The 57282-nt window shown below is 58.8% G+C and carries 52 protein-coding genes and 1 pseudogene (1 of these 53 only partly in view); 27 read left to right on the forward strand and 26 right to left on the reverse strand.

Annotation, left to right across the window (positions count from 1 at the left end; translation table 11 throughout):
* From ACQRA4_RS05225 to ACQRA4_RS05240, 4 genes are all read right to left on the reverse strand, one after another.
* The coding region (locus tag ACQRA4_RS05225; RefSeq protein WP_427822036.1) for a tripartite tricarboxylate transporter permease at positions 1 to 520 on the reverse strand (520 nt) is incomplete at its 3' end.
* A 4-nt stretch (positions 521 to 524) separates the two neighbouring features.
* Positions 525 to 1004 (reverse strand): tripartite tricarboxylate transporter TctB family protein, encoded by a 480-nt coding sequence (locus ACQRA4_RS05230; RefSeq protein ID WP_427822037.1) that lies wholly within the window; start codon positions 1002 to 1004, stop codon positions 525 to 527.
* A gap of 62 nt (positions 1005 to 1066) precedes the next feature.
* Positions 1067 to 2098 (reverse strand): Bug family tripartite tricarboxylate transporter substrate binding protein, encoded by a 1032-nt coding sequence (locus ACQRA4_RS05235; RefSeq protein ID WP_427822038.1) that lies wholly within the window; start codon positions 2096 to 2098, stop codon positions 1067 to 1069.
* A gap of 125 nt (positions 2099 to 2223) precedes the next feature.
* Positions 2224 to 2991, reverse strand: a complete 768-nt coding sequence (locus tag ACQRA4_RS05240) for a GntR family transcriptional regulator (protein ID WP_427822039.1) — start codon at positions 2989 to 2991, stop codon at positions 2224 to 2226.
* 438 nt (positions 2992 to 3429) lie between these two features.
* On the opposite strand from ACQRA4_RS05240, the gene ACQRA4_RS05245 reads away from it, so the two are divergent.
* From ACQRA4_RS05245 to ACQRA4_RS05260, 4 genes and pseudogenes are all read left to right on the forward strand, one after another.
* Positions 3430 to 3564, forward strand: coding sequence for a hypothetical protein (locus ACQRA4_RS05245; protein ID WP_427822040.1), 135 nt, complete (start codon positions 3430 to 3432; stop codon positions 3562 to 3564).
* A gap of 31 nt (positions 3565 to 3595) precedes the next feature.
* Entirely contained in the window at positions 3596 to 5263 is a 1668-nt protein-coding gene (locus tag ACQRA4_RS05250; protein WP_427822041.1) for an FAD-binding protein, read from the forward strand.
* Complete coding sequence (locus tag ACQRA4_RS05255) at positions 5263 to 6870, forward strand: FAD-dependent oxidoreductase (protein WP_427822042.1); 1608 nt, start codon at positions 5263 to 5265, stop codon at positions 6868 to 6870. Before ACQRA4_RS05250 ends, ACQRA4_RS05255 begins: the two co-directional genes overlap by 1 nt.
* Positions 6871 to 6948: 78 nt before the next feature.
* Positions 6949 to 7182, forward strand: a pseudogene (locus ACQRA4_RS05260) (aldehyde dehydrogenase family protein); the annotation flags it as partial.
* 97 nt (positions 7183 to 7279) lie between these two features.
* On the opposite strand, the gene ACQRA4_RS05265 reads toward ACQRA4_RS05260, so the two are convergent.
* The 16 genes from ACQRA4_RS05265 to pyk all read right to left on the reverse strand — a co-directional run bounded on the left by ACQRA4_RS05265 (position 7280) and on the right by pyk (position 26717).
* Positions 7280 to 9001, reverse strand: coding sequence for a potassium channel family protein (locus tag ACQRA4_RS05265; protein ID WP_427822043.1), 1722 nt, complete (start codon positions 8999 to 9001; stop codon positions 7280 to 7282).
* Positions 9002 to 9504: 503 nt separating this feature from the next.
* Entirely contained in the window at positions 9505 to 9876 is a 372-nt protein-coding gene (locus ACQRA4_RS05270) for a hypothetical protein (protein WP_427822044.1), read from the reverse strand.
* A gap of 191 nt (positions 9877 to 10067) precedes the next feature.
* Positions 10068 to 11414, reverse strand: a complete 1347-nt coding sequence (locus ACQRA4_RS05275) for a hypothetical protein (RefSeq protein ID WP_427822045.1) — start codon at positions 11412 to 11414, stop codon at positions 10068 to 10070.
* A gap of 174 nt (positions 11415 to 11588) precedes the next feature.
* Positions 11589 to 12539, reverse strand: a complete 951-nt coding sequence (locus ACQRA4_RS05280) for a polysaccharide pyruvyl transferase family protein (protein ID WP_427822046.1) — start codon at positions 12537 to 12539, stop codon at positions 11589 to 11591.
* A gap of 46 nt (positions 12540 to 12585) precedes the next feature.
* Positions 12586 to 13479, reverse strand: coding sequence for a TylF/MycF/NovP-related O-methyltransferase (locus ACQRA4_RS05285; protein ID WP_427822047.1), 894 nt, complete (start codon positions 13477 to 13479; stop codon positions 12586 to 12588).
* Positions 13480 to 13569: 90 nt separating this feature from the next.
* On the reverse strand, positions 13570 to 15546 hold the full coding sequence (locus tag ACQRA4_RS05290) for a glycosyltransferase (RefSeq protein WP_427822048.1): 1977 nt from the start codon (positions 15544 to 15546) through the stop codon (positions 13570 to 13572).
* Between the two features lie 233 nt (positions 15547 to 15779).
* Positions 15780 to 16904 carry a glycosyltransferase family 2 protein gene (locus tag ACQRA4_RS05295; protein ID WP_427822049.1) on the reverse strand — a complete coding sequence of 375 codons (1125 nt, stop codon included), beginning with the start codon at positions 16902 to 16904 and terminating at the stop codon, positions 15780 to 15782.
* Between the two features lie 12 nt (positions 16905 to 16916).
* Positions 16917 to 17462, reverse strand: coding sequence for a dTDP-4-dehydrorhamnose 3,5-epimerase (gene rfbC, locus ACQRA4_RS05300; protein WP_427822050.1), 546 nt, complete (start codon positions 17460 to 17462; stop codon positions 16917 to 16919).
* 11 nt (positions 17463 to 17473) lie between these two features.
* Entirely contained in the window at positions 17474 to 18349 is an 876-nt protein-coding gene (gene rfbA / locus ACQRA4_RS05305; RefSeq protein ID WP_427822051.1) for a glucose-1-phosphate thymidylyltransferase RfbA, read from the reverse strand.
* 11 nt (positions 18350 to 18360) lie between these two features.
* Positions 18361 to 19440, reverse strand: coding sequence for a dTDP-glucose 4,6-dehydratase (gene rfbB, locus ACQRA4_RS05310; protein ID WP_427822052.1), 1080 nt, complete (start codon positions 19438 to 19440; stop codon positions 18361 to 18363).
* 320 nt (positions 19441 to 19760) lie between these two features.
* A complete protein-coding gene (locus ACQRA4_RS05315; RefSeq protein ID WP_427822053.1) occupies positions 19761 to 21059 on the reverse strand; it encodes a TRAP transporter large permease in 1299 nt (432 codons plus the stop codon).
* Between the two features lie 9 nt (positions 21060 to 21068).
* On the reverse strand, positions 21069 to 21539 hold the full coding sequence (locus ACQRA4_RS05320) for a TRAP transporter small permease (protein ID WP_427822054.1): 471 nt from the start codon (positions 21537 to 21539) through the stop codon (positions 21069 to 21071).
* A gap of 58 nt (positions 21540 to 21597) precedes the next feature.
* Positions 21598 to 22680 carry a DctP family TRAP transporter solute-binding subunit gene (locus tag ACQRA4_RS05325; protein WP_427822055.1) on the reverse strand — a complete coding sequence of 361 codons (1083 nt, stop codon included), beginning with the start codon at positions 22678 to 22680 and terminating at the stop codon, positions 21598 to 21600.
* A 64-nt stretch (positions 22681 to 22744) separates the two neighbouring features.
* Positions 22745 to 23713, reverse strand: coding sequence for an AEC family transporter (locus ACQRA4_RS05330; RefSeq protein ID WP_427822056.1), 969 nt, complete (start codon positions 23711 to 23713; stop codon positions 22745 to 22747).
* A 536-nt stretch (positions 23714 to 24249) separates the two neighbouring features.
* Positions 24250 to 25296: an HD-GYP domain-containing protein gene (locus ACQRA4_RS05335; RefSeq protein ID WP_427822057.1), complete on the reverse strand. Its 1047-nt coding sequence runs from the start codon at positions 25294 to 25296 to the stop codon at positions 24250 to 24252.
* Between the two features lie 2 nt (positions 25297 to 25298).
* Positions 25299 to 26717 (reverse strand): pyruvate kinase, encoded by a 1419-nt coding sequence (gene pyk, locus ACQRA4_RS05340; RefSeq protein ID WP_427822058.1) that lies wholly within the window; start codon positions 26715 to 26717, stop codon positions 25299 to 25301.
* A gap of 333 nt (positions 26718 to 27050) precedes the next feature.
* On the opposite strand from pyk, the gene ACQRA4_RS05345 reads away from it, so the two are divergent.
* The 16 genes from ACQRA4_RS05345 (at position 27051) to ACQRA4_RS05420 (ending at position 45048) form a co-directional block, all read left to right on the forward strand.
* Positions 27051 to 27455, forward strand: coding sequence for a division/cell wall cluster transcriptional repressor MraZ (locus ACQRA4_RS05345; protein WP_427822137.1), 405 nt, complete (start codon positions 27051 to 27053; stop codon positions 27453 to 27455).
* 17 nt (positions 27456 to 27472) lie between these two features.
* Positions 27473 to 28459, forward strand: a complete 987-nt coding sequence (gene rsmH / locus ACQRA4_RS05350; protein ID WP_427822059.1) for a 16S rRNA (cytosine(1402)-N(4))-methyltransferase RsmH — start codon at positions 27473 to 27475, stop codon at positions 28457 to 28459.
* The gene (locus ACQRA4_RS05355) at positions 28459 to 28767 is read left to right on the forward strand and encodes a hypothetical protein (protein ID WP_427822060.1); all 309 of its coding nucleotides are present in this window, start codon (positions 28459 to 28461) and stop codon (positions 28765 to 28767) included. The genes rsmH and ACQRA4_RS05355 overlap by 1 nt, the downstream gene beginning before the upstream one ends.
* Before the next feature lie 103 nt (positions 28768 to 28870).
* Positions 28871 to 31000 carry a penicillin-binding transpeptidase domain-containing protein gene (locus ACQRA4_RS05360; protein ID WP_427822061.1) on the forward strand — a complete coding sequence of 710 codons (2130 nt, stop codon included), beginning with the start codon at positions 28871 to 28873 and terminating at the stop codon, positions 30998 to 31000.
* A 2-nt stretch (positions 31001 to 31002) separates the two neighbouring features.
* A complete protein-coding gene (locus ACQRA4_RS05365) occupies positions 31003 to 32469 on the forward strand; it encodes a UDP-N-acetylmuramoyl-L-alanyl-D-glutamate--2,6-diaminopimelate ligase (protein ID WP_427822062.1) in 1467 nt (488 codons plus the stop codon).
* Entirely contained in the window at positions 32460 to 33941 is a 1482-nt protein-coding gene (locus ACQRA4_RS05370) for a UDP-N-acetylmuramoyl-tripeptide--D-alanyl-D-alanine ligase (protein ID WP_427822063.1), read from the forward strand. The genes ACQRA4_RS05365 and ACQRA4_RS05370 overlap by 10 nt, the downstream gene beginning before the upstream one ends.
* Positions 33931 to 35007, forward strand: a complete 1077-nt coding sequence (mraY, locus tag ACQRA4_RS05375; RefSeq protein WP_427822064.1) for a phospho-N-acetylmuramoyl-pentapeptide-transferase — start codon at positions 33931 to 33933, stop codon at positions 35005 to 35007. The genes ACQRA4_RS05370 and mraY overlap by 11 nt, the downstream gene beginning before the upstream one ends.
* Positions 35008 to 35025: 18 nt before the next feature.
* Complete coding sequence (murD, locus tag ACQRA4_RS05380; protein ID WP_427822065.1) at positions 35026 to 36333, forward strand: UDP-N-acetylmuramoyl-L-alanine--D-glutamate ligase; 1308 nt, start codon at positions 35026 to 35028, stop codon at positions 36331 to 36333.
* Entirely contained in the window at positions 36330 to 37505 is a 1176-nt protein-coding gene (gene ftsW / locus ACQRA4_RS05385) for a putative lipid II flippase FtsW (protein WP_427822066.1), read from the forward strand. The genes murD and ftsW overlap by 4 nt, the downstream gene beginning before the upstream one ends.
* Positions 37487 to 38563 carry an undecaprenyldiphospho-muramoylpentapeptide beta-N-acetylglucosaminyltransferase gene (murG, locus tag ACQRA4_RS05390; RefSeq protein WP_427822067.1) on the forward strand — a complete coding sequence of 359 codons (1077 nt, stop codon included), beginning with the start codon at positions 37487 to 37489 and terminating at the stop codon, positions 38561 to 38563. Before ftsW ends, murG begins: the two co-directional genes overlap by 19 nt.
* A gap of 78 nt (positions 38564 to 38641) precedes the next feature.
* Complete coding sequence (gene murC, locus ACQRA4_RS05395; protein ID WP_427822068.1) at positions 38642 to 40015, forward strand: UDP-N-acetylmuramate--L-alanine ligase; 1374 nt, start codon at positions 38642 to 38644, stop codon at positions 40013 to 40015.
* Complete coding sequence (murB, locus tag ACQRA4_RS05400) at positions 40005 to 40898, forward strand: UDP-N-acetylmuramate dehydrogenase (protein ID WP_427822138.1); 894 nt, start codon at positions 40005 to 40007, stop codon at positions 40896 to 40898. The genes murC and murB overlap by 11 nt, the downstream gene beginning before the upstream one ends.
* Entirely contained in the window at positions 40883 to 41773 is an 891-nt protein-coding gene (locus tag ACQRA4_RS05405; RefSeq protein WP_427822069.1) for a cell division protein FtsQ/DivIB, read from the forward strand. Before murB ends, ACQRA4_RS05405 begins: the two co-directional genes overlap by 16 nt.
* Positions 41774 to 41809: 36 nt before the next feature.
* On the forward strand, positions 41810 to 43045 hold the full coding sequence (gene ftsA / locus ACQRA4_RS05410) for a cell division protein FtsA (protein WP_427822070.1): 1236 nt from the start codon (positions 41810 to 41812) through the stop codon (positions 43043 to 43045).
* Between the two features lie 43 nt (positions 43046 to 43088).
* Positions 43089 to 44408, forward strand: coding sequence for a cell division protein FtsZ (ftsZ, locus tag ACQRA4_RS05415; protein ID WP_427822071.1), 1320 nt, complete (start codon positions 43089 to 43091; stop codon positions 44406 to 44408).
* Positions 44409 to 44844: 436 nt separating this feature from the next.
* The gene (locus ACQRA4_RS05420) at positions 44845 to 45048 is read left to right on the forward strand and encodes a dual CXXC motif small (seleno)protein (protein WP_427822072.1); all 204 of its coding nucleotides are present in this window, start codon (positions 44845 to 44847) and stop codon (positions 45046 to 45048) included.
* Positions 45049 to 45116: 68 nt separating this feature from the next.
* On the opposite strand, the gene ACQRA4_RS05425 is transcribed toward ACQRA4_RS05420, so the two are convergent.
* Positions 45117 to 46313 carry an NAD(P)/FAD-dependent oxidoreductase gene (locus tag ACQRA4_RS05425; RefSeq protein WP_427822073.1) on the reverse strand — a complete coding sequence of 399 codons (1197 nt, stop codon included), beginning with the start codon at positions 46311 to 46313 and terminating at the stop codon, positions 45117 to 45119.
* A 118-nt stretch (positions 46314 to 46431) separates the two neighbouring features.
* On the opposite strand from ACQRA4_RS05425, the gene ACQRA4_RS05430 reads away from it, so the two are divergent.
* Positions 46432 to 47397, forward strand: coding sequence for a YheT family hydrolase (locus ACQRA4_RS05430; protein WP_427822074.1), 966 nt, complete (start codon positions 46432 to 46434; stop codon positions 47395 to 47397).
* A gap of 98 nt (positions 47398 to 47495) precedes the next feature.
* Here the strand turns inward: ACQRA4_RS05430 and ACQRA4_RS05435 are convergent, their stop codons facing one another.
* From ACQRA4_RS05435 to ACQRA4_RS05455, 5 genes are all read right to left on the reverse strand, one after another.
* Positions 47496 to 48785 (reverse strand): response regulator, encoded by a 1290-nt coding sequence (locus tag ACQRA4_RS05435; RefSeq protein WP_427822075.1) that lies wholly within the window; start codon positions 48783 to 48785, stop codon positions 47496 to 47498.
* A gap of 54 nt (positions 48786 to 48839) precedes the next feature.
* Positions 48840 to 49964 carry a sensor histidine kinase gene (locus ACQRA4_RS05440; RefSeq protein WP_427822076.1) on the reverse strand — a complete coding sequence of 375 codons (1125 nt, stop codon included), beginning with the start codon at positions 49962 to 49964 and terminating at the stop codon, positions 48840 to 48842.
* 285 nt (positions 49965 to 50249) lie between these two features.
* Entirely contained in the window at positions 50250 to 50600 is a 351-nt protein-coding gene (locus tag ACQRA4_RS05445) for an Hpt domain-containing protein (protein ID WP_427822077.1), read from the reverse strand.
* A 17-nt stretch (positions 50601 to 50617) separates the two neighbouring features.
* A complete protein-coding gene (locus ACQRA4_RS05450; RefSeq protein WP_427822078.1) occupies positions 50618 to 51217 on the reverse strand; it encodes an HD-GYP domain-containing protein in 600 nt (199 codons plus the stop codon).
* Positions 51218 to 51225: 8 nt separating this feature from the next.
* Entirely contained in the window at positions 51226 to 51735 is a 510-nt protein-coding gene (locus ACQRA4_RS05455) for a response regulator (protein WP_427822079.1), read from the reverse strand.
* A gap of 453 nt (positions 51736 to 52188) precedes the next feature.
* Here ACQRA4_RS05455 and ACQRA4_RS05460 point away from each other — a divergent pair, with 453 nt between their 5' ends.
* The 6 genes from ACQRA4_RS05460 to flgB all read left to right on the forward strand — a co-directional run.
* Positions 52189 to 52464 (forward strand): DUF2325 domain-containing protein, encoded by a 276-nt coding sequence (locus ACQRA4_RS05460; RefSeq protein ID WP_427822080.1) that lies wholly within the window; start codon positions 52189 to 52191, stop codon positions 52462 to 52464.
* Between the two features lie 148 nt (positions 52465 to 52612).
* Positions 52613 to 54844, forward strand: coding sequence for a ferrous iron transport protein B (gene feoB / locus ACQRA4_RS05465; protein WP_427822081.1), 2232 nt, complete (start codon positions 52613 to 52615; stop codon positions 54842 to 54844).
* 175 nt (positions 54845 to 55019) lie between these two features.
* Positions 55020 to 55508, forward strand: coding sequence for a thermonuclease family protein (locus ACQRA4_RS05470; protein WP_427822082.1), 489 nt, complete (start codon positions 55020 to 55022; stop codon positions 55506 to 55508).
* Positions 55509 to 55537: 29 nt separating this feature from the next.
* On the forward strand, positions 55538 to 55957 hold the full coding sequence (locus ACQRA4_RS05475; protein WP_427822083.1) for a hypothetical protein: 420 nt from the start codon (positions 55538 to 55540) through the stop codon (positions 55955 to 55957).
* Positions 55954 to 56493, forward strand: a complete 540-nt coding sequence (locus ACQRA4_RS05480) for a 3'-5' exonuclease (protein ID WP_427822084.1) — start codon at positions 55954 to 55956, stop codon at positions 56491 to 56493. The genes ACQRA4_RS05475 and ACQRA4_RS05480 overlap by 4 nt, the downstream gene beginning before the upstream one ends.
* A 408-nt stretch (positions 56494 to 56901) precedes the next feature.
* Positions 56902 to 57282, forward strand: the 5' portion of a protein-coding gene (gene flgB / locus ACQRA4_RS05485; protein WP_427822085.1) for a flagellar basal body rod protein FlgB. Its footprint extends 33 nt past the window's final position; only the first 381 of its 414 coding nucleotides appear in the window; its start codon is at positions 56902 to 56904; its stop codon lies off the right edge, out of view.

Consider the following 57282-nt stretch of genomic DNA (forward strand, 5'->3'; position numbering starts at 1 on the left):
AACCTTTCCAGATGCCCATGCGGCTGTTGCCCATGAGGCCCACAACGGCTGTCAGAGAAAAGAGCACGAGAGCCGCGGTTTCGGCGGGGCCGATGCGCACGGCTACGCGGGCCAGGGGCGGCGCGGTGAAAATCAGAAGAATATTGCTGATGGTTCCTCCAATGACAGAAGCCCACAGGGTCAGCTCCAGAGCCCGCTTCTGTTCGCCCCGCCGGTTCATGGGGTAGGCGTCAAGCACTGTGGCGGCGGCCTCGGGCGTGCCGGGAATGTTAAAAAGGGTGGCGGTAATGGAGCCCGCGTAGCAGCCGCCTTTGTAACAGCCCATCATGGCCGCGATGGCAAACAGGGGGGACATGGTGAAGGTAAAGGGCAAAAGCAGGGCCATGCCCGTTACGCCCATAAGGCCGGGAATGGAGCCGCAGATCACTCCCACGGCATAGCCCAGCAGACAGCCGAGAATGTTGGACAGGGTAATGGCATGAGCGGCCCCCGCCAAAAGGTGGGAAAATATGTCCAGCATTGCGTTACCTCACTAACAGGGGCGAAAGCCAGATTTCAATGCCGCCTTGCGGAAGGGCCGCGCCAAGCATGGTAAAAAGCGCGTACAGGACAAAAGGGCTGACCAGGGCCAGCAGAGCAAGCTTCCGTACGCTTTTTTCTCCATAAAGCCAGCCGCACAATGCCAGGAAGAAGGCCGTGGGAAGAATGAAGCCAAGATGTTTCATGGCGTCGGCCCACAGCCAGATGCCGCCCAGCAGACAAAGTATCCTGCCCAAATCCGCAAGGCCGGGTTCCCAGAACAGAGGCGCGTCGTTCCGCCCGCGAGATCGCCATATCTCCCATGCATAGCAGGGCAGCAGGATAACCAGAGCGGTGTTCAGAAGATAGGGGTAGAAGGTTTCGGAACCTTCCGCCAGCACCTGGCCGGGGATGAGCAGCCAGTGGTTGGCCGCCGCAAGAAAGAGCAGAAACGCAAACCCCATGTAATCTTTCCGGATGCGCATGGAGCCTCCCTGGAGGAAAACCCGGCGGCACAAGCCGCCGGGCCGTTTCAATGTCGGATGCTCTAGTTTTCGCGCTTGAGGCCGACTTCCTTCAGCACCTTGCCCCAGATGAGCCGATAGTCTTCACAAAGACGCTTGTAGTCCGCGCCGTTGCGAAAGACGATCTTGGCATGCAGGGTGTCAGCAGCGCGCTGGCGGACGTCCGGCTGTTCCACGGCAAAACGGATGGCGTCTTCCATGCGCTTGCGGATATCCTCCGGCGTTCCGGATGGGAAGACCGCGCCCATGCAGGAATACTGGCTGAAGTTGTAGCCCAGCTCCTTGAGCGTGGGCGTGTCCGGCAGCATGGAAACGCGAAAATCGCTGAATACGGCCAGAGGGCGCACAAGCCCCGCCTGATAGGGAGAGACCGAAGCCGTTACCGACGTGTTTACAGCTTCGCAATGCCCGCCCGCCACAGCTGAAATGGCCTTGGGGTTGCCCTCAAAAGGCACGTTGGTCATGTGCGCCTTCTCATGCGCGGCCAGCCATGCCATTCCCAGGTGGTTGGTTGTGCCCTGTCCCGGCGTGCCGTAACGAATGGCCTGCGGGTCTTTTCTGGCGGCGTCCAGCAGTTCGCGCAGCGTTGTATATGGCGACTTGGAACTTACATACAGTATGTATTCGTACTGCAGGGGCGTAGCCACATAGACCAGCCTGGTCTCATCATAGGTAAGCTTGCGCATCTGAGGCAGAATGGAGAGAGTGGGCAGATTGGCCCAGGACATGGTGTAGCCGTCAGGCTCGGCCCGGCTCAGAGCCGCGATGGCCACAGCCCCGCCGGAACCGGGCTTGTTGACCAGTACCAGCGGCTGGCCCAGGAATTTTTCCATATGCGGGGTGATCAGGCGCACAAACAGGTCTGAGCTGTCGCCCGCGCCCAGAGGAATATAGACAGTAATGGGGCGCTGGGGCCAGTTGGCGGCGGCTTGCGCCATGCCGCCCAAAGCCAGCACGAGGCAAACAATCAGCGGGATGAAGCATGCCCGCAGAGGGGAGGCTGCGTTGCGCGCGGTACAGCCTGAATCGCTGGGGTATGTGCAATGATTTCGCATCGTAACTCTCCTTTTTGTTTTTCCAAAGCGCGTACGGCCTGCCCTGCCATAGTCGTTTGGGAAACTTTAGGCGAGAATATAAATTATGCTTGTGTTGCCCTCCTTGGTTATAATAAATATTATATTTATATTATTCTATATATTTTCTTCTCTCCAGTAATGCAATAACTGATTCTGTATTCAAATTGTATCTCATTCATTGTGTATGATAGGGCTTCTATTTTCAGCAGTGGAGTATTTTCATTTATATCAAGAATGTTTGCTTTGTTACTGTCAGCTAAAATGGAAGAAAATAATTCTTCAGTTTTGACAATTTGCGTCTTGTAATCTTCTTCAAGAACAATGTAGAGCGGCACGTTTTCCAGTCGTTTGCGACAGATCATGTCCAGACCGGCAAAACGTGAAACCGGCAAATAGGAATATGAAAGAACGCATTTGCGCTCTTCTTCATGAAAAACGCGTACAATTTCAAAAAGTTCTTCTTCAGCTTCCAGGCCCAGCGCCTTGTTTGCGGCCGGCATGCCCTTGATGCGGTTGACCCTCAGCAGTTTGACGGCATTGGGTGATTCTTTTTCATGAAAATCTTTCAACAGCAGATAGTAGCGGCGATGCTGCCGGGTGAATGACGCGCCGGAAACATAGGTGCCGCTGCCCTGACGACGGTACAGCCAGCCTTGATGCACCAGTTCCAGCATGGCGCGTTTGATGGTGCCGACGCTCATGCCGCAAATTTCGGCCAGTTTGCGTTCGGGCGGCAGCAGGCTGCCTTCTTTCCAAATTCCTTGTTGCACTCCGGCCAGAATGGCCATCTGCACTTTTTTATAGGAAGGCAGGTACTCCGCGTTGGAGATGGCGGCGCTTTGCTCCTGGAAAAATCGGGTCAAATTTTCCATGTGCTCTCCTTGGTATTGGTATATACATTTATATCAATATTCGTCAACGGGCTTGCGACGCATCTGCGTGAGCCGCCAAAGCCGTCGAGAACAAGCTATTTCAGAAAATTTCCTCTGTCTGCAAGAAAAATTTCATTTTCCCATTATTTTTTCTTGATAAAATTGATATAAACATTTATATCAATTCTTACGAGGCCTGCCCTTTCTTTCATCCTCAGCCAGTGTCGTGCCCGTGAGCCGCCCGCTGCCGGGCGCCGGGCCGATACGATTAGCGGGAGTTTGCATGAAACATGATTCCCCGTTTGTGTAGCGGATACTCACATGACTGAAAGATTTTGGAACCGGCGTACTCGTTGCCGTCGCCATTTTGTCAGTCTTATGGGATGCGTTGTTTTTTCTAACCGCTATTTTGGGAGGATGTCTGCATAAGCAAGTTGCATGCTGGATATTCTCTGGATGCATATTGCTGTATGCAAACAAAAGCGTCTGCCGGTCGAAGGGGATAAACATCTGATTCAAGGCGCTTGTTGCAACGGAACAGTTGCCCATAAATGCGAAACATTACCGCGCTGATAGGGCAGCGGGCAAAAGCAAAGGAGCTTCGATGAAACGCGACTATCCTGTTATAGATACCGACATTCTTATCGTGGGAGGCGGCAGCGCGGGAGCCATGTCAGCCATCCGGGCAAAAACCCTGTATCCAGACCAGGACGTTCTGATTCTGGAAAAAGGCGACATCAAGTATTCCGGCTGCATCGCCAGGGGTATGGACGCCCTGAATATCGTCGCCATTCCAGGCATCAGTTCGCCGGAAGAATATGTGGAAGGAAATGGTTTGGCTTGTGACGGCGTCATGGACGAGCCAGTCAACTACCGGATGGCTGAGCGCAGTTACGATGTCATGCAGCGTTTGGTTGACTGGGGGGTCTGCTTCCCGAAATACGACGGCGAATACGAGGTTCTGCAGGTACACCCCAAAGGCCGCTTCTGCGTCACAATGAAAGAGCCGGAACTCAAGACAATGCTGGCCGAAAAGGCGCAAAAACTTGGAGCAAAAGTGCTGAACCGGACCATGGCCGTGCAGTTGCTCAAGCATGACGGAGAGGTCTGCGGAGCCGTGGCCCTCAACGTGCGCACTGGCGCTCCCCTCGTAATTCGGGCCAAAAGCGTCATTCTTTCCGCCGGGGGCACGGCCCGCTTCGGCCTGCCGGACAACGGGCATCTCTACGGCGTCTACGATTTTCCAGGCAACACCGGCGACGGCTATATGCTCGCCTACCGCGCTGGAGCGGAGATGAGCGGTTTCGAGTACACGCTTGTCTACTATATCACTAAAGACATCAACGCGCCGCTGCTGTACATCACCCTTACCCGCGGAGCGCATCTGCTTAACGCCTTTAACGAGCGCCGCGACAAAGATCACCCGTCGATCAAATCCATGTTCGCGGAACATCTTGAAAACCAGGGCCCGTTGCGTATCAAACTTAATCATCTTCCTGAAGAAAAAATCAAGGAAATCGAAGACCTTCTTTTCACCACGGAACGTCCCGCCTGCCAGCGTTTTCACGAAGGGCGCAATAATGATTTCCGCACCGGCGAAATCGAACTCTGGCCCACCGAGGTCTTTCTCTGCGGCGGGCACGGCCTAACCGGCGTGCGAATCAACGAGGAAGGGGAAACCAACGTGCCCGGTCTTTACGCGGCCGGAGACACCTCGCTGTGCGCGCGAGGCCACCTTTCCGGAGCCTTTGTCTACGGCGAGATCTGCGCGGAGAACGCCGGAAAGCGCGCTGCCGCATTGCCGCATGTTCCCGTGGACGAGAGCGCTGTAAACGCGGTTCTTGATAAAATTGATCGCCGTCTGGCCCAGAGCGGCAACGAGATTGATGTGGACGAATTTGAGTACAAGGTTCGCCGGATCATCGGCGACTACTTGAAGCCCCCCAAAAACGCCTACAAGCTGGATCGGGCCATCTGGTGGATGCGGCGTTTCCGCAAGGAACTGGACACGCTGGTGCGCATTGAAGACGCTCATGATCTGTTCAAGACCTTTGAGTTGGAAAATATTATCGAATGCGGCTACCTGAGCGCGATTGCCTCCAAGGAGCGCAAGGAAACGCGTTGGTACCCGTGGCATTACAGAACGGATTTCCCTGAAAAGAACGACGCCGAGTGGAAAAAGCACATTGTGCTGACCAAAGGGGATGGGCCGGACGACGTATGTATTACACACAAGGACGTAATTACGATGACGAAAGGGGGTGAGAACTGATGGCCGGCTATCTTGGAGCGCTTTCAGACAACATTCGGGTAAACGCGGATAAATGTATTTTTTGCGGCAAGTGCGTTGATACCTGTGTTCTGGACAACCTGCGTCTCAAACTCGCCCCCTGCCGCCAGGCCTGCCCCATGGAAGTTAACGTGCAGGGCTATGTGCGGCTCATACTGCGCGGCGAGGAAGACAAGGCACGCGAACTCATCCGTGAAAAACTTCCCTTCCCCGAAATGGTGTGCCTGGTCTGCCATCATCCCTGCGAAGCTGTCTGCGAGCGGGGCAAGACCGACGCCCCTGTCAACATCCGCGGCCTCAAGCGCTATCTCTTCGACTGCGAATCTGGCAGAAGTGTTTCCTTGCCCTCTAGGGCTCCGGACAGCGGTAAAAGCATCGCCATTGTCGGGTCGGGGCCGGCGGGTCTGGTGGCGGCCTATGATCTGGCGCGCCAGGGGCACAGCGTCGTTGTGCATGAGATGAACGGCCTTGCCGGCGGCCAGCTTGCGAAGGGCATCCCCGCCTTCCGCCTGCCCGAAGAGACGGTGCGGCGCGAACTCTCTGTCTTGCCCCATCTCGGCGTTGAGTTCGCATTTCACAGTCGCATTGGCGAAGACAAAACGCTGACCGATTTGGAACAAGAGCACGACGCAGTGATTCTCGCGGCTGGACTTGGCCAAGGCAGGCGACTTCACACGCGGGGCGAGGAGCTGGTCGGGGTTCAGAACGGAACAGATTTTCTGGCTGCCGCGCGAGCAGGGAGCGCGCCGGAACTGCCTGGCAATGTCATCGTCATCGGCGGTGGCAACGTGGCCATAGATACGGCCCTGTCCGCATTACGCCAGGGCGCGTCCAGAGTGGCAGTGGCCGCGCTGGAGCAGCCCGCAGAGCTTCCCGCCTTTGCGCAGGAAGTGCGGCAGGCTCAAGAGGAGGGCGTCGAATTTTTGTGTGGCTGGGGGCCGGTGCGCCTGAATGAAACCGCAGGACGAGTCACAGGCCTTGTCTTGAGACGCTGTTTGCGGGTTTTTGATGATCAGGGCCGCTTCGCCCCGGTTTTCGACGAAAACGTCACCCAGACGCTGAATGCGGATCATGTTCTGATATCCATCGGCCAGATGCGCGAGCCCGGGGTATTGAATGGCTCCGGCCTCAGGCTTGAAGATTTGGCCTCCGTGGACAGCCTGACAAAACAATGGGGCAGTCGCAAGCTCTTTGTGGCCGGAGACTTTCTGACGGGGCCCGGTTCCGTGATTGGGGCCATGGCTTCGGGTCGCGCTGCGGCAGAATCCGCCCATCGCCTTGTCAACGGGCAGCACCTGCGTTATGGCCGAAACTATCCGGGCCCTGTGGAGACAGACTTCAGGGTGAATACAGACCGGGGCGCGGACGTTCCTCGGCAGGAGTCGCCAAACCATGTCTGCGAGGGAAAAGGCGACTACGCGGTGGTGGAGGGCAGCCTCAAACCCGAACAGGCGAGAATGGAAGCGGGCCGCTGTCGATCCTGCGGTTCAGTCTACGGCAAATACAGAAGTTGCTGCTTCTGTCTTCCCTGCGAAGTGGAATGTCCCGAACAGGCATTGCGTGTGGAAATTCCCTACCTTTTGCGCTGACCTCTCACATTTTCCGCGCCGGAATCGACTGGTTCCGGCGCGGTTCCATCTTTATGACGGGAGGGGGCGAATGACACGTCCTATGGCCTAGCCTCCTGTCTTTTCACCCGGGGCATTGGGCGCATCTGGCGTGTCAGCCGTAAGCTCGACTATGGTATGGCGGGAGTCAACGAAGTGGCCCTGGCGACAGGAGAAGCGCCTTTCGGCGGCGTCAAGGAAAGCGGCCCCGGACGCGAGGGAGGGGCCTACGGCCTCGAAGAATACACGGAGACAAAATACGTCTTACTCGTCGGAGGACTTGAAGACGTCTGAGCATATTCCGCATTATTTGCATCGCTCCGAGAGCAAAATCTCGGAGCGATGCTCATCAGTGAACGGACGCATGGTTCGCGGCATACCGACATTTTGTTTAATACAATGCGCCGCCCTGCCCGTATTCTTCATAAAAGGCTTTTTCCGCCTGAGAATCTCCGATGATGTACATTTCTTCCCCTTCCGCAAAAACATGGCTGGGGTCGGGGTTGATGTGCATGACGCCCTCGCGGTCGCGCAGGGCCACGACGCTGCAATGGGTTCGGCTGCGGATGCCGCTGCCCATGAGCGGCTTGCCGGCAAGACTTTTGCCCACGGCGCTGCGGAAAATGTTCAGCCCCTCGTTGATCATCAGCACCTTGCCGGGCGCCAGCAGGTTGATGATGCTGTTGGTGACCATGGAGGCCAGGGAGAGCACCAGGTCGGCACCGGCCGCATGCAGAATGCCCACATTGCGGTCGAGTGTGGCGCGGCTGATGATCTGGATGTCTTCGCGCAGACGACGGCAGTAGAGGGTCAGGTAGATGTTGGTGTCGTCGTCATGGGTGGTGATGAGCACCGAAGGGGCCGTGCGGATGCCCGCTTTTTCCAGCACATCCAGGTCGGCGGCGTCGCCCGCGATCAGGTGTTCTTTCGGCACGCGGGGTTTGGGATTTTTGTCCACAATGCTGTAAACGCGACCGCTGGCGTGCAGTTGCCGGGCCGCCGCCAGGCCCACACGTCCGCAGCCCAGAATGACCACCGGAGCCTCGTTGCAGGTCTTTGCGGCGGGGTCGCACGGGCCCAGCAGATGGTTGACGGCGTCAATCTGGCGACAGTCGCCGGCGATGACCATGACCGTGGTATCCGTAAAAACGGTGTCCGGCGCGGGAAGCAGGAATTTGCCGCGTTCCCACAGGCCCACCACATTGGCGCCGGTGGCGTTGCGCAGACCGCTTTCGCGAAGCGATTTGCCCACCAGCGGCGTGCGCATGACCGGGGCCTCGGCCACCACCAGCTCATTGTAGCGGCTGATCACACTGGAGCGTGCCTGCGCGTTGAGCACGCGCCGGGCCAGGGCTTCGCCCAGCAGTTTGTGAAACTGGAAAACATTTGAGGCGCCCGCCAGTTGCAGAATGTCGATGGCGTCTTCGCTCTGGGCCGCCGCCACAATGGGCACCCCGGCGTCCACCTCGCGGGCGGTGAAAACAATGTTGGTATTGCGCACGTCACTGTCCAGAGCCACCAGCATCGCGGCTTCGGGCAGGCGCAGGTTGCGGTATACCTCGCTTGAATCGTGTTCGCCCACCACAGCTTCGTAACCCTGATCCAGCATTTCCAGAGCGGTCTGGCTGTCGTGGCAGAGCAGCACGCAACGCGCGCCGTAGTTTTTCAGATCATCCACCAGGTTGAGGGCAATGGGACTGGTGCCGGCCACAATGACATGCCCCCTGGCGTCCACCGGGATGGAACGGGGCGTGTGTCCTTTTTTCTGCGCCTCCAGCCAGGGGGCGTAAAAAAACTGGATGAAAGTGAAGGGCAGCATGATCAGCAGCAAGAGCACCCCTGACATGAGCACCACGATGGAGAAAATTCTCCCCAGATCCGAGGTGAAGGTAATATCGCCGAAGCCCAGGGTGGACATGACCGTCAGCGTCCAGTACACGCCGGTCACCCAGGAAAAGCTGCGGTTTTCATGCTGCATGATGTAGTGAAAAAGAATGCTGTAGATGATGATAAGAGCCAGCAGCATGGCGAAAAAGCGCAGCAGGAATCCCATGTTGCGGCGTACGCCGCGCTGTTGCATGAACATGGTGATCTGTGACGAAAGAAATTTCATGGCGTCTGGTGAGGCTGAAGGTGAAAGACAGCAGAGCGAAACGCTTTTGAAAACGCATTCGCTCTGGGAGATCGCGAGAGCGGACGCCCGCGCCGCGCGCAAGCGGAAGAAGCGCGTTTCTCCGCGAGGCGAGGTCGGCGCATGGCGTAGTGGCTCAGGCTTGATCTGACAAATTTTTCCGTTTTGAGGTTTCTGCCTGTCCGCCTGGTTAAGCTGTCCGACCTTTTGGTTCCAGAGTTTTTTCCATCAGGCGGGGTTTGCATGGGCGTCCTGCCGCGGCGCATTTTACCTTGATGGGTTCGCTCGGTATTGTAATGCTCCAGCCCGATATCCAAGTCGCTCTGAAGCTCCTTCAGAGAGTGGTATAATTTGCGCCGGAACGCAACCTGGCAAAATTCAGGCGGAATGGTCTTGCGGAAACTTCGCGGATGCCGTTGGATTGCGGATGACGCGCCCTGATTCCGGCATGTTCGATGTCGTTCACACCAAGGTAAAGCTGGCAGTCATGCGTTTCCAGTTTGTCGCGGTATGCCGTGCCCCGATCCGTCAGGATACGGATAATTTCCATTCGCTGTGACGCAAAAAAAAGGCAAAACCCGGTCGTTCAGAAGGTCGGCTCCGGTGATGGGTGTTCCGGTGGGATAGAATTTGACTGTCGCCCATTTGGAATAGGTATCCGCAAAGGTTTGCTGATACCCTGAGCGCGACACATGAAAGGTGTTCTGACTGCCGGGATAGCCGGGATGATGGCTTTCAAGCTCTCCCGACGCCTCATCATCCCGTTTCTTGCACTCCAGAGCCTGTACTCGCGCTTCGGTCAGCGCCAGAGCTTGTTCAGCGGATATTTTTTCCAGGGCTGTCAGGCGCTGTCTCATGGAAGCAAGGTCATGGCGCAACCAGATGGAACGGAGCGATTTTTCAGATTCGTCTTTCCGCGGCTGAGCTCAAACGGGGCTTCAAGCCCGCCCGCGTCACGAGCGGCCTGATAGCGGTAAAAAGTATTCCCGGAAAAGCCATCAGGGTGAACCCCGCGTAATCAGCCAGGGAAAGGACGGGGGCCGCGTCCTTATGCCGGGGCGCGATTCAGATTGCCCTGACCATCATCCAGGGGGATGGCTCTTTTCTCGTTGCAGACGATCAGCACGCGCGGGCTGCTTTCAACGGGAAACGGGTATTCGATGACCTCCACACTGGCAAAGTGCCTCTCAAGCTGCTTGGCAAAAATCTCCAGCGAGTAGTCCCGCGGCAGTTCCACCGGCTTGTCCTTGCCCAGCATGCCGTGCGGCATGAATTCTGTAATCAGGTGGCGGGTTGTATAAGAGGCCAGGCATGACGCTATCAGTCGAAACGGCATTTTTTCTGTAAAAAAGAGATGGTGGGTGAGAGCGAGGGCTATGGCGGTATCCCCGGGCTGTTTAAAGGGGGTCAGCGAAACCCCTTGCTGCAAGAGCGTGATGGGCAGTGCCTCGCGCTGCAAGGTGAACCAGTTTTTTGCCATTGCAACATCGTCCGGCTCAATGGACAGGACTTCGCGCGCCCCCAATTTTGCCGCAAGTCTGGAGTATCGTCCTGCATTGGCGCCAATATCAACGAGATATTTGGGTCGAACAGCCTTGAGCATGGATGCGATAACAGCCTCTCGATTGTCTTTGCCTGGTGCTGGTTTCTTATATTCGTCTATTTCATCAGAGACATTATCGTAATACCCCCCCCAATCAGTTTTATGGTATTTGAAATCAACTAAATTTATCCGCTCCAATGTTGCGTTACAAATGTTTTGTGCGGTATAGTTACTATCAGTAACAAGTTTCAGTAAATCGAGATTATCAGTCAAAATATGAAATAGTTCGTGTGATATCCCCTGATTCAATCCAAGCCGGGCGACAGGTTCAAGATACGGAGACTTTTCCCTGATAAGAATAGGATATATGAAATACTTGATGAACTGGATAAAGGAAGACCTGAATATATCTTCATTATATGGAACGATAGAGCCAATATCGCACCATAAAGGTTTGTTATTTTCTTGAAAAATAATATTATGCGTATGTCCGTCAAATAAAGTAAGATTATGTGTTAGCAAATACAAAAATATATTGAGCACAAGCCGAGCGCTTTGTCTCACTGATTCAAAAGGTTGTTCCTGTAAGGCGACAGAGAAGAAGTTTGTTTTCTGATGATAAACGCTTGCATAGTCGCCAATTTTAATAGATGTTTTTTGCGTTTTGGGGATAAAACCCCTCTCCGTCATACGAGATAGAAGAATATCAAATTTCTCAGAATTGTGTATGGAGGATGTGGGCAAAACAGCTTTATAGTATTGCCCCTTATAGAGAAAAGAGTGCGTGTTTGCATCAAGAAATTTATATCCTACCCATGATACATCGCCTGGTTTTATATCTATAACATGCATAATGATTACCTTATTGTGCCATAATCGCTGTTAAGCTGGTTACATGAAGGCTGAGCATGGAACTTTTTGATTTTGAAAATGTACAATCTTCGCAGTACGGTCGCTTCGGTGCGTGGCGCGCACATGCCTACGTCTGCGCGGTGCTGGCCTCCGTTTACGATTAGCAGCGTATTTTCATTTGGAAGATGCGCTGAACTGTGACTTCCAGAGTTTGATGGCTTCCCAGGGCATATTGATGATAGTGGGCTTTGAGCTTGTCAGGTGTGCGTACAATGTCTGCCAATCGCCGCGGGGCACGACTGGCAGGTTCGTGTCTCTGCTGATCTCTATGGCTCTGTTGTCAATGCCGATTATGGTTGCGCGTCGTTTATGCTGCAACGCCCGAATGCCGGCATGAAGCCGTGTTCCGACATATTCAATGTTTTCGCTACGCAAGATATCATCCAAGGCGCTCAGGCGCGGTGGCAGTATGGTCACTTCCGGGCAGAGCCTGCGGCCGTATTCATAGTCCTGCGGGCCCTGCACCCACAGGTAAATATTTTTATAAAGTTTTTTCAACAGATGCATCAATGCGTTATCCATAGCTGGATGCTGATTGTAGTTTGTAAAAGTTACTACCACAGAATCAACCTTTGCTGTGGGAATGTCTGCACAGTATTCTTGCGTTAATCGCCACATGCTTGGACAGCCTGTATTGATGACATTATTAAATCCTATGCCGCGCAGCCTGTTTGTTGTATAGTTGTCTCGCAAAGAATGTATATAGTTTTTGTTTAACACACTGTATAATATATCTTTTGTATATTCATCAGGTTCATCTTCGTATTGCCACCATCCAAGGCCACATAAAATAACATCCTTTATATGAGTTTTATTCCTCTTTGTAATACCCCATTGATTATAGTTTGCCATATGGCTGTTTAAGCTGTTTGTTCCCGCAAAAAAAGTAAAATCACTTCTTTTTATATATGAAAGCGAATGACTCTCGATGCCTTCAATGTAAGGAATCTTGATCAGAAAAGCCTCCGGGAAAATTTCGTCGAAAAAGTCCAGTACGCCTTCCGTTATAATTGAATTTCCCAGGTTGTCATTGCATATGGTTGTATCAAAATACGAAATCAGCATCTGCGCCTCACAAGATTATTGCTTTTTAAGCAACAATACTAAATTATTATATTTTTGTAAGCCACACGCCTGTTGCATCGATGTTGTGACATTCAAAATGTATGCTGCGTTCATTAAAAAATTCTGTTACAGCTTTGCGGCATCCTAGCCAATACCCATAGTCGTCTATCTGAATATAGGCATTGGGTACAAGCCTATCATAAAGATTTTCCAGAATGACCTTTGTTGAGCTGTACCAGTCTCCATCCATATGAAGAAAGGCGATCGGGCCAAATTCCTCCGCGCGCCGGGGCAGGGTCTCTTCAAAAAAACCTTTGACGGGGGTAACATGGTCACGAGTGCCCAACTGTTCGCAAAGGTTGATCAGGCTGCTCGCCGGCGCGGCGCAGGTTCCTTCGCCCCAGCCTGTTTCATGCGCGCCCTGACCGTCTCTGGAAACATCTTCCGCCGTGGACGGCGGCATGCCGCTGAAACTGTCGCAGGAAAATAAGCGCCGGGATGGATCGCGCCTTTTGATGACAGCGGAAAGAAGCCCGCTGGTGCCGCCAGCGGCCACTCCGCATTCCACGAAATTGCCCTGCGGGCCTGAGCGGCATACTTTTACGGCATTTTCATATAACGAACGCAGGCGGAGAGGCCCTACCATAGTGAACGGAGCGATGATTGAGCACAGTTCCTGAAACTCTCCATCGCCGTAAGCGGCGTCAGACGGCTTTATATCATTCAGCAGAGAAAGGGCGGCGGCATTGCCGGGGAAATAGCGCAGCTCTTCTTTCAGCGCTTCATAAGCGGCGCTGGCATTATTCATTTTAAGAAACGTCAGGGCGCGAAGATAGTCTATATTTTCCAGTGGGCTGCGCAGACTCTTGGCAAGGGCAAGCAGATGATGCGCTTTGGCGCTATCGTCTTTTTGCAGCGCCTGTGCCGCTTGCGCGCGCAACAGTCTGGCTTTTTCGCGAGATTCCTGCTCTGGTGAACCGGGAGATTGCGTATTCATGTCTCTTTACCCTTTTGCAGCTGCAAGAGCATATTATGACAGCAGTTGTTTGTAGAGTTCATGATAACGTTGCGCGTTGGTTTCAAGCGCATAGCGTTCAAGGGCTTTGGCCCGGCACAGGCGCGCCCGCACCGGGTGCGGCCTGAGAGCCCACAGCAGGCCTTCAGCCAGATCGGCGGCATCACAGGGCTTCGCAAGATAGCCTGTTTCCATGTGGTCAAGAATGGAGGGAATGCCCCCCACCCCGAATGCCACGGCCGGCGTGCCGCAGGCCAGAGATTCCAGCAGCACGTTGGGCAGATTGTCTTCAAGCGTTGGCAGCACAACCGCATCAGCAGCAGCATATGCTGCAGCCAGAGCGGACGGATGCGCAAGATGGCCCAGCGCCTTGACGGGGAAGTTCAGGTTTTTCACAGCCTCCCCGCCATTACCCAGCAGAATGAGGGTAAGATTTTGCGCTTCCTCAGCATGCTGTATTTTGTTCAGCGCCTCAAGAAGATATGCAAGACCCTTGCGCCGGTTAAGCACGTTGTCCGCACTGAAGAGCAGCGCCTTGCCTTCAAGGGGAATGCCCAGAGTTTTGCGCAGTTCCGCCTTGGGATACGGTCTGAAGACATCAAGAGGCACTCCGTTGGGAATGCAGTGCACTGGAAAACGGCCCAGCAGTGCGCTTTTGCGTGCCTCTTCAGCCAGCCAGTCGCTTGGAGCCACAATGGTGATATTCAGATTTCTATACGCATATTCTTTGCGCTTCCAGGTGCGCCAGGACAGATCATGCCTGTTGTCGGAACCCAGTTGCGGGCAACTGCCGCATTGTTTCAAAAAGCCCTCGCAACCGTCGGCATAATGGCACCCTCCGGTAAAGGGATTCATGTCATGCAGCGTCCAGACGATTTTTTTGCCGCGCAAGAAACCGCTGTCTGCCGGGATATCAAGAAAACCGGCTATCCAGTGAAAATGCAGTATATCGTTTTTTTCCAGCAACGGAACCGCATGCAGATGAGAAGCGGCCTCGCTGCTGCTGAACATTTCGCAGTCACGGGGACGATTCGGGTATGAGGCCCATAGCTGTTTCTGAAGCTCGGCGCTTTGAGTCAGCGACGCAAGGGCCGCCCCTCCCTTGCCATATGGCACAATAGCATCATGCTTTGCCGGCGGCAGCACATACACACGTTCTTTTGCCGTCGATTTATACTGCACATAGGCTACGGAAGACACCGCCACGCGTCGCAACCCTTCCTGCAGGCGCATGGCGGCGATGCCCGCGCCGCCGCGATCAGTTGTGCTGAACAAGGCTGCCCTGACCGGCAAAGGCCCGGCCTCTTGAGGTTTTTCCGCTTCAAGGTACAGCGAGTCCGGCTTACGTGCCGAACCATCAGGCAGGCAGTCGGGCTGAAAATCTCCCAGCGCCTCGGTAACGCGCCCCGTGACGCGCACATTGACAAAGCCCGCCAGGCGCAAAAGCGCAGCCAGCGACACGCTGTCATACATCCAGCAATGCCGTTCGCCTGTTTGCTGAAAGTGGGCGTCGGGCCTGGGCATGGACAGGGGAAGCTCAGGCAGATGCAGGGGGGCTGGCTGGGGATCGCGTTTGACGCCTTCCAGCTCGCCCCCCACCCTTGACCGAATAAAGGCGGCAAGGGCTTCATCAGCCTGCCGCCATGCCGGGGCCATAAGACCGCCGCTGTACTGGCGCGTCAGTTGATCCAGAAGCTCGACCTGCATCCAGCACAAGCGGTCTTCCGCCCCCGCTTCTCCGGCGCGCGCGCTGTCCAGGGCTGCGAGATAGCCGCGCAGGATGCCCTCCAAATCTGGTACAACAACGCGCAAAATACCGCCTGGCCGCAGCACGCGGAAACACTCGCGCAAAAAGGCCGGCGCCTGTTCACGGGGGAAATGTTCCAGAACATGCGATTGGTACACCGCCTCAAAGGATGCATCGGCAAAGGGAATGCCCATGAGGAGCTGATACTGGTGAACAGAACGGCGGTCGGCAGGCTCAACATCCATATTGATCCATTGGGGGGAGGTACGAAATACAGTCCCACAACCCAAATTGAGATAATATGGCGTATCTGTGTTCATAAGAATATCCTGCATCTGTCAAACATGTCAGAGAGTGACAGTAAGATTTTGCGCCACAGTAAATTTTGAGAAAAACATGCGCCGGGGGCAGTCGCTGGCGGTCGCATCAGCATCTTGTTCTTTCAGTCACGATATTGCTCGCATAGTTTATGCAAGTTCTATTCCAAAAAAGCCTTTCTGACCGTCGCCTGCATTTGTTCATACTCGCAACAGAGCTTGTGAAAGAGTCTTTTTTGTTCCGTGGCCAGACCGTTCGATTGAACGAACTGCGGATAACGACGCGCAAGAAAGCCTGTGGCTTTTTCCAGCGAAGGGCATGAAACCGAGGCTGAAACATTTCTGGCAAGCAGAAAATACTGCGCTGCAAAATAGCGCCCCGCCAGGAGCAAATGGGGGTCTTCCGTATCTGAAGATGCCGTCAGGGCGGCGGCCCTGAGCATGGCGCGGGCCGATTCTTCCAGCAGCTTGAGCGCGAAGCGCGGCGTGGTCTGCAACAGATTGCAGGCGCTGCCGATGGTTCCCGCGGCGTGTGCCAGCCAGCCGTAAAACTTGCCGGCCCGGGGGAAATCCGGCCTGCTTTCCAGCAGCATGCTGATTTTGAAACGGAGAGCGCCATCATGGGCCAGCTGGCGCGGCATCTGACTGGTCATGCTTTGCCCATGCTGCCGGTAAATGACCATGCCGGCGGTATTGCTTCTGAAGCGTTTGCCCGCGGCGGCGCAACGCAGCCAGTAATCCTGGTCTTCGCAGGCTTTAAGGCCGGGATCAAAAAAACCGGCCTCGCGCGCGGCGCGGGCGCGCAGCATAAAGGTATGCACGGGCGAGATATTGCTGTGGCACAGGTGCATATCCAGATGGGCGCATTTGAGCGGCCATAAATAATTTGCCGTGCCTTCCCGCCTCTCAAAAACCTGAAGGCTCAGACAGACGCTGGCATCCGTGTCGGGATGCGCGGCAAAATTATCCAGATGGCTGCTCAGGGTGTTGGCGGTCAGAAGGTCGTCGGCGTCAAGAAAAACCAGAAAATCTCCCCGGGCGGCGCGCATGCCGGTGTTGCGCGCCGCGGACAGCCCCTGGTTTTTCTGATGAATATAGCAAATGGACGAGCCCAGGCCACGGGCCACGGCGGGGGTGTCGTCCGTGGAGCCGTCATCCACGACAATGACTTCTACCGCCAGCCCGTCTTTTTGCTGGCGAAGGGCGCTGTGAGCGGCCTCAGACAAAAATCGCCCGTAGTTATAGCAGGGTATGATGACCGAAATGAGCGGCGATTGATTTGCCATATCCGCTCCAGATCAGCGGTATTTGGGGCAAGAGGCGAAAGAAAGACCTTCCCGGTCTTTGGCGGAGATGATCGGGCGCTGGCCGGACAGCGGCCAGTCGATGCCCAGGGCAGGCTCGTTCCAGAGCAGGCAGTGCTCATCCCCTGGCGCATAGTATGTTGTGCATTTATAAACAAATTCGGCTTCCGGGCTCAATACCAGAAAGCCATGGGCAAAACCGGGCGGCGCCCAGAGCATGTGCCGGTTTGCGTCATCCAGCAGCACGGAAAAGCTTTGACCAAATGTGGGGGAGGAGGCGCGCAGATCCACGGTCACATCATAAACCTGCCCCCGAATCACCCGCACCAGTTTGCCCTGGGGACGCTCAAGCTGATAGTGCAGGCCGCGCAGGACATTTTTGCGGGATTTGCTGTGATTGTCCTGTACAAAGACATGATGGCCGCACCGGGCCTCAAATTCATTCTGGCGAAAGGTTTCCATAAAAAAACCGCGTTCATCGCCGTGCACAGCGGGAATCATCAGCACGGGCCCATTGGGAGCCAGGGGTTTGAATTCCATACATTCTCCGGTCAGCGTGTTTGCAGCAGACGCAACAGGTATTGCCCGTAACCGGTCTTGGCAAAAAACTGTCCGGCCCGTTCCATGGTCGCGTCGTCTATCCAGCCCTGCCGCCAGGCGATTTCCTCCAGGCAGGCCACCTTGAGCCCCTGCCGCTCCTCAATGGTCTGCACATAGGCCGAGGCTTCCAGCAGGCTGGCGTGCGTGCCCGTGTCCAGCCAGGCGAAGCCGCGTCCCAGTCTTTCCACGCGCAGTTGCCCGCGTTCAAGATATGCCTGGTTGACGCTGGTGATTTCCAGCTCATTGCGCGCCGAGGGCCTGATGGCCCTGGCCACGTCCACCACGTTATGGTCGTAGAAATACAGCCCGGTGACGGCAAAGGGCGATTGCGGCTTGGCCGGCTTTTCCTCAATAGCTATGGCGTTGCCCGTTTCGTCGAAGCTTACCACGCCGAAGCGTTCGGGGTCTTTGACCATATAGCCGAAAATGGTGGCCCCCCGCCGCTGAGAGGCGGCGCGCAGCAGCTTTTCGGTAAAATGCTGACCGTGAAAGATATTGTCGCCCAGAATCAGACAGACCGGCGAAGATTCCAGAAACTGTTCGCCGATAAGAAAAGCCTGGGCAATGCCCGCCGGTTCAGGCTGCACGGCATAGCTCAGGCTCAGTCCGAAACGGGAGCCGTCGCCCAGCAGGCGCTGATACTGGGGCAGATCCAGCGGCGCGGATATGACCAGAATATCCCGAATGCCCGCCAGCATGAGCACGGACATGGGATAATAGATCATGGGCTTGTCATAGACAGGCAGGAGCTGCTTGGACACGCCCAGGGTGATGGGGTGCAGGCGCGTGCCTGTGCCGCCGGCCAGAACAATGCCTTTGTAGTTCATGCTCATTTCCTTCAGACACGCGTTCCCAGGCGCTCACAGCGGTAGCTGCCATCCAGTATTGCCCGCCACCATGCTTCGTTGTCAAGATACCAGCGCACGGTTTTGCGCAGGCCGGCGGCAAAGGTTTCCCGTGGGCGCCAGCCCAGTTCCGTGGCGATTTTGGATGCGTCTATGGCGTAGCGTCCGTCATGGCCTGGCCGGTCGCGCACAAAACGAATCAGCTCTTCATAACGGCTGACCCCTTTGGGTTTTTGGGGGGCCATTTCTTCCAGAAAGTCGCAAATGGCGCGCACCACGTCGATGTTCCGCCGTTCGCAATGGCCGCCCACAGCGTAGGTCTCGCCCACGCGTCCATGCGCCAGAACCAGCAGCAGAGCACGCACATGATCTTCCACATGAAGCCAGTCGCGAATCTGGCCGCCGTCGCCATAGACGGGCAGTTCCCGCCCGGCCAGGGCGTTGAGAATGGTCAGGGGAATGAGTTTTTCCGGGAATTGGCGCGGGCCGTAATTGTTGGAGCAATTGGTCACCAGGGCGGGCAGGCCGTATGTGCGTTGCCAGGCCCGCACCAGATGGTCCGAAGCCGCCTTGCTGGCCGAATAGGGAGAGCTGGGCGCGTAGGGCGTTTTTTCTGTAAAGAAATCCTCGCCGCCGCTCAGGTCGCCGAACACCTCATCAGTGGAAATGTGATGGAAGCGAAAATCCCTGGCTTTGGCCGGATCCGCGGCAAGAAGGTTTTTCCAGTAACGGCGGGCTTCTTCCAGCAGGGTGAACGTGCCGCGCACATTGGTTTCAAGAAAAGCCGCCGGACTGTCGATGGAACGATCCACATGGCTTTCCGCGGCCAGGTGCATGACGGCGTCCGGTTCAAAAATTTCAAAGGCCGCGCGCATGGCCGCGGCATCCGCAATGTCGGCCCGGATGAAATGATAGCGCGGGCTGTCCGCCACATCGGCCAGGGAAGCGAGGTTGCCGGAATATGTGAGTTTATCCACATTCACCACACGCCAGGCACTGGCCGCAAGAACTTCACGAACCACGGCCGAGCCGATGAAGCCCGCGCCGCCCGTCACCAGAAGAGTGTGTGTCATCAATCCGTCCTGTGGTATAAATTGTTTGCCATTGATATGATAGCAAAATCCGTTCCGCAAGGCAAAGCGCGCGGTGCGGCTGTATGCCTTTCATGCGCGGGGCGTGGCGGCGATGCGCCGCAAAGGGTGGGAATAGCCTGCGAAGAGCCGTTGGCTCCGGCTTCCTGGGGGATGCCGCCGCTTTTTCGCGGCGGTTTTTGCATCATGGGCGAATTGAGCGGAATCGGAATTTTTGCCGGAAGAGCTTCAGGCATGGAGGGGCGGGCACGGCGGCAATGCGGTGTCCGCCTCTCCATGACGCCGCTTCAGCTCACGCGGCGTTACGACAGGCCGAGCAGGCCCGGCAGAAAGGTGGAAAGCCGGGGGAAAAGAATGATGCTGGCCAGGGCCAGCAGAGAGGCAAAAATCAGCGGCAGGGCGGCTTTGCTGATCTGCTCCATGCTCAGCCCGCTGATGTTGGCGCCCACATACAGGTTGACCGCCACGGGCGGCGTCACCTGGCCCACGGCCAGATTGACCGTCATCATGATGCCGAACCAGATGGGATCCCACTGAAAGTGGCTCATGATGGGCAGCATGAAAGGCAGAAAGACGTAATAAATGGAGATGGCGTCCAGCAGCATGCCGGCCAGCAGCAGGATGACATTGATCATCAGCAGCACAACCCACTGATTGTCCGAGAGAGAAAGCAGCGCCGCCGAGCCTTTTTCCAGCAGGCCCACGGTGGACGCCACCCAGGAATAGAGCCCCGCGCAGGTCACCACGATCATCACCACGGCCGTGGCGCGCATGCTGGCGGAGAAAATCTCAAACAGCATGCTGATGCTGTTGATGGTTTTGTAAATGAACACCCCCACGAAAAGTCCGTAGAACACGGCCACGGCCGCGGCCTCTGTGGGGGTGAACACGCCGCCGTAAATGCCGCCGAGAATGACCACCGGGGTCATTATGCCCCAGAAAGCCTCGCGAAAGGCCTTGCCCACGGGCTGGCCTCGCTTTGCGCCGTGATAGCCCCTTTTGCGCGAAATGATCAGCACCGCCCCCATGATGAACAGGGCCACGATGACGCCGGGGATGAAGCCCGCGGCGAACAGGGCGGGCACCGAAACATTGGCCACGCCGCCATAAACGATGAAGGCGATGCTCGGCGGAATGACGATGGCCAGCCCTGAAGTCACGGATACCGTGGCCGCGGCGAAGCTTTTGTCGTAGCCGGCCAGAGCCATGCCCGGAATCAGAATCAGCCCCAGAGCGGCCACCGTGGCCGGCCCCGAACCGCTCACCGCGCCCCAGAAGGTGGCCACCGCCACCGTGGCCACCGCCATGCCGCCGGTCATGGAGCCGGTCAGGGCTTCCATCAGGGCCACGATACGCGCCGCGATGCCCGCGCGCTCCATGATATAGCCGGCCAGGATGAAAAAGGGGATGGCCAGAAGGGGAAATTTGGCGATGCCGGCGAAAAAGTTGTAGGAAAGCATGCTGAAGCCCATATCCCATTTCCATACGACCGCCAGGGCCGCGAAACCCAGGGAAAGGGCGATGGGCGCCCGCAGCAGCAGCGGTATCAGGAAGAGCGTGAGCAGCCAGAAGGCGGGGGCTTGAAACAAAGTCGCTTCCATGACCGCCTCCTAATACTCGCCCGAACTCAGGTCGGCGTATGCGCGTTGCAGCATGCGAAAAATGATCAGCAAAGAGAAAAGCGGCGTGGCGATGGTGTACCACCAGACCGGAATGCCCAGAGATTCGGAAATGGATTCCAGATCGCGCTCGTCCAGCACTTCCAGCGCGCCTGTCCAGCACAGCGCCCCGAAAAAGGCGATGCAGAGCAGTATGCTCAGCACATAGCAGAAGAGGCGCGCACTGCGCGGCAACGCCTCGTACAGCAGGGTCATGCCCAGGTGCCCGCCTGCGCGGAAGGCGCGCGCCGTACCCAGCAGCACTATCCAGACAAAGAAATTGATGGTCAGTTCCTCGGTCCAGGCAAAAGAAAAAGACGTGCAGTAGCGCACGATCACATTGATGAAGGCGATGCCCGCCATGACCGCCAGCAGCAGAGAACCCAGAATCTCTTCAAAGCGCGTATCCAGAAAACGCCACATGCCGAGCTCCACATTCCGGCGCGGAAGCCTGCCGCCTCCGCGCCGGCATTCTCAGAATCTACCTGACGGCGGCCATGTCCGCTTCAGCGGCCTTGACCAGCTCCGGACCGATCTTGGCGGTCCAGTCCTCACGCACCTTTCGGGTGGCCTCGGCAAATTGCGCAATCTGTTCCGGGGTCAGCCTGGTGACAATCATGCCTTGCTGCTCCATGCAGTCATAGGGGGCGGTCACCGCCGGCAGCTTGTCAATGCTTTTGAGATAGGCCAGGGATGCGCCGTCGTCCATGCCCAGACGGGAAAGGGCCTTGCCGTATTTTTCGGCTTGCGCGGCGCATTCGCTGAGCAGCTTCTGATCCTCAGGGCTGAAGCTTTGCCAGACCGCGGGGTTCACGCCCATGAGCAGAGGGTCGATAATGTAGTGCCAGTCGCAGTGATATTTGTGAAAGTCCCAGATTTTCAGGGGGATGTTGATGCCGTTGGTGGGGTTTTCCTGCCCGTCCACCACGCCTTGCTGGAAGCCGGTGGTGGCTTCGCTCCAGTTCATGTTCACGGGGTTGGCGCCCAGGGCGCGGAAGGTTTCGATGAAAATGGGGCTGCCCACCACCCGGATTTTGAGCCCGTTCATATCCGCAGGGGTGGTGATGGGGCCTTTGCTGGTGGTCATTTCACGAAAGCCGTTTTCAGCCCAGCCGATGATCTTCACGCCTTTCTTTTCAATGGCCTCCACCATCATCTGGCCGGATTTGCCCGCCATGACGGCATCCATGGCCCTGTAACGGTCCGGCTGGACGGCCAGCAGAAAGGGCAGGGCCGTGAGGTTCAGTTCCTTGATCTGGGGGGACCAGTTGATGGTTGAAGCCAGCGCGAAGTCAATGGCCCCGTTGCGCAGCATCAGAAATTCGGAGGTCTGCTTGCCCGCCAGCAACTGACTGGAGGGGTAGACCTTGATGTTGATGCGCCCCTGTGAACGGTTACGCGCCAAATCGGCGAAATAGGCGGCGGTCATGCCCCAGCCGGAGGTGGCGCCGGGCACCACGCTTAGTTTGTATTCGCTTTTGTAGGGGGCGGCCGCAGCCGGCGGGGGCGCTGTCAGCAGACAGGCGCAGAGCGCCAGGGCGCTCCAGCATAAAAAGCGTTTCATCGTTAACCCTCCTCAGTAATGATGTTTCAGGTTGCCTGACTTTTCCCCCATGCGCGCCGCGATGTCAGAGCCGCGGCAGTATGGCGAGCAGCGCGGGCAGCACCGCCGCCAGAGCCAGAGTGCTGAAAATCCAGCAGGCGTTGGCCAGGTCCAGATCCAGGCGAAACAGGGACGGCGGCACCAGGGCGGTCATGGCCACGGGCATGGCCGAGAGCACGGCCACCACCTTCAGGGGCAGGCCGTTATCGACGTTTCCATAGCCGATGCACCTGGCAAGACCGGTAATCAGCAGGGGCACGCCGATGAATTTTATAATGCACACGGCCAGACTCTGGCGCGTGTAGCGACGCAGACTCGCCAGCTTCAGGCTCAGGCCAATGGCGAACAGAAAAAGCACAGTGGCCAGAATCATGAAGCCGGAGGCAAGAGGCCCGCAGAACTCCGGGCGGGGCACATGCAGCAGGTTAAGCGCAATGCCGAGCAGCAGGGCGCTGAGCACAACCTTCAAAATGGGATCAAAGCGCAGATTGCGGAAAGAAAGCCGCCCGCCATGCTCCTGACTGTACCAGCGGGCAATGGGAAAGGAGACGCTGAAATAGAACAACTCTTCGCAAAGTCTGTACAGGGCCACCAGGGCGATGGCGCTTTCGCCCAGAAAAAGCACGCAGACCAGCGAACCCACAGCGCCGATGTTGGTGAACGTGCCGCAGCAGTACAAACTGCCGGTCTGGGCACGGTTCAGCCTGAGCAGGCGGGCGAAAAGCAGGGAAAGCGCGCCGCCCCAGACCCAGGCTGTCAGACCCAGCAGCGGCAGGGCCAGCAGGCGCGTGTCCGGCGAGGGCAGACCCCAGAGGGACAACATGGCGGACACGGGGATGAGCGCAAAAACCGCCGTTGTCTGGAGACAGCGGCGCGCAAGGGCCAGGGCTTCTCCCGAAAGGCGGACGCGACCGGTCGTGACGGCATGCCGGAAGGCATAGCCGGCGGTCAGGCTGGCAAAGATGATTCCGAGCGTGAGCAGCAACCTGTCCATGATAATCCGGTCAGACAGTGAGGAAATTTCCCCAGCGGGGAGTAACGTGGAAAGACAGGGCAGAATATGTGCTTGCCGCCCTCTTGTCAAAGTGACGCAAGGGGAAAGAAGCCGCATGCTTTTCGACAGGGCAATGGTCAGACCCTGTCAGCGCGCTGCCGGCTTGAGATGGGCGGCTTGCGCAATGCCGCAATGAGTGGAGGAAGCGGGTTTTCCGCTCGCCGCCCGAAGCGGAGCGAAGGGCGGGGCTGTCGCCGCAAGAATCAAAAAAACAGGAATTTTTGCGCTGGAAGAAAATGGATGATTTTGGAAGGGAGTGCACTCATGTGCATGGCCGACAAAAATCGCACAGTGACGCGGCCAGCGCGAAGGAGGCCGTTTTTGACGGAGAACTGTGGCGGAACACAACCAGAACGCCCCTGACCAGCAAGCGCAGGGCCTGACGCTAAATGACGCTGGCCGGCAACAAGCCCTATAAGGGGGTTGCCAAAACCGTCCGCAGGTGGTCGCGATTCGTGTGAAGATGTTCTGAAACCCTACAAGGGCGTGTCCAGACTTTTATCCATGTCCACAAAGTTGCCAAAGCTCTCGGCGGCAAAGGCCGACATGAGCAGTTTGGTCATCTCCGGGTCATAATGCTGCGAGTCCGCGGCCAGTTCTTTGGAAGCCTCCACCGGTTCCTTGAGCCGGCCGTAGGGTTTTTCGCAGATCATGGCCGAAAAGGAATCGGCAATGGCCGTGATGCGGCCCACACGACTGATTTGTGAGCCCTTTATCTTTTGCGGATAGCCGGAACCGTCCATGCGTTCATGGTGCTCAAAACAGGCGCGCAGCAATTCCTCAAAGGCCATATCCAGCTTTTGCATCAGTTTTACGCCCACCAGGGGGTGCGCGACCACTTTTTCCCATTCTTCGGCCTTCAGAGGCCCCTGTTTGTTGAGCAGAAAGCCGGGCACCCTGCTCATGCCCACATCGTGCAGCAGCAGGGCCAGGGCCATGCGATCCAGATCCTTGCGGCGAAACTCCGAAACAAGTTGCAGCCAGAGCCAGAGCCCCACGGTCATGGTATTAATGGCGTGGCGGGCCGGCTTGTGGCGGCGAAAGAGGCGGCGCACAAAGGCATTGATGTGATGCTTGTCCTGCCAGAGATATTCGGTGACCACCATGACGTCGCGATAGAGCGGCTCAAACACCGCTTTGACCGGCTGGTCGCTGAACTCCGCATAGCGCATGGCCAGCGCGCGGATGCAGATATCCGCGATTTCGGACTCCTTGAGGTTGTTGTCCTGAAGCACAAGGTCAAGCTGCTTGACAATGTGGCGGGAATAAATGGGGTGATCCGAACGCGACACAAAAAGATTGCCTTCGGCGCAAAGCCTTGCCGCCTCCTCCACCTGTTCGTTGCTCAGGCGCACGCCCTTCTTGCAATAAGGGGCCAGCACCTTGATGTCTTCACGAAAGCTGAACAGATCCACCGGCGGGCGGTACTTGGGAAAGCTCGCCAGAATCTCGGTGCTGATCTGATAGTATTCCTCATTGATATTTTGAGGAATTTCACGGTCTTGCCGATTTTTGTCAGGCATGGTCACTTCCAGTATATCTTGACAAGATTGGTGCCGCGCGGTGTGGCCGAAGAGCCTTTGAGCTGCCCGGCGGTGATCACGGCGCAGTCATTGGCCTTGAAGTCCGGGCTGCCGTGGATGAATTCCTCTGCCCGGACGAGGTGGCTGGGTTCCGCTTCCGGCTTGTCCACAAACACCGGCGTAATGCCCCAGACAAAATTGAGGGCCTTGATGGTCGTCGGGTCCGGCGTCAGGGCGTAAATGCGCTGCGGCGGACGGCGGGCGGAAACCTGGCGGGCCGAACCGCCGGACAGGCTGTGCGAGACAATGGCCTGGGCGTGCGCCTTGTCGGCCAGCAGACAGGCCGAGAAGGCCAGAAATTCGGGAATGCCCTTGTCGCCGTCCGGCTCTTCCAGTTTGCGTTTGTCCAGCAGCAGTTTTTCGGCTTCGTTGGTGATCTTGCGCATATAGCGCACGGTTTCCACCGGGAAATTGCCCATAGCCGTCTCTTCGGAGAGCATCACGCAGTCGGCCCCGTCCAGCACGGCATTGGCCACGTCCGTGGTTTCGGCACGGGTGGGCGCGGGGCTGTTGACCATGGAAAGCAGCATCTGGGTGGCCACAATGACGGGCTTGGATGCCTTGTTGCAGGCGCTGATGATCCTTTTTTGCAGGGCGGGCAGCTGGGGCAGAGGGCACTCCACGCCCAGATCGCCGCGCGCGACCATGACGATATCCGTCTCCTGAAGAATTTCAGTCAGGTTGTCCACGGCGCTCTGGCGCTCCAGCTTGACCACCACGGGCACATGACGCCCGGCGGCGGCGATGAGCGCCTTGGCCTCGCGCACGTCGTCGGCGGTCTGCACATAAGAAATGGCCACCGCGTCCACGCCCAGTTGCAGGCCGTCGGCCAGGTCTTTTTTGTCCTTGCTGGTGAGGGCGCGCACCTTGGTGGCCTTGCCGGGCAGGGCCAGGCCCTTGCGCGAAGTCACCAGACCGGCGTTGTCGGCCTCCAGCAGCACCAGCCCGTCGGCGCGGCGTTCGCTCACGATGAACTGCAGACCGCCGTCAGCCAGCACCAGACGGTCGCCCGGTTCCAGACTTTCCAGAATAACGTCGTGATCAAAGGGCAGATAGGGCAGCTCATCCACGCGCCGGGCGCTGGGGCCCAGCAGAAGCCGCATGCCCTTGCTGACCTGAATGGTGTTTTCCGGCACAACGCCCAGACGAATCTTGGGGCCGGAAAGGTCCTGCATGATGGTGATGGGCCGCCCCAGCTCCTCTTCAACTTCACGGATGTATTTGATGATATTGACGAAGTCGGAAGCGCCGCCGTGGGAGAAATTGAGCCGGAACACGCTGACGCCGGCCTCAGCCAGCTCTTTGAGTTTTTCTTTGCTGTTGGAAGCCGGACCGATGGTGGCGACAATTTTTGTTCTCATGGTGTTCCTTCCCGGTCATCCCGGCATGACTTTCTGAAATCTGAAAAAAGGACGCAAGAGCGTTCAAAACGCGCTTTTTCCATAAACTATCCGTGCTTTTACGGGGCTTGTCAAGGGCGCATGGCCAGTCAGACGCGTTTTGACGCCCGCGCCGTATTTTTGCGATTTCGGCGCGCCGGGCAAAGCTTATTGGGAGGGCGGACCCGCTTGACACTCTCATGGCCTTGGGGCATAAGTGGGAAAAAGTGGTAAAAATATATAAAAAAGTGGTAAACTGTGCAAAAACTCTTCACCAAAAGCCTTTCCCGCAGCCTGGACCCCAAGGGTCGGCTGATGCTGCCTCCGGAATACCGCGAGGCGCTCTGCGCGGCTTCGGCAAACGGTGAAGACGGCGCGGGCGCATTCTGGCTGACCGCCTTTTACGGTCGCCTGGTGGCCTACCTGCCCGAAGACTGGAACGCCGTTGCGGAGCAACTGAGCCGTATCCGCATCCCTTCGCCCAGGCTGTCCCACTTCAAAACCAAGGTCATGGGGCTCGCGCAGGAACTGACCCCGGACCCGCAGGGCCGGGTGCGCATTCCTCAGGCTCTGATGCGAGAAGCCGGATTGCAGAAGGACGTTATGCTGGTGGGCATGCTCAACAAGTTTGAAATCTGGGATCAAAACCGCTTTGACGCGTTGCAGCTTGAGGATGTCTCCGAAGAGCTGGCGGCCAGCGGCGTGGATATTTCCTTGTGAGCCGCGAGGGCGGAACAATGGCGCATGTGAAGCAGGATACGGAGGATCACGCGCCGGCGCGTCATGTGCCGGTGCTGCCCGTTGAAACGCTTGAGGCGCTGAGCCCGCGGGCTGGCGGGCGTTATCTGGACGGCACGCTGGGCCTGGGCGGGCATGCCGCCGCCGTGCTGTCCGCCGCGCCGGGCAGCGAATTGTGCGGCCTGGACAGGGACGGGCAGGCCCTGGCGCTGGCCCGCGAACGTCTGGCCCCCTTTGGCGGGCGGGCGCACTTTTTTCACTGCCGTTACAGCCGCTTCGCCGAGGCCCTGAAGGAACTTCAGTGGGACAGGGTGAACGGCGCGCTTCTGGATATCGGGGTGTCTTCCCTTCAACTGGACGAGAATGAACGCGGCTTCAGCTTTTACGGCGACGGGCCGCTGGATATGCGTATGGATCAGCATTCCGGCGAACAGTCGGCCTGGCACTGGGTCAACCGCGAAAGTTTCGCCCGGCTCAAGGAATGCATTGCCACCCTGGGCGAAGAACCGCAGGCCGGGCGCATTGCCAGGGTGATTGTGGAAGCCCGCCAGAAAGCGCCCATCGACAGCACAGGAGAGCTGGCCGCCCTGGTGGAAAAAGCCTACCCGCCCGCCTGGCGGGCCAGGGCGCGCCGCCATCCGGCCACACGCACTTTTCAGGCCCTGCGGATGGCCGTCAATGACGAACTGGGAGAGCTGCGCCGCTTTCTGGATGAAATTCTGGCCTGGCTGCCTGTGGGCGGGCGCTTGGCGGTGATCACCTTTCATTCCCTGGAAGATCGCATGGTCAAGCAGGCCATGCGCCGGTGGGCCGAGGGCTGCCGGTGCCCCCGGCATGTGCCGGTCTGCGTTTGCCATCATCAGCCGGAAGTGCGCATCCTGCACAAAAAACCGGTGCAGGCCGGGCCGGACGAACTGGCCGTTAATCCGCGCGCCGGCAGCGCCAAGCTGCGCGCTGTGGAAAAAATCGCCGAGGCCGCGGCCTGATGCTGAAAAAAAACGTCACGGCCAATCAGCAACGGGGCGGCCGGGGCTGGCTGCTGGCGCTGGCCCTGGGCCTGCTGGCCTGCATGGTCATGGGGCTTGTGCTGGTCTGGAGCAATATTGAGCGCATGGATACCACATATTTTATCAATATCGCGCAGAACGAACTGCGTGAGCGCCGTACCCTGCGCGCCAAGCTGGAAGTGGAACGCGAACGCCTGCTTTCGCCTTATGAGCTGCGTCGCCGCGCCGAGGAGTTCGGCATGCGCGAACCCAAGCCGGGGCAGGTGAGACGCATGGAGATTCATTGACGACGTTTTGGCTTTGAAAGCGGGGCGCTTCCGAAGCGGACATGACGGCGATTTCCGTCGTTGCCCTGTCTTGTTTCACAGCTTGTTCCGCCTTGGGGATGTCATGTTCAAGTTCACGTCACGCAAACGCAATCGGCCGGGCTACACGCCCAGACGCGAGAAAACGTCGCGCGTCGTCCGCAACCCCAGGAGCGGGAAAGGGTCGGGCGACCGCGCGGCGGCCTGGCTTGACAAGGTGGACTGGGGGCGTCTGCGCATCAACGTGGTGGTTTGCATTTTTTGTCTGCTCTGGGTAGGGCTCTGGGGGCGGGCCTGGTATCTCCAGATGGTGGAGGGGCCGCGTCTGGCAGACAGGGCGCGCCGCCAGCACATGGCGTCAGAGCTGGTCAGCGGACGCCGGGGCATGATCTACGACCGCAACGGTCAGGTGCTGGCCCGCAGCGTCGAGGCGCGTTCCGTTTACGCCAAGCCGCGGGACGTGGAAGATTTTCTGGTCATGGCCAATACTCTGGGGCCGATTCTTGGCATTGAGCCACAGAAGCTTCATGACGAGCTTTCCAGAACCAGACGCCGCTTTGTCTGGCTCAGGCGCAAGGTGGACGATTATACCGCCGAAGCCGTGCGCAAGGCCGATATTCCCGGCATAGGCCTCTCCAAGGAGTATGACAGGGTCTATCCCTTCAAGCACATGGCCGGGCAACTGCTGGGTTTTGTGGGGCTGGACGACAAGGGGCTGGAAGGCATTGAGCGCTCTCTGGAGGCGCGGCTCGGCTGCATTCCCACTCGTCAGATAGTGCAGCGCGACGCCATGGGGCGCCGCTTTTACCTGCACGAGGAAGGGCAGGGCGAACCGAGCGGTCAGGATGTGACCCTGACCATCGACGTGCAGATGCAATTCATCGCCGAAGAGGCGGTGGCCCGCGCCGCGCGCGATTACGACGCCCGCTGGAGCGGCGCGCTGGTCGTGGATGTGCCCACGGGCGACATTCTCGCCTGGGCGCAATATCCCTTCTTTAATCCCAATGCCTATCGGGAATCGTCGCCCCTGATATACCGCAACCGTCTGGCCGCCGACGCGCTGGAACCCGGATCCACCTTCAAGCCGTTTGTAATGGCCGCCGCTCTGCAGGAGCGCAAGGTCACGCCCAATACGCTCATTAACTGTGAACAGGGCAAGTGGGTCAGCAAGAATTTCACCATTCGCGACACATCCAGTCGGGGAACATTGCCCGCCAGCAAGGTGCTGCGCTATTCCTCCAATATCGGCATGGCCAAGATCGGCCTGGCGCTGGGCGCGCCCGTGTTTCACAAGTATCTGCACGCGCTGGGCTTTGGCGAACGAACCAGCGTGCCTGTGGCCGAAAGCCGGGGTATTTTGCGCATCCCCCGCGACTGGAGTGAGGTGGATCTGATGTCCACCGCATTCGGGCAGAGCATTTCCGTCACGGGCCTGCAAATGGCCCAGGGCTATCTGACGCTGCTGAACCACGGCATCCGCAAGCCGCTGCGTCTGATCCGGGAAGCAGGCAATGTGGAAGAGCGGCATGAACGCATCTTCAGCGAGAAGACCGCGCGCGAAGTCATGGACATGATGCGTGACGTGGTGGAGGAGAGCGACGGCACGGGCAAACGCGCTCGCATCGCGGGCGTGGAGGTGGCCGGCAAAACCGGCACGGCCCAGAAGGCCGACCACCGCGCGGGCACTTACGGCAACAAGCGCCTGGCCTCTTTTGTGGGGTTTTTACCGGCGGACAATCCCCGTTATCTGATTCTGGTCATGGTGGACGAGCCTTCGCGCAACCAGTTCGGCGGCGTGGTGGCCGCGCCGGTATTCAGGGAAATCGCGGGCCGCACTCTTACTTATACCGGCATTTTTTCTGAAACAAGGGTGGCCGGCGCGACAGGCGGGCCGGGCGTCGCTCCGGCCTCGGGGCGGCAGCGCGGGCTCAAGCTGGCCGGTCTGGATGTGCCGTATCTGGCCCAAACCGCCGACGCGCCGCGCCGCTCGTCGGCCATGCAGCTTCCCGGCCATCTTGCCAAGGCGAGCAGCCGGGTGCCCGACGTCATGGGCAAATCCGTGCGCAACGCGGTGGAGCTGTTCGCCCGCGCGGGCGTTGTGCCGGAGCTGAAGGGCTCAGGCAGCCGGGTGGTGCGGCAGAGTCCGCCCGCCGGAGCCGCCTGGCCTCAGGAGGGCATGAGCGTGAACTATATTCTTTGGCTGTCGGAGAGGTAAACATGCAGCGGGATTTCGCGGCTCTGCTGGAGACATGCCGCCGGGGCGGCGTGGAGGTGCGGTCGGATTCGCGCGTCGTGTCGCGGGGCGACATTTTTGTGGCCGTGCCCGGCGTCAATGAGGACGGGGCGCGCTTTATCCCCGCCGCCGTGGCGGCCGGAGCCGCTGTTATCGTCTGCCGACCCGGCGGGCCGGAGGAAGGCGCCGTCCGTAACGCGGCGGGGGCCGGAGGATGCCGGGTGGTGCATCATGATGACCCGCGCGAGGCGCTCTGGCGGCTGGCCGAGGCCCGCTGGCGCACGGACGCCCTGCGCGTCAGGGTTTTGGGCGTTACCGGCACCAACGGCAAAACCACCAGCGCCTATCTGCTGGAGCGTCTGTTTGCCGAGGCCGGGCACAAGGTGGGCGTGCTGGGCACGGTGAGTTATCGCTGGCCGGGGCATTGCGAAACAGCGCCCCTGACCACGCCGGATCCTTTGAAAGTGCATTCCATGCTGGCCCGGATGGACGCGGCGGGGGTGGATGTGGCCGTGATGGAGGTTTCCTCCCATGCCATCGAGCAGCAGCGGGTCTGCGGCGTGCCCTTCGCTGGCGCGGCGTTCACCAATCTGACGCAGGATCATCTTGATTTTCACAAGAATATGGAGAGCTATTTCAAAACCAAGGCCAGGCTTTTTCTGGAGCTGCCCAGGACTGAAAAGGCCATGGCCGTCAATGCCGATGATCCCTGGGGCCGCCGCCTGCTGGAACTTTGCCCGCGCGCCCTGTCCTTTGGTCTGCAACAGGGGCCGCCCCGGCGGCGGCATCTGCGGGGCGAGCTGCTTTCCGCCGGAACCGGGGGCTGTCACCTTCGCATGCATCTGGAGGGCCGAACCTGGGAGCTGCGCTCGCCGCTGGTGGGCGCGTTCAACGCCTCCAATCTGCTGACAGCGCAGGCGCTGGCGCTGGAAAGCGGCATGGACCCGGAGCGGTTCGCGGCTTTGGAAGGTTTCACCGGCGTCTGCGGCAGGCTGGAACGCGTGACCAACCCTCAGGGCCTGAATGTCTTTGTGGATTACGCCCACACGCCGGATGCCCTGGTCAACGTGCTCAAGGCATTGCGCGGCGCCGGCTTCAAGCGGATCATCGCTGTTTTCGGCTGCGGCGGCAACCGTGACCGGGGCAAGCGCCCGCTTATGGGCGAGGCCGTGGCGCGCTATGCGGATGTTGCCGTGCTGACCTCGGACAATCCGCGCTTTGAAGAGCCGCAGGCCATTCTGCGTGATGTGCTGCCGGGCCTCAGGGGCGCGCGCGAAGTGCTGGTGGAGGTGGATCGCCGCGCGGCCACGGCCAAGGCCCTGGATATGCTGGACAAGGACGGGGCGCTTTTGATCGCCGGCAAAGGGCATGAGGATTACCAGATTATTCAGGGCGTCAAGCACCACTACAGCGATCAGGAAGTGGTGCGGGAGTTGCTGCATTGCGCCTGAGCACTTTGGAAATGGCGGCCCACCTGGGGCTGACGGGGGCGGCCTCTCCGCGCAGTGAGGCGCTGGCCTCCTGTGTGGTTACAGACAGCCGCGAGGCCCGCCCCGGCGCGCTCTTTGTCTGCGTGTCCGGCGAGCGGGCGGACGGTCACGATTTCGCGGCCAGCGCCGTGGCGCGGGGCGCTACGGTCGTGCTGGCCTCACGCCCTTTGCCTGATTTGGGCGCGCCGGTGCTTCTGGTGGAAGATACGGTTCGCGCTCTGGGGCGGCTGGCGTCGCTCTGGCGCGACAAAACCAGGGCCAGAGTGGTGTGCGTCACGGGCACGGCGGGCAAAACCACGCTCAAGGAAGCCCTGGCGCAGGTGTTGGCCGTGCGCGGCAAGACCGCGCGCACCGCCATGAACCACAATAATCAGATCGGCATGCCCTGCGCCGTGCTGAACACCGACGGGGATGAGGATTTCTGGGTCATGGAGGCCGGCATCAGTCATGCGGGCGACATGGACGACCTGGCCTCGGTGCTGCGGCCGGATATGGGCCTGATTCTCAATGTGGGGCCGGGCCACACCGAAGGGCTGGGCGACAGGGGCGTGGCCTGGCACAAAGCGCGTTTGCTGGCCTATCTGGCTGAGGGCGGCTGTGGTCTGGTCAGCGCCGACTACCCGGATTTGACGCGTGAGGCCGCGGCCTGGGGAGCAAAGCTGCATTTCTTCAGCGCCCTCGACCGGCAGACGCCCTATCGCGCCGCCTGGCTGGGAGACGAGGCCGCTCAGGCGAATCCGGACGGCGGCGCGGCGGCGCGCGGACGTTATCGGCTCTGGCTGGATGGCGAGACGCGCGATGTGCTCACGCCCTTTCAGGGTAAGTATGGGGCGGAGAACAGCATCGCCGCCGCAGCGGCCGCCCATCTGCTGGGCCTGAGCGCGGCGGAGATCGCCGAGGGACTCGCCAGGGCCCGTTTGCCGCTTCAGCGTTTTAACCGTTGCCGCCTGGGCCCGTGGGAAGTTATTGACGATACCTACAACGCCAATCCGCTGTCCATGCGCCGCATGCTGGACGCCGCGGCCGGGCAGGCGCGCGGCCGGGCTTTTGTGCCCGTGCTGGGCGAAATGGGAGAACTTGGGGCCGTGGCCGGCGACATGCACGAAAAACTGGGGCGGCATCTGGCTGATCTTGAACCGGCGGCCGTGTTCTGGAAGGGCGGACAGGCCGATGCCGTGCGTGCCGGGCTGAAGCGGGGAGGCTATGGCGGCCCCTGCTTGGGTGTGGACGGCCCTGAATCTTTCATGGCGGCATGGAACGAACTTGCGCGGAACGGCGGGCTGGAGGCGGAGCGCGGCGGCCTGGTGCTTTTCAAGGGCTCGCGCTTTAACCGTCTGGAAACATTGCTGGCGGCTTTTCGGGAAGGAAATGAGAATATGACGGAGACCGAAGCGCGGGAACGGGAAAAAGGGGACGGCGGGCATGTTTTATAATTTTCTGGCTCCGCTCGCATCGGAATGGACGCTGTTCAACGTCTTCCGCTACATTTCCTTCCGCTCCATGGCGGCCCTGATCACGGCTCTGGTGCTTTCCATCCTCATCGGGCCCCGTTTCATCGCCTGGCTGCGCCGCCTGAAATGCGGGCAGTACATTCACGAGGATGTGGCGGCGCACGCGGCCAAGGCGGGCACCCCGACCATGGGCGGGCTGCTGATGCTCTTCACGCTGGGCGTCAGTCTGCTGCTCTGGGCCGATCTGACCAACCCCCATATCTGGCAGACCTTTTTCGTTTTCGCGGGCTTCGGCGCCGTGGGATTGTGGGACGACCTTTCCAAACTGCGTCATCACAAAAACAGGGGCATTTCCGCCAGGGCCAAATTTGGCGGACAAATTCTGGTGGCTTTTATGGCCATGTGGCTGCTGGTTGACAATCCGTCATACAGCAGCAAGCTGATTATCCCCTTCATCAAGGAGTGGACCCCGGATCTGGGCTGGCTTTATCTTCCCTTCGGCATGTTTGTCATGGTGGCGGCATCCAATGCCGTGAATCTTACCGACGGTCTGGACGGTCTGGCCATCGGCCCTTCCATTGTGGCGTGCCTGGTCTTTTCCATTTTCATCTACATCACGGGCAACGCGCGTTTTGCCGCTTATCTGCTGGTGCCCTACATGCCGGGCGTGGGCGAGGTGACGGTTTTCTGCGCCGCGCTGGTGGGGGCGGGCCTGGGCTTTCTGTGGTTCAATGCCTACCCGGCCCAGGTCTTCATGGGCGATGTGGGTTCGCTCTCCATTGGCGGGGTGCTGGGTTATCTGGCTCTGCTCTGCAAGCAGGAGCTGGTTCTGGCGGTGGTGGGCGGCCTGTTCGTGGCCGAAACTTTGTCTGTAATCCTGCAGGTGGGCTACTTTCGCTGGACGGGCGGCAAGCGCATCTTCCGCATGGCGCCGCTGCACCACCATTTTGAGCTCAAGGGCGTGCCGGAATCCAAGATCATTATCCGCTTCTGGATCACGTCCATTTTGCTGGGGCTGGTGGCGCTATCGGTTCTGAAACTGCGCTAGCATACTGAGGGAGCTGTCATGGCGCTGGAAAAAATGCGCGGCAGGCGCATACAGGCTGGTGAACCGGCGGTGGTCGTGGGGGCCGGGCGTTCCGGGCTGGCCGCGGCACGGCTGCTGAGCCGTGAGGGGGCGCGGGTGCGCCTGCTGGATAGCAATGCCGCCGCGCTGTCGCCGGATCAGAAGGCGGCGTTGCGCAAGCTGGGGGTGGACGTGCAACTGGGCGAACACAGGCCGGAACAGTTTGAGCACGCGGCCTTTGTGGTGCCCAGCCCCGGCATGCCCGCCGCGAAGCTGGCCCAATATCTGGGCGGCACGAGCGGCGGCGCGCCTGAAGTGCTGGCCGAAATGGAGCTGGCCTGGCGCTGCCTTGACGACGAGCCCGTGCTGGCCGTCACCGGCACCAGCGGCAAGACCACCACAGCTTCTCTGGCCGCCGCCATGCTTCAGGCGCAGGGCTATACCGTCTTTCTGGGCGGCAATATAGGCACACCGCTTTCGGAGTATGTGCTTTCGGAGCGCAAGGCGGATGTGCTGGTGCTGGAGGTCTCCAGCTTTCAGTTGCAGACCTGCTCCACCTTCTGTCCGCGCGCGGGCGTGCTGCTGAATATCACGCCCAACCATCTGGATTACCACAAGGACATGGCCGAGTACACGGAAGCCAAGTTCCGTCTGTTCCGCTGTCAGGATGAAGGCGATCTGGCCGTTTTGGGCGCGGATCTGAAGGAACTAGCTCGCGGTTTCAATCTCAGGGGCCGTCAGATCTGGGTGCAGGAGAGCGGGCGTTTTCCCAAAAGCCGCCTTTTGGGAGCGCACAACAGATTCAATGAGGAGGCGGCCTGGCAGGCGTGCCGCTTTTTCGGCGTCAGCGAGGCCAATGCCGCCCGGGCTGTGGCCCGCTTCGCGCCTCTGCCGCACCGGCTGGAAGTGGTGCGGGAGCACGGGGGCGTGCTGTACGTCAATGATTCCAAATGCACCACGGTTTCTTCCCTTGAGGTGGCCTTGCAGGCGTTTGACCGCCCTTTGCGGCTGCTCTGCGGCGGCAAGTTCAAGGGCGGCGACCTGGCGGCTCTGGGGGGGCTGCTGCGCGAGCGGGTCAGGGAAGTGGCGCTGTTTGGAGCAAGCCGGGAACATTTTGAAACAGCCTGGCAGGGCCTCGTGCCGCTGCACTGGCATGCGACCCTGGAAGAAGCCGTGCGCGCGTTGGCCGCGTCCGCCACAAGCGGGGATGTGGTGCTGCTGGCTCCGGCCACATCCAGTTTTGATCTTTATGCCGGCTATATGGCCCGTGGCGACGATTTCAAACGTATTGTGAGCAGACTGGCATGAAAAATTCCTTTACCAATCCCCCCCAGGGCAAAAGCCGCAGCGCCTTTGCCAGAGCGATTGACAAAGCCCCGTCCGCGCCGTTTGACTGGTGGCTGTTCACCATCATGCTGGTCATTCTGGCCGTGGGCCTGGTTATGGTGCTCTCGGCCAGCGGCATTGTGGCCGAACGGGTCAACGGCGACAAATATTACTTTTTCAAGCGCCAGCTGCTCTTTGCCGTGATCGGCGGCGCGGCCCTCTGGGCCGCGGCCCTGCTGCCGCGGCAATGGCTGTACAGGTTGCAGTATCCGGCTCTGTTCTTTTCACTGTTGTTGCTGCTGATCACCCTGTCGCCCTTTGCGCCTGCCATCAACGGCGCCAAACGCTGGATTCCGCTGGGGCCTGTTTCCATTCAGCCCATGGAGTTCGTGAAAATCGCTCTGGCCCTGTATCTGGCCTATTTCATGAGTTCCAAGCAGGATTTGATCAAAACATTCAGCCGGGGCGTCATTCCGCCTTTCGCGGTGACCGGCCTGTTTTGTTTTCTGCTTCTCTTGCAGCCGGACTTCGGCAGCGCCGTGGTGCTGGCGGGCATTCTCTTTTTCATGTGCGTGGCCGGGGGCACCCGTTTCATTTATCTTTTCTTTTCCCTGGCGCTGGCCTGCGCCGGCGCCATGGCCCTGGCCATCGCCTCCCCTTACCGCCTGCGCCGCCTGCTGGCTTTTCTGGATCCCTTTCAGGATGCCAACAATACGGGCTATCAACTGGTGCAATCGCTGCTGGCTATCGGTTCGGGCAGCTTTTTCGGCGTGGGCGTGGGCGCCAGCAAACAGAAGATGTTCTACCTGCCCGAAGCGCACAACGACTTCATCATGGCCGTGCTGGCCGAAGAAATGGGCTTTGTGGGCATGACCGCGGTCATGGTTCTCTTTGCCCTGCTGTTCTGGCGCTGCTACAGGATAATCATGGGGCAGCGCAATCTGCGTGACCGCTTCACTGCCTTCGGCATCACAACCATTCTGGCGATGGGCTCGGTGATGAATTTGGCCGTGGTCATGGGCGTGGCCCCGCCCAAGGGCGTGCCCATGCCGCTGATGAGTTACGGCGGCAGCAATCTGCTGGCCACCATGCTTTGCGTGGGCCTGCTCCTGAACTTTTCAAGGACGGCGGATTCGTGGATAAAATCCTCCTGACCACCGGCGGCACCGGTGGGCATATCTTTCCGGCCCTGGCTGTGGCCGAGGAACTCCGGCGAAGAAAACCGGCCATCAAACTCTTGTTCGCGGGTTCGCTCTACGGGCCGGAGCGGCGCCTTGCCGCGCGGGCGGGCATTCCCTTTGTCGGCCTGCCGGTGCGCGGCTTTCTGGGGCGCGGGCTGCGGGCCGTGAGCGCGGGCGCGCGCATGGGGCTGGCGGTCTGCAAGGCGCTGGGCGTGGTGCGCCGCTTCCGGCCTGACGCCGTGGCCGGTTTTGGCGGGTATGCGGCTTTTGCGCCCATGCTGGCGGCGCGTCTGCTGGGCGTGCCCGGCATCCTGCACGAGCAGAATGCCGTAGCCGGAACCAGTAATCGCCTGCTGGCCCGGCTGGCGCGGAAGGTCTGTCTGTCCCTGCCGGATACGCGAGGCTTTGCGCCGGAAAAATGCGTGCTTACCGGCAATCCGGTACGTCGGGCGGTGAGCGAGGCGGGCCGTCTGCCCCGACGGCGGGAGACGCGGCGACTGCTGGTGCTCGGCGGTTCGCAGGGCGCGCGGGCTTTGAATGTCTTTCTGCCCGAAATTTTGCCCGCGCTGCGGCAAGCCGGGGTGGAAATACGCCACCAGAGCGGTTCCAGGGATGAGGAAAGCACGCGCGCGGCCTACGAACGCGCCGGCTACGCCCCGGACTGCGTGACGGCCTTCATTGACGACATGGCCGGGGCCTATGCCTGGGCGGATATGGCGCTCTGCCGCGCCGGGGCCAGCACCGTGGCCGAGCTTTGCGCCGCCGGGCTGCCCGCCGTGCTGGTGCCTTTTCCCCATGCCGTTCATGATCATCAGACCCGCAATGCGCAGGTTCTGGAAAAGACGGGCGCGGCCGTGCTGGTGCCGGAAAGATGCTTGCGCGAGAAGAATCTGGGGCGCATGCTGTCTGACATGCTGAACGACAGCGAGGGCCGGGCGCGCATGTCCGCCGCCGCTCTGGCGGCGTCCCGGCCGGACGCCGCCGCGCGCGTGGCCGAGGCGCTGGCCGAAGCGGCCGCCGGGCGGGGGTAGCGTCGCCGCCGCGTCGGAAGTGTTGCGAGGGCGGAGCCATCTCCGTAAAATATCTAGACATTTTCTAAAGGCTCGGGCATGAACAATAAAATCCGGCATATTCACATGGTGGGCATCGGCGGCGCGGGCATGAGCGGCATTGCCGAGGTTTTGCTGAATCAGGGCTATGAGATTTCCGGTTCGGATATCAGTGATTCGGCGGTGGTTCGGCATCTGCGAAGCCTGGGCGCGCGCGTGGCCGTGGGGCATGCCGCTGAAAACGTGGGCGATGTGCAGGTGCTTGTCAAATCCACGGCCATCAGCGACGACAACCCGGAGCTGGCGGAAGCCCGCCGCCGGAACATCGCCATCATTCCCCGCGCCGAAATGCTGGCCGAGCTCATGCGCCTGCGCCAGGGCGTCGCCATTGCGGGCACCCACGGCAAAACCACCACCACTTCGCTGACCGCTTCCATCTTCGACACCGCCGGGCTGGACCCCACGGTCATCATCGGCGGTCGCCTCAATGTTTACGGCGCCAACGCCCATCTGGGGCACGGCAAGTATCTCATTGCCGAGGCCGACGAATCCGACGGTTCCTTTCTCTGTCTGCTGCCCATCATCAATGTGGTCACCAATGTGGATGAAGACCACCTGGATTACTACGGAAATCGTGACGGCATTGACGCGGCTTTTGTGCAGTTCATGAACAATGTGCCCTTTTACGGCATCAATGTGGTTTGCGGCGATGACCCCGGCGTGCGCGCCCTTTTGCCGCGAGTCAAGCGACCGGTGCTGACTTACGGTTTTGCGGAAGACTGTCATTTGCGCGCCGTGCCGCTGGAAAGCGGCATACGCAGCCGTTTCGAGGTGTGGCGCGGGGATGAGAAGCTGGGCGAGGCAAGCCTGCCCCAGCCGGGCCGTCATAATATTCTCAATGCCCTGGCGGCCATTGGCGCGGCCATGGCCGCAGACATCAGCTTCGCGCGCTGCGCCGAAGGTCTTGACGGCTTCAGCGGAGTGGGGCGGCGCTTTGAATTCAAGGGCGAAAAGGACGGCGTGACCGTGGTGGACGACTATGGTCACCACCCGGCGGAAATTGCCGCCACTCTGGCCACGGCGCGGCAGGTTTTCCCCGGCAGGCGCATTGTGGCGGCTTTTCAGCCGCACCGCTTCAGCCGCACGCAGGCCCATTTCGGCGAATTTTGCAAGGTATTCGACCATGTGGACATGGTGCTGCTGACTGAAATTTACGCCGCGTCCGAAAAGCCCATCCCCGGCGTTTCCGGGCAGAGCCTGGCCCAGGGGGTGCGGCAGGTTTCCGCCACGCCGGTTTACTATTATCAGACTCTGGACGCCATGAGTCAGGCTTTGCCGAAGCTGTTGCGGGCAGGCGACGTGCTGCTGACCCTGGGCGCCGGCTCCATCACCCGCCTGGGCCCGCTCTGGCTGGAGGGGCGCGATCATGCGTGAAATTCCGCGTCCCAGCCTGGCGGAGCGAACCACGCTGCGTCTGGGCGGCACAGCCATTGCCGAGCTGGTTCTGGATGATGTGGCGGATCTAGCGGCTTTGCCCGGGCGATTGCGCGCCCTGGGCGGCAGCCCGCTGATTCTCGGAGCGGGCAGCAACATTCTGGCCCGCGATGGGGCTCTGCCTCTGGTGCTTGTACGCCCGCGTTTCATGCAGGGGCCGGATGTCGTCGGCGAAAAGGACGGCAAGGTTCTGGTGCGGGTTGGCGCGGGGGTTCCCTTGCCGCGTCTTTTGCGCTTTTGCGCCGCGCGCGCGTTGAGCGGGCTGGAAGGGCTGGTGGGCATACCCGGCAGCGTGGGGGGGGCCGTGGCTATGAACGCCGGGTCCTTTGGCGCGGAAACATGCAAAAATATAGAATTGATTCAGATATTTAACGGTGAAACGACAAGGGGATTCACTGTTGACGCACTGCAATATGGTTATCGCACGCTTTCAATCCCGGAAGAAAAAAAAGGATTTATGGTAGTTGAAGCCACTTTTGGCTTGACCGAAAGCGCGAGGGATGGCATCTCTAAACGCATGCGTCACAACTTTTTTGAGAAAAAGTCTAAACAACCCGTGACGGCCTGGAGCGCGGGATGCGCGTTCAAAAATCCCGCGCCGGATATGCCCGCCGGAAGGCTTCTGGAACAGGCGGGATACAAGGGAAAGAAGCTGGGCGGCATGGCCTTTTCAACCTTGCACGCTAATTTTTTGATCAATGAGGGCGGGGGCAGTGCGGATGCGGCTCTGGCCCTGCTGCGCGAAGCCCGGGAGGCTGTGCTGCAACGGTTCGGCTTTGCGCTGGAGCCGGAGGTCAGGATAGTGCCGTGCCTTTCGCGCTGAAAAGAAGCAGCCGCAAGGCCCGCAACGCCTACACGAAGGAAAAGCATGCGACGTCAGGAGCGCGTTCGCTTCCTTCAATTCGTCTGCCGAGGTTTCTCGGCTGGATGTTCGGTCGGCTCACGCGTTTGGGCAGTCTGAAAAGCCTTGCGGCGCTGGCTGTCCTTCTGCTGACGGTCGCGCTGGCGCTGGCCGGCGTGTGCGCGGCATCGCTCTGGCTTTATAATGAGGCGGTCACCAGCGAATTTTTTACCACCAGGCATGTGGATGTGACCGGCAATGTGCGCCTTTCGCGCGAGATGGTGCTGCAATACGGCGGCATTAAAGAAGGTGACAACAGCCTGGCGGTAAGCATCGCCGGGGTGGAGCGGAACCTGCGCCAGACCCCCTGGGTGGAAGAGGTTTCGGTCAAGCGCCTGCTGCCCGACAGGTTTGTGATCAGACTGAAGGAGCGCATGCCCTCCTTCTGGGTGCACAAGGACGGCGTACTGTACTACGCCAATGAGCGCGGCGACATCATCGCGCCGGTGGAAAGCAGAAATTTTCTCTCTTTGCCCACCTTGCGCATTGAGGCCGGCGCTGAGGACGCCACGCAATACCTCGCGCGACTGCTGAAGGACATGCAGAGCGGCGTGCTGCCGGTGGAGGCCGGGGCCATAGCCGCCGTGACCGTGAGCCCCGGCAGGGGGGTTGAAATTTATCTGGAAGACCGGGAAATGCGCCTTTCCATCGCCACTGACGACTGGAACGGCAATCTCGCACGGATGAGCGTGACGCTGGGAGACCTGGCGCGGCGGCACGAGCTGAAGAACGCGCGCGAAGTATGCGCCGTCAACGGCAATGTCTGGGTCATACTTAATCAGTCCGCGCAAAACTGAGCCGGCGCGTGACGGGCGTGTCGTGAGGAGAAGGCAATGAATAAGTCCGAGCTCATCGTAGGTCTTGACATCGGCACCACAAAGATTTGCGCCGTGGTCGGCGAGCTTTCGGAGTCGGGTCTTGTGGATGTGGTGGGCATCGGCACAAGCGTTTCCACCGGCCTGCGCAAAGGCGTGGTTGTCAATATCGAACAGACCGTGCAATCCATCCGCAAGGCTGTGGAAGACGCGGAGCTCATGGCCGGCTGCGAGATTCACTCCGTCTATGTGGGCATTGCGGGCAGCCACATCATGGGCATCAACAGTCACGGCGTCATTGCCGTCAAGGGCGGCGAAGTGGCGCAACGCGACATTGAGCGCGCCCTGGACGCGGCGCGCGCCGTGGCCATCCCCGCCGACCGCGAGGTGATCCACATTCTGCCCCAGGAATATATTGTGGACAACCAGCGCGGCATCGCCGACCCCCTGGGCATGGCCGGGGTGCGTCTGGAGGTGAAGGTGCACATCGTCACCGGGGCCGTGTCGTCAGCGCAGAACATTGTGCGCTCCTGCCACCGCAGCCAGCTGGAAGTGTCGGATATCGCCCTGGAGTCTCTGGCCTCGGCCAAGGCCGTGCTCACCGAGGAAGAGCGCGAAATCGGCGTGGCCCTGGTGGATCTGGGCGGCGGCACCACTGATATCGCAGTCTTCGCCAACGACGCCATCAAGCATACCGCCGTGCTGGCCCTGGGCGGGCAAAACCTTTCCAACGACATCGCCTTTGGCCTGCGCACGCCCATCGCCTCGGCGGAAAAGATAAAAATCAAGTACGGCTGCGCTCTTGCCGACATGGTGCGGCATGACGAATTTATCGAGGTGCCCAGCGTGGGCGGGCGCGAGCCGCGCCGTCTTTCGCGTCAGGTGCTGGCTGAAATCTGCGAGCCGCGCATGGAGGAAATTCTCTACCTTGTGGATCAGACGCTGGTGCGTTCCGGCTACAAGGACATGATTGGCGCGGGCGTGGTGCTGACCGGCGGCACGGCCCTGATGGAAGGCTGCCAGGAACTGGGCGAACAAATTTTCAACCTGCCCACGCGCATCGGCTATCCGCGCAATGTGGGCGGTCTTAAAGATGTGGTCAACAGCCCCAAGTTTTCAACGGCTGTGGGTTTGTTGCGCTACGGGGCGGAAAAAGAAATGTCCGGTCAAAAAAAGTTCACCACGCGCAGCGAGTCCGGCGTTTTTGACGGCGTGCTCGCGCGCATGAAAAAATGGTTTGCGGATATTTCATAAATCTCAAGCGGGCATCTGGGGACAGCAAAAACAGGAGAGGACCATGGCTCAGTCAATCGTTGACGATATCGACACTTCGTTGGCCGGCGCCGCCAAAATCAAGGTCATCGGCGTGGGCGGAGGCGGCGGCAATGCCGTGAAAAACATGATCGATTCCGGTTTGCAGGGCGTGCAGTTCGTCTGCGCCAATACCGATCTGCAGGCATTGAATAAAAACACCGCCCCCTTCAAGGTGCAGCTGGGTGAAAAGCTCACCAAGGGGCTCGGCGCCGGGGCCAACCCCTCCATTGGGCGCGAGGCCGCCGTCGAAAGCGTGAACGCCATCCGGGAGGCCATCGGGGATGCTGATATGGTTTTCGTCACCGCGGGCATGGGCGGCGGCACGGGTACGGGCGCGGCCCCTGTGGTGGCCCAGGCCGCTAAAGAGATGGGCGCGCTGACCGTGGGCGTGGTCACCAAACCCTTCAGCTTTGAAGGCGTCAAGCGCAAGCGCGCGGCCGAAGCCGGTCTGGAAGAGTTCAAACAGCATGTGGACTGCCTGATCACCATTCCCAATGACCGTTTGCTGGCCTTTGCGCCCAAGAAGGCGCCGTTTTCCGAAATGCTGCAAAAGGCCAATGACGTGCTTTATTACGCCGTCAAAGGCATTTCCGACGTGATTGTGGGCGACGGCCTGATCAATCTTGACTTTGCCGATGTGCGCACCACCATGTCCGAAGCGGGCCTTGCCCTCATGGGCACGGGCATGGCTTCGGGCGAAAATCGCGCCCGTGAGGCCGCCCAGCGCGCCATCATGAGCCCGCTGCTGGAAGATGTCTCTCTGGAGAGCGCCAAGGCGGTGTTGTACAACATCACCGCGCCCATGGACATCACAGCCGAGGAAATTGCCGAAATCGGCGACATCATCGGCGACGCCACGCCTGAGGACGCCAATATTATTTTCGGCGTGGTTTTTGATGAAAATATCGGTGATGAAATTCGCCTGACGGTCATCGCCACCGGCATTGAATCGCCCCAGGCGGTGCAGCCCGCGCCGGCTCCCGTTGCCTCGGTGACCAATTTTCGCCAGCCCGGCCCGGATGCCGTCATGGCCGAACCGCGCCGTCGCCAGGCTGGCCGCCCGCAGCAGGGCAATTTGGCGCAGGAGCCGCGGGATGAAGCGGAAATGCGGCTGCCCCGCGCCACCCGCCGCGCGGAAGTGGAGCGCTGGTATGACGAAAAGAGCAACCGTCCGCCGTATCTGCTCAAGCGCGAGGCGCTGGGCCAGGGCCTGCGCCGCCCCCATGCCCCGGGTCAGGATGATTTCACCTATGACGAGGATGATTTTGAAATTCCGACTTTTATCCGAACCCAGGCAGATTAGCGTCCACTTGCACAAGTAGACACTACAAAACCCGCAAAATTCTTCGCGGAATTCCGCGCGGAATTTTTGCGATTAGACTCCAGGATGCCTGGCTTCTGGCGCGTCGGCATCTGAAAGCGCTTTTAGCGCAAACAACGAGGCGGCGCGGGCTTTCCGCGCGGCGGTTCTGACAAAGCCGCACGCCCCAGCGCCGACGGCCCTTGGCGCAAAAGAAATCCACAATTTTCAGGGCTTGCCTCTTCGGCCCTGAAATGCCCGCCGGGAGCCCCATTGGGGGGCTCCCAGTGCGCGGCGAAAGCCTTCAGACCCGCCCGTGAAGCTTTTGGCGGAACGGATTTTTGTTTCAGGCTTCACGCCTGCCGTCATTGTTCGTTGCTGCCGACCATTGGCGTCATGTCAGCGGGGCAACAACAGCGTCATCCACGAGGAGTTGCGCATGGCTTTTTTTGCCGCCCGTGATGCCGAAACCTCTCTTGCCTGCCCCCGCTGCGGCGCGCGGCTGCATATCAGCCGCAGTTGCCATGAAGTTCATATGCGCTGCCCAGGCTGCAAGGCGCAATTCCCGCTCAAGGAGTTCATCAGTCAGGCGGATGAGGCCATGGAGCGTTTTCTCGAAAATGTTTACTGCGACAGAATTTAGGCGCTGCCGGCCTTGCTGAAAAGCCGCCAAAACGCGAAAAGCGCGCTTGCCGGCGGATGTCGCCGTTTTTATTTCAGAACGCTCCGCCCGGCGGCCATGCCGCTGGCCCAGGCCCAGTGCAGGTTATAGCCGCCCAGCAGACCGGTCACATCCAGCAATTCCCCGATAATGTGAAGGTTGGGCCGGAGCAGGCTGCGCATGGTTTGCGGGTCGATTTCGCAAGCATCCACACCCCCGGAGCAGACTTCGGCTTTTTTCAGGCCCGCGACGCCGCTGGGGGTCAGAATGCGGGCCTGCACGGCGGCGGCAATTTGGCGGCGCGCGTTTCGGGACAGCTCGGCAATTTTGCGGCGGGCAAGCGTGGCGGGCAACAGGGCGTCCGCCAGGCGCTGGGGCAAATGGCGGGACAGGAGGGTTCGCGCGGTCTGGCGCCCCGCCTGGGGAGCGTCCAGCAGGGTTTCCACATTTCGGCCGGGCAGAAAGTCCACACGCAGCTCCGCGCCCTCGCGCCAGAACAGCGAGGCTTTGAGCGCCGCCGGACCGCTCAGCCCTTCGTGGGTAAAAAGCAGATCGTCCTCCCAAATACGCCGCGTGCCCTTTTCGCGGTTCATGTGAGGCAGGCTGATGCGCACCGGCAGACTGACGCCGGCAAGCTCCAGCAGGGCCGCGTCAGCGGCGTCATCCGAGGCCAGGCGCAGGGGCGCAAGCGCCGGACGCGGCGGAATGACCGTATGCCCCAGACTTTGGGCCAACCGATAGCCCATGCCGCTGCCGCCGGCCTGCGGCCAGGCCGGGCTGCCCAGGGCCAGAATCAGGGCTTTGCCGCGCCAGCGTGTGCCGCCGGCTTGCACATGAAAAAGTTCGCCGTCGCTGCTTACGCCGTTTGCGCTGATATTGCACAGCAGACGGCATCCGCGTTCACGGCAGTCGCGCGTCAGGGCCTGAACCAGACGTTGCGCCGGAACCGTCAGAAACAGTTGGCCGTGCGCGCGCTCCTCTATGGGCAGATTCCAGGCTCGCATCAGGCGCAGCATGTCTTCCGGCCTGAAAGACGCCAAGGCCGGGCCGCAGAACTCCTGACCGTGTCGGCAGTAATAATCCTGCGGGCTGACAGCGCGGTTGGTGAAGTTTGCCCTGCCGCCGCCGCTGAGAGCCAGCTTGCGGCCCGGCGCGGCAGCCCGCTCCAGCAGCAGCACGCGCAGGCCGCGACCGGCGGCCTCACGCGCGCAAAACAGCCCGGAAGCCCCGGCGCCCAGTATGATCACATCCGCTTTCGCGGGCGCATCCGTCCGCTGCCCGGGCCCGGCACTTGACAGCTTTTTCCGACGCGCGCCACCAGTATGAACTGCGCACATTCTGCAAGCCTACACGAGAGCTTTGCCCATGCCAATACTTTCATCCGGCTATACCGCCCCGCCGTGGCTCGCCAACGGCCATCTGAACACCATCTGGCCTGTGCTTTTTCGCCCCTGGCCCGCTTTGCCCGCCGGCCTGCGGCGCATTCGCATTGACACCCCGGACGGCGACTTTCTGGATCTGGACATGCATCCGTGCGCCCTGAAAAGGCCGCGCGGTCTGGCCATTCTCTCGCACGGGCTGGAGGGCAACAGCCGCCGCAAGTATATTCTGGGCCTGGCGCGGGCGCTGGCGGCACAGGGTTTTCAGGTTCTGGCCTGGAATATGCGTTCCTGTTCCGGTGAGGCCAACCGCACAGACCGCCTCTATCACATGGGTGAAATCGGCGACCTGGGCGCGGTGATCCGCTACGCGGAGTCTTTTGATTTGCCCATATTGCTGGCTGGCTTCAGCATGGGCGGCAATCAGATATGCCGCTATCTGGCCCGGGGGCCGGTTTCGCGGCTGGTGCGCGCGGCCGTGGCCGTGTCTGTGCCCTGTGATTTGGCGAGCGCGGCTCCGGTTATGGACGGGCCGTCCTGCCGGTTGTACATGGCCTATTTTTTGCGCACCTTGCGTCGCAAGGTGCGGGAAAAGGCGGCCCGCTTTCCGCGCTATCCCTCGCTGGACGGCCTGGAGCGCATCCGTACCTTCGCGGAATTTGACGAGCGCTTCACCGCCCCTGTCTATGGCTTTGCCTCGGCGCGTGACTACTGGCAGAAAAACAGCGTCCTGTCTGATCTGCCAGCCATTCAGCTTCCCCTGTATCTGTTGATGGCCGCTGACGATCCCTTCTGTTCCCCGCGCTGCTACCCGTGGGAGTCGGCGCGAAGCAATGCCCGCCTGTGGCTGGAGGTGACTCCGCACGGCGGGCATGTGGGTTTTGTGCAGCGGGGTTCACTTTACTACAGCGAACAACGGGCCGTGGAATTTATTGGTGAAATCTGGGAATAACGCTGCCAATGCTTTCGGGATGGCGGCGTCTTCCCGCGGCGGGCTGACAGGGGCTGGCGGCACTGGACATGTTTTTTCCCTTTCTTTCCTTTTGCCAGTCAGTTCTCCGCCCGCGTGTGCTTTTTGTTCAGGTGTGAATCGAGCAGGCGATACAGCGCCGCCACGTCAATGGGTTTGGCTATGTGCCCGTTCATGCCCGCCGCCACAGCGGCGGCCACGTCTTCGCTGAAGGCGTTGGCCGTCATGGCAAGAATGGGGATGGAAGCAGCATCGGGATGCGCCGAAGCGCGGATGGTTCGCGTGGCCTCATAGCCATCCATGACCGGCATCTGCACATCCATCAGAATAATATCATAATAGCCGCTTTTCGAGTTTGCAAAAAGATTTACCGCTTCTGATCCATCCTCGGCGCATTCGACCGTCGCCCCGGTCATTTCAAGAAATTCCTGGGCAATTTCGCGGTTGAATTCATTGTCTTCCGCCAGCAGCATGCGCTTTCCCGTAAAGTTGTACTGCTGATGCGCGGCGTTTTCGGGTTTTTTCTCCTCCGATGCGGAATCCTCTGTTTTTCTTTTGGCATTCGTGGCTTTTCTTGTCAGTGAGGTGAGCGTATTGTAAAGGTTGGAAGCAAAAAAGGGCTTGGCGATGAATCCGTTCGCGCCGATGGCGCGGGCCTCGTCTTCAATGCTGCTCCAGTCATATGCGCTGATAATGACGATAAGCGTTTCCGGCCCGACGTCACCGCGGATGCGGCGGACGGTTTCCATGCCGTCCATGTCCGGCATTTTCCAGTCTATGAAGCAAACGTCGTAGTCATCGCCACTGGCGTGCGATTCCTGCACAAGTTTCACGGCCTCCGCGCCGCTGAGCGTCCATTTGGTGCGAAGGCCCATTTTATCCAGCAAGAGGGCGGCGTGTTCGCAGGTATCGTGGTCATCATCCACCACGAGCACCTTGAGCGGATCCAGCGCGCCCTTGCTTTTTTCCATCTGCTGCTCGTTCAGGCCAAAGGGAAGTTCAACGGTAAATTCGGTTCCCTTGCCTTCCTCGCTTTTCACAAATATGGCGCCGCCCAGCAAAGACACAAGATTTTTGGTAATGGCCATGCCGAGCCCCGTGCCGCCGTATTTTGACGTAGTTGATGCGGCCTGTTCAAAAGGAGTATACAGCCTTTTTATGAACTCCTGGCTCATGCCAATGCCCGTATCGCGGATAATGAAGCGAAACCGCACATTGTTGTTCGTTTGGCTGATCTGATGCACCTCCAGTCGTATGGAGCCTCCGGCCGGGGTGAATTTAAGCGCATTGGACAGGATATTGATAAGTATCTGGTTAAGCCTCAGGGCATCACCAAGCAGTTCCTCCGCGTCAACCCTGACCAGAGCCACCTCAAAATTCAGTTCGCGTTTCTCCGCCTGCGGCTGAATAAGATTGATGACCCCTTACAGGGAGGCTTGAAAATTGAAAGGCTCATGCGCAATGGTGAGCTTGCCGCCTTCAATTTTGGATATGTCCAGCACATCGTTGATGAGGCCGAGCAGATGCCGAGAAGACAGCGATATCTTGGTGAGGCAATCCTCCATGCGGGCCCGGTCATCAAGCCGGGTCAGGGCAATGGTCGTCATGCCGATGATGGCGTTCATCGGCGTGCGGATTTCATGCGACATGTGAGCGAGAAAATGGCTTTTGGCGGTGCTTGCATTGCGGGCATTCTCAAGGGCGTCGCTCAAAGCCTGCCGATAGGCAAACTCCTTCGTTTGATCGGACAGAACGGTAATGCGCTGGTTCAGAACGCCATTCAGAAAGATAGGGTACACCCGGATATTACAGCGGCGTTCCTCCTTGCCAAGCATGACTTCCCGTTCCTGCATGTCGGTGGAGGTATTTTCAAAAACCTTATCCAGCCACTCGCGGTCCTTGTCTGTCAGAAGAGAATACAACTTGCTGCAGTCATGAAGAAATGCCTCAGTTGGCACGCCTATGACACGCTCGCTGTTTGAGCTTACATACTCAAATGTCTTGTCTTTGGATGAAATAAAAAATACTTCGTCAATGTTTGTTGTAAGCATATTAAGAAGCCTTTCGCGGTAGGCGCTTTCTTTATGCTTCTCCCACTCAAGATTGCGCAAATAGCGGATAGAATATATAATGATGATTCCTATAAGAAGCGTGGCAATGATGGATAGTTCTCTCAGTTCCTCCATCTGTTTCAGGATTTCATCACTGCGGTGTGTGGCGTTCTTGCTCAAGTTGGTCAGCAGGCTGTCAAATTTCTCAAAATAGGGGAGAACTTCACGAATATAGTATGTATTGATGTATTCGAAATTCGAATTGCCCAGAAGCTCGTTAACCATAACTCGTCGGGCTTGCCACAAATCAAGCATGCTTTTTTTCAGATCAGCCAGTTCTTTCTCGTTCCCCCGAAATTTGAGAGAAATTATCTCCAGCGACGCTTCCTGCATGCTTTTCTGTTTTTGCAGAATTTCGTCAATCTCGGCCGCTGTGATGCCGGGTGTGGCAAGCAGGGTGGGCAGAGAGGTTCGCATGCCATAGAGAAGGTTTTTCATTTCCTCCGCTTTACGCGTGACTGTATAGGGATATTCATAGAGCTTATTTGTCGATTCTCCCAATTTGTACATAGAGGAGCAAATAAACAGAATATAAAAAACGGAAACAATATAGAGTATAATTTGCCATCTTGGTTTTTTGACAAAGAAAGAACTCTGCGTCTTGGCATAGTCTTTAGATGAATTGTTAGTCGTGGATGGCATTTTGGGGTTTCTCATATATTATTGTTGATGGGATATGCAATAGAGTCGATATGTTGATGCGCCATTTTTTCGCCTTCCATGCTATGCCCGGATTACATTGCAAAGATTTTCATAGCTGCTGGCTATCTCTGGCATCATATCGACGGCCTCTTTCCATTCACCGGCGCGAATATGACTTTCTTGCAGAATGACAAGCTTCTGCATGGCCGCGCATCCTATGGAGCCGCACACGCTTTTCAGCGTATGCGCCGCTCTGCCCGCCGTCTCCCAATCGCTTGCGGCCAGCGAATCCCGCAACAGGGCATAGCTTTTTTCGTTGAGAAACTTCTGCAGATAGCGCTCAAGCATGGCTTCATTCCCCATAAAGCGTTCAAGCGCCTCGTCCACCATAATGCCGCCCGCCTCAAGCCGCATTTTTTTTGCCTGATCCATGGTTGTCTCCTTATTTTTTATTCCGACCTGTTGTCATAGAGACTGCGAAGCCTGGGTTCAATTTCCTGAAAAGACGTCAATATTTGGGGATTGAAAACGCCGCATTCGCCGCCGACAATCATGCCAAGCGACACTTCAAAACTGAACGCTTTCTTGTAGCAGCGCGGGCTGACCAGGGCGTCATACACGTCTGCGATGGAGACGATTTGCGCCCATAAGGGAATATCGTCGCCCTTGAGTCCCTCCGGGTAACCGCGTCCGTCCCATCTTTCGTGATGATATTTGGCAATATCATAGGCATATGAAAAAAAAGGCAATTCCTTCATTTGCGGAATTTTCTCCAGAAGTTGCCCCCCCTCCGTCGTATGCGTTTTCATAACCTCAAATTCTTCGGGGGTAAGCCGGCCCCGCTTGTTCAGGATGGCGTCGGGAATGGAAATTTTCCCCACATCGTGCATGACGGCGGCCAAAGAAATATGCTCGATTTCCTCTGTGGAAAAATTGTTGCCCAGTGGGGAGCTTTCAAGAAACAGCTTGGTTATGTCATGTATTTTTCTGATATGCGCGCCAGATTCGCCGCTGCGAAATTCAATGGCGGTCGAAAGTGATTCTATCATCCCCATAGTCAGATGCAGAATTTTTTTGCCTGTTTCAGCAGTTGATTCTGTTGATGATCCACAACATTGGAAAGGCGTTTTCGTGATGCAAAAAATTCAATGACCGAGTTCACACGTCGCTGCACAATATATGAAGAAAAAGGCTTGCTGATAACATCCATCACGCCGAGTTCATATGCCTGTTTGATAATATGTACGTCTGTTTCTCCTGTAATAAGAAAGACAGGAATATTATTGACGACGCCGTCTTCGCTGAGTTTCTTCAATGCCTCAATACCGCCCATCACAGGCATGATCACATCCAGAAGAACAGCGCAGATTTGCTGCCCGTATTTCTGTATTTTCTCGAGGCATTCTTTTCCGTTTTCAGCTGGTTCAACAGAATAATCCGCAGTAAAAATATTGCCAAGGATATCACGATTTATTTCATCATCGTCAACAATAAGAATTATATTGGGCGTAGCTTTTTCATGTATGGAATTTTCGATTGTTTCTATCAAGCTGGGCAGGTATTTCATTTTATTGTCACGCAGTTGCAGTTATTGGGGAAGGAGCGCGCAAATCAGCGGCCTGGCGTGAGGAAGCGATATCGCGTGTGTGCCGAAAATAATTTTATATATGAAAAATCAACAGTTAGTCAATATTGTCATGAGAGTAAAATTTCTGACCCCATGCGCCTGTCGCATCTTTATTTGGTTTTCATACTATGCTAGTATGTTATATGCTGGATTGTCATTGCCGTCATGCGCGGCATATCGAAAGCGTCAAAAAGCGCGGACGCAGGGCGGGCGTCATTCGTCGGCGAAACCTCTCAGTTTGTCTGCTTCTCGGAGAATGTCCTGTTCTGGAATGATTTGTGAAAATCTTCTTGACTTTGAAATTCATTTTCAATAAAAATCAAGGAACAACGTCAGCGGGAACGGCTTTTCCGCCATGGGGTCAGCGGAAAAGCCACAACCAGGAGAAAAATCATGTGCGTTACCTTGATTGGCGGTATGGACAGGTTGAAGCCCGAATACATGGCGGCGGCCAGAGAGGGCGGGCACAGTCTCAAATGCATCAGCCGCAATGAGCGTAATTTTGTTGAAAAAATCGGCAATCCTGATGCGGTGATCGTATTTACCAACAAGATTTCCCACGAGGCCAAACGCAAGGCCATGCAGCTTGCGCGTGCGCGCAATATCCCCATCCGCATGGTTCATTCCTGCGGTGTATCGTCTTTACGCGAGTGCCTGCGCTCATCATGATCGCTTGACATTTCAGGGACGACTGGTTATTTGGCACAGGAAATGAATTTCATTTTACCATGATCCGTCAGTGGGGTCATATCAGGGTGGCGGATTGCGGGCGGCTGGACATGCCTGACGTCCGACACGCCGAAGAGGAGGATTGGGCATGAGTGCGGTGAGGCAGTTCAAGTCGGCGCAAAATGCGCGGGAAAATTCGCGCGCGGCGGTGCGCATTGCGCTGGCGGGCAATCCAAACTGCGGCAAGACCACGGTCTTTAACGGCTATACCGGGGCCCGCCAGCATGTGGGCAATTATCCCGGCGTCACGGTGGACAGAAAAGAGGGCGGCATTGTTTTCGGCGGTGAGCCCGTGACGCTGGTGGACCTGCCCGGTTCCTACAGTCTGACCGCTTATTCCCAGGAAGAACTGGTGGCCCGGCGTGAACTCGCGGGCAACAACGTGCAGGCCGTCATTGACGTGGTGGATGCCTCCGCGCTGGAACGCAATCTGCTGCTGACCGTGCAAATGCTGGAAATGGGCATGCCCGTGGTGCTGGCCTGCAACATGATGGACGAGGCCAGGGAGGCGGGCATTCATATTGATATGGAACGGCTGGGCCATTTGCTCGGCATTCCGGTGCTGCCCATGGTGGCCCGCACGGGCGAGGGCCTGCAAAAGGCGATGCAAACGGCGCTTGAGCTGGCCCGCGAGGGCAAGCGGGAACCGTTGCGCCTCTCCTACGGCTCTGATCTCGATGCCCTGATTGCCGCTCTGGAGAAGAAAATCAGCGGCGGGGGCATGCTGGCGCGGCGTTATCATCCGCACTGGGTGGCCCTCAAGCTTGTGGAGGGCGATGAAGAAATCCGTTCCGAAGCCGCCGCTGACAATGCGTCTTTGGCGGCAGAGCTGGAGGAACTGTGCAGAAAAACCACAGCCCATGTGCGCGGCACGCTCAACGCCAGCATGGAATCCGTCATTACCGACCATCGGTACGGCTATATCCACAGCCTGCTGCGTGACGGCATCATCCGGCAGGATCCGGGCAAGGATCGTCTGGCTCTTTCCGACAAGCTGGACAAGGTGCTCACCAATACCTTTCTGGGGCCGCTGATCATGCTGGGCGTGCTGTACCTCATCTATCAGATTACCTTTGAGGTGGGCGCGTATCCCCAAGGATGGGTGGAGGACGCGTTTGCCTGGCTGGGCGACTTCTGCACCGACGTCATGCCCGAAGGGCTGGCCCAGTCTCTGGTGGTGGATGGCATTATTGCCGGCGTGGGCGGGGTGGTCAGCTTCGTGCCCCTGATCATGATCATGTTCGCCCTGATCTCATTTTTGGAAGACAGCGGCTATATGGCCCGCATGGCCTATATGATGGACCGGATTTTCCGCTTCTTCGGCCTGCATGGCGCTTCTGTGATGCCCTATGTGGTTTCCGGCGGCATCGCGGGCGGTTGCGCCATCCCCGGCGCCATGGCCACACGCACCCTGCGCAGCCCCAAGGAAAAGCTCGCGACCCTGCTGACCCTGCCGTACATGACCTGCGGGGCCAAGCTGCCGGTCTTTCTGTTGCTGGCCGGAGCCTTTTTTCCGGAAAACGCGGCCACGGTCATGTTTCTGATCATGATCGCCGGCTGGGTGGCGGCCCTGGTGGTGGCGCGCCTGTTGCGCTCGTCCATCGTCAAGGGCGAAGCCACGCCCTTTGTCATGGAGCTGCCGCCCTACCGCATGCCTACCCTGTTCAGCGTGCTGCTGCATTGCTGGGAGCGCGCCTGGATGTATCTGAAAAAGGCCGGGACCGTGCTTCTGGCCATTTCGGTGATAATCTGGGCCGCGATGACCTTTCCCTCCCTGCCTGAAGACGCCGCCGCTCCGTATGAACAGAAAATCGAACAGATAGAGACGCGCCTCAGCGCCCTCCCTGAAGGCGCGGCGGAGCGCGAGGCATTGGAGGAAGAACTGGCGGGCGTGCGTGACCAGCTTGGCGAGGAGGAACTGGCTTACTCCGCGGCCGGGCGCCTCGGCAGACTTGTTGAGCCCGTAACCAGGCCCGCCGGTTTTGACTGGCGCACGGATATTGCCCTGCTGGCCGGCATAGCCGCCAAGGAAGCCGTGGTGGCCACCATGGGCACCGCCTATGCGCTGGGTGAGCAGGATCCTGAAGACGCAGCCCCCCTGGCCGAGCGCCTCAAGGGGGACGCCGCCTGGTCCAAGGCCACGGCGCTGTCGCTGATGCTTTTCGTGCTGCTCTATTCCCCCTGCTTCGTTGCTCTGGTGGTCATCCGGCAGGAGGCGGGAAGCTGGGGATGGCTGGTCTTCAGCATAGTGTTCAATACGGCGCTGGCCTATGCGGTGGCTGTGACGGCCTATCAGGTGGGCAGGGCTGTCTGGGGATAAAACGGCAAGATAGCCCGTTCCCGCCGGAACGCGACCGTGATGAGAGCCCGCGCCGCCCGCCTTGACAAAGGTTGTGCGGCGCGGGCATTATTGGGATTGTACTCTGGCCCCGTCAGCCCGACGACATGGCCGGCATAACCTGTTGCTTCCGGCGTGTCCGGGTGCGGGAGGGCATATGGCTACTCGAACCGGAGCCTGTCTGCTGGTCCTGCTCGTTTCCCTCTGCTTCTGCACCGGCGCGCACGCCTGGGACGCCTATGTGGTGCGGGTGGAAGACGGCAACACCATTTCGGTCTGTGAACGGCCGGACAGGGATGAACCCTCTGTCATCCTTCGTTTTTATGGCATTGACGCCCCGTCGCAGAGGCAGCCTTTCGGTCGCGAAGCGCGGGATTTTCTGCTCCGTCTGATGCCGAAAGGCACGAAAGTGAGCGTGGACAGTGTGGGCGCGGACGACCAGCTCACCATGAACGCGCTGGTGCAGGTAGCCGGAAAATCCGTCAACTACCAGCTTTTGATTGAGGGCCTGGCCTGGGTGAACCGTTTGACATGCAAGGCCATGTTCTGCCGCCGCTGGTACATTCAGGAACATCAGGCCGTTGTGAACCGGCGCGGCCTGTGGGGACTGAATATGAGCACGCCGCCCTGGCAGTGGAGCCGATGACCGGCGGCGGAAAACACAAAGGAGCGGATATGAGCGCTGCATGCCCGCAGGAGGTGCGGGATTTTCTGGACAACTGGCGGGCCGACCCTCTGAACGCGCGTCAGGCATTCACGGCCTACAGGGACTTTCTCGCGAATCTGCCCGGCGTGAGCCTGAATTTCAAGGCCCGGCCGGGCGTCAGCTATTCCCTGCGGGCCCGGCATGAGGCGCAGCGACAACGCGAACTTTTCGCGCTTGTGGATGTGGTGGACGATGAGCCTGAAAGCCGCTGGCTGTCTGTCTGCTTTTACGCCGATATGATTACGGACCCGGAAGAACTGGGCGACTATGTGCCGGAAGGGCTGATGGGCGAGGACGCCTGTTGCTTCAACCTGGATAAGGACGACGCGACCATGCGCGACTATATCGCCGCGCGTCTGGCCGAAGCCGCCAAAAGCGCCGCCGCGTGAGCTCCGCGGGCATCCCGGCCACATCCTGTTGCGTGGCCATAGATTTTGAAACATCCGGTTATGCGGCCCACTGCGCCTGCGCCGTGGGGCTTGCGCGCATTGAGGGCGGTCGCGTTGCGGACTGTTTTTACAGCCTGTTGCGGCCGCCCTCCACACGGGTGATGTTTACGGAAATTCACGGTCTGACCTGGCCCATGCTCAAGGATGCGCCCACGTTCGCCGAGGCATGGCCGGAGGCGGTCGCTTTTTTGCGCGGCGCGCGTTTTCTGCTGGCGCACAACGCCTCTTTTGACCGTCGCGTGCTGACGGCCTGCTGCCGGGCCGCCGGACAGCCCGCGCCGAATACGCCCTTTCTCTGCACCCTGAAGGGCGCGCGGCGCAGCCTGCCTCTGCCGTCCAAGAAACTTGATCAGCTTTGCAAATATTTCAACATCGCCCTGGATCACCACAATGCCGCGTCTGACGCGCAAGCCTGCGCTCAGGTTTATCTGCGTCTGCGCGCCCTGGGCGTTACGGACGCCCAGATGCGCCTCTGAACCCGGCAAAATTCCGTCTCTGCCGCTTCTTATGCCGCTGGCTTATTTCCCGCAGAATGAATCTTGACTTTTGACAGAGTCAAAGTTCAAAGGCGCGCGCTACCGGCGCCTGCACGTCAACAGGCGGCCCCGCGTCTCGCGGCGTCTGCCGGCGTTCTCCGCCGGCAGGGCGTTTCAAGCTGAAACGCTTTATGGGCCGTTCCGGCCCAGGCTCTGGTTTTGCGTGCAGCCGACGAAAGCCTGACGCCATGCCTGTTCCGCTTTGTTTTCCGAAAGCGCGCTACGCCAAATGCTTGGCGCCGCCTCCGTTTTTATCATATAATATGTTTGATTCATTATAATAGTTTATTCTGGAACGCTCTTTGCTTGTCCTGGGCATGCATTTCTCTCGGGAATGCGGGAGGCGTTATGAAGAGTTTGTTCAACAGCCAGATTGGTCTTGTCGGTCGGGTCATGGACATGCAGCTTCAGCGGCAGAACGTGATCACCAGCAACCTGGCCAACGTGGAAACCCCCAATTACAAACCGCGCGAACTTGCTTTTGAAAAAGAGCTGCAAAGCGCGCTGGGGCTTGACATGCGGGGCCGCATGAGCATCACCAGCGAGGGGCACATGCCCGCGGCGTTCAATCCGGACAATTTCGGCCCCGAGTGGTCCAAACAGTTCAAACCTCGTCAGATTCACGGCGAAGATCGCGTCAATCTGGACAAGGAAATGGCCAAGCACGCTAAAAATCAGTTGCAATATACGGCCCTGACCCAGGTTATGAGCAAGACGTTCGAGGGCATA

Origin of the sequence: Desulfovibrio sp. SGI.169 (genome assembly GCF_050313595.1) — a bacterium.
In the GTDB taxonomy this organism is placed as follows: Bacteria; Desulfobacterota; Desulfovibrionia; order Desulfovibrionales; family Desulfovibrionaceae; genus Desulfovibrio.

Excerpts from the sequence above, each read along its gene's own strand:
- feoB (WP_427822081.1), top strand. The coding sequence starts at position 52,613 with ATGAGTGCGGTGAGGCAGTTCAAGTCGGCGCAAAATGCGCGGGAAAAT.
- ACQRA4_RS05320 (WP_427822054.1), bottom strand. The coding sequence starts at position 21,539 with ATGTGGCGTTTTCTGGATACGCGCTTTGAAGAGATTCTGGGTTCTCTG.
- rfbC (WP_427822050.1), bottom strand. The coding sequence starts at position 17,462 with ATGGAATTCAAACCCCTGGCTCCCAATGGGCCCGTGCTGATGATTCCC.
- ACQRA4_RS05330 (WP_427822056.1), bottom strand. The coding sequence starts at position 23,713 with ATGGACAGGTTGCTGCTCACGCTCGGAATCATCTTTGCCAGCCTGACC.
- ACQRA4_RS05250 (WP_427822041.1), top strand. The coding sequence starts at position 3,596 with ATGAAACGCGACTATCCTGTTATAGATACCGACATTCTTATCGTGGGA.
- ACQRA4_RS05275 (WP_427822045.1), bottom strand. The coding sequence starts at position 11,414 with ATGCATGTTATAGATATAAAACCAGGCGATGTATCATGGGTAGGATAT.
- ACQRA4_RS05235 (WP_427822038.1), bottom strand. The coding sequence starts at position 2,098 with ATGCGAAATCATTGCACATACCCCAGCGATTCAGGCTGTACCGCGCGC.
- rsmH (WP_427822059.1), top strand. The coding sequence starts at position 27,473 with ATGGCGCATGTGAAGCAGGATACGGAGGATCACGCGCCGGCGCGTCAT.
- ACQRA4_RS05245 (WP_427822040.1), top strand. The coding sequence starts at position 3,430 with ATGCTGGATATTCTCTGGATGCATATTGCTGTATGCAAACAAAAGCGT.
- ACQRA4_RS05365 (WP_427822062.1), top strand. The coding sequence starts at position 31,003 with ATGCAGCGGGATTTCGCGGCTCTGCTGGAGACATGCCGCCGGGGCGGC.
- ACQRA4_RS05270 (WP_427822044.1), bottom strand. The coding sequence starts at position 9,876 with ATGAGACAGCGCCTGACAGCCCTGGAAAAAATATCCGCTGAACAAGCT.
- ACQRA4_RS05355 (WP_427822060.1), top strand. The coding sequence starts at position 28,459 with ATGCTGAAAAAAAACGTCACGGCCAATCAGCAACGGGGCGGCCGGGGC.
- ACQRA4_RS05265 (WP_427822043.1), bottom strand. The coding sequence starts at position 9,001 with ATGAAATTTCTTTCGTCACAGATCACCATGTTCATGCAACAGCGCGGC.
- ACQRA4_RS05445 (WP_427822077.1), bottom strand. The coding sequence starts at position 50,600 with ATGGATCAGGCAAAAAAAATGCGGCTTGAGGCGGGCGGCATTATGGTG.
- ACQRA4_RS05440 (WP_427822076.1), bottom strand. The coding sequence starts at position 49,964 with ATGAAAAACCTTCTCTATGGCATGCGAACCTCTCTGCCCACCCTGCTT.
- ftsW (WP_427822066.1), top strand. The coding sequence starts at position 36,330 with ATGAAAAATTCCTTTACCAATCCCCCCCAGGGCAAAAGCCGCAGCGCC.
- ACQRA4_RS05360 (WP_427822061.1), top strand. The coding sequence starts at position 28,871 with ATGTTCAAGTTCACGTCACGCAAACGCAATCGGCCGGGCTACACGCCC.
- ACQRA4_RS05460 (WP_427822080.1), top strand. The coding sequence starts at position 52,189 with ATGTGCGTTACCTTGATTGGCGGTATGGACAGGTTGAAGCCCGAATAC.
- rfbB (WP_427822052.1), bottom strand. The coding sequence starts at position 19,440 with ATGACACACACTCTTCTGGTGACGGGCGGCGCGGGCTTCATCGGCTCG.
- ACQRA4_RS05345 (WP_427822137.1), top strand. The coding sequence starts at position 27,051 with ATGCTGCCTCCGGAATACCGCGAGGCGCTCTGCGCGGCTTCGGCAAAC.
- ACQRA4_RS05280 (WP_427822046.1), bottom strand. The coding sequence starts at position 12,539 with ATGCTGATTTCGTATTTTGATACAACCATATGCAATGACAACCTGGGA.
- ACQRA4_RS05475 (WP_427822083.1), top strand. The coding sequence starts at position 55,538 with ATGAGCGCTGCATGCCCGCAGGAGGTGCGGGATTTTCTGGACAACTGG.
- ACQRA4_RS05255 (WP_427822042.1), top strand. The coding sequence starts at position 5,263 with ATGGCCGGCTATCTTGGAGCGCTTTCAGACAACATTCGGGTAAACGCG.
- ACQRA4_RS05295 (WP_427822049.1), bottom strand. The coding sequence starts at position 16,904 with ATGGCAAATCAATCGCCGCTCATTTCGGTCATCATACCCTGCTATAAC.
- rfbA (WP_427822051.1), bottom strand. The coding sequence starts at position 18,349 with ATGAACTACAAAGGCATTGTTCTGGCCGGCGGCACAGGCACGCGCCTG.
- ACQRA4_RS05420 (WP_427822072.1), top strand. The coding sequence starts at position 44,845 with ATGGCTTTTTTTGCCGCCCGTGATGCCGAAACCTCTCTTGCCTGCCCC.
- ACQRA4_RS05290 (WP_427822048.1), bottom strand. The coding sequence starts at position 15,546 with ATGGATGTTGAGCCTGCCGACCGCCGTTCTGTTCACCAGTATCAGCTC.
- ACQRA4_RS05430 (WP_427822074.1), top strand. The coding sequence starts at position 46,432 with ATGCCAATACTTTCATCCGGCTATACCGCCCCGCCGTGGCTCGCCAAC.
- ACQRA4_RS05455 (WP_427822079.1), bottom strand. The coding sequence starts at position 51,735 with ATGAAATACCTGCCCAGCTTGATAGAAACAATCGAAAATTCCATACAT.
- ACQRA4_RS05335 (WP_427822057.1), bottom strand. The coding sequence starts at position 25,296 with ATGCCTGACAAAAATCGGCAAGACCGTGAAATTCCTCAAAATATCAAT.
- pyk (WP_427822058.1), bottom strand. The coding sequence starts at position 26,717 with ATGAGAACAAAAATTGTCGCCACCATCGGTCCGGCTTCCAACAGCAAA.
- ftsA (WP_427822070.1), top strand. The coding sequence starts at position 41,810 with ATGAATAAGTCCGAGCTCATCGTAGGTCTTGACATCGGCACCACAAAG.
- murD (WP_427822065.1), top strand. The coding sequence starts at position 35,026 with ATGGCGCTGGAAAAAATGCGCGGCAGGCGCATACAGGCTGGTGAACCG.
- ACQRA4_RS05315 (WP_427822053.1), bottom strand. The coding sequence starts at position 21,059 with ATGGAAGCGACTTTGTTTCAAGCCCCCGCCTTCTGGCTGCTCACGCTC.
- mraY (WP_427822064.1), top strand. The coding sequence starts at position 33,931 with ATGTTTTATAATTTTCTGGCTCCGCTCGCATCGGAATGGACGCTGTTC.
- ACQRA4_RS05240 (WP_427822039.1), bottom strand. The coding sequence starts at position 2,991 with ATGGAAAATTTGACCCGATTTTTCCAGGAGCAAAGCGCCGCCATCTCC.
- ACQRA4_RS05470 (WP_427822082.1), top strand. The coding sequence starts at position 55,020 with ATGGCTACTCGAACCGGAGCCTGTCTGCTGGTCCTGCTCGTTTCCCTC.
- ACQRA4_RS05450 (WP_427822078.1), bottom strand. The coding sequence starts at position 51,217 with ATGATAGAATCACTTTCGACCGCCATTGAATTTCGCAGCGGCGAATCT.
- murC (WP_427822068.1), top strand. The coding sequence starts at position 38,642 with ATGAACAATAAAATCCGGCATATTCACATGGTGGGCATCGGCGGCGCG.
- ACQRA4_RS05230 (WP_427822037.1), bottom strand. The coding sequence starts at position 1,004 with ATGCGCATCCGGAAAGATTACATGGGGTTTGCGTTTCTGCTCTTTCTT.
- ACQRA4_RS05325 (WP_427822055.1), bottom strand. The coding sequence starts at position 22,680 with ATGAAACGCTTTTTATGCTGGAGCGCCCTGGCGCTCTGCGCCTGTCTG.
- ftsZ (WP_427822071.1), top strand. The coding sequence starts at position 43,089 with ATGGCTCAGTCAATCGTTGACGATATCGACACTTCGTTGGCCGGCGCC.